The organism is Paenimyroides tangerinum, from assembly GCF_003865405.1.
GTDB classification, from domain to species: Bacteria; Bacteroidota; Bacteroidia; order Flavobacteriales; family Flavobacteriaceae; genus Flavobacterium; species Flavobacterium tangerinum.
Genome location: NZ_RQVQ01000015.1, coordinates 1 through 57671 on the forward strand (window position 1 = coordinate 1; position 57671 = coordinate 57671).

At 30.1% G+C, this 57671-nt stretch carries 63 protein-coding genes (1 of these 63 running past the window's edge); 31 read left to right on the forward strand and 32 right to left on the reverse strand.

What is annotated here, in order from left to right:
* The first annotated feature begins 80 nt into the window (after positions 1 to 80).
* The 6 genes from EG240_RS17025 to EG240_RS07930 all read left to right on the forward strand — a co-directional run bounded on the left by EG240_RS17025 (position 81) and on the right by EG240_RS07930 (position 4562).
* Positions 81 to 1715 (forward strand): RHS repeat domain-containing protein, encoded by a 1635-nt coding sequence (locus EG240_RS17025; protein WP_125018855.1) that lies wholly within the window; start codon positions 81 to 83, stop codon positions 1713 to 1715.
* A gap of 1 nt (position 1716) precedes the next feature.
* Positions 1717 to 2268, forward strand: coding sequence for a hypothetical protein (locus EG240_RS07905; protein WP_125018856.1), 552 nt, complete (start codon positions 1717 to 1719; stop codon positions 2266 to 2268).
* 221 nt (positions 2269 to 2489) lie between these two features.
* Positions 2490 to 3062 carry an RHS repeat domain-containing protein gene (locus EG240_RS07910; RefSeq protein WP_125018857.1) on the forward strand — a complete coding sequence of 191 codons (573 nt, stop codon included), beginning with the start codon at positions 2490 to 2492 and terminating at the stop codon, positions 3060 to 3062.
* A gap of 14 nt (positions 3063 to 3076) precedes the next feature.
* Positions 3077 to 3415, forward strand: a complete 339-nt coding sequence (locus tag EG240_RS07915) for a hypothetical protein (protein ID WP_125018858.1) — start codon at positions 3077 to 3079, stop codon at positions 3413 to 3415.
* 523 nt (positions 3416 to 3938) lie between these two features.
* Positions 3939 to 4160, forward strand: a complete 222-nt coding sequence (locus tag EG240_RS07925) for a hypothetical protein (protein ID WP_125018859.1) — start codon at positions 3939 to 3941, stop codon at positions 4158 to 4160.
* 6 nt (positions 4161 to 4166) lie between these two features.
* Entirely contained in the window at positions 4167 to 4562 is a 396-nt protein-coding gene (locus EG240_RS07930; RefSeq protein WP_125018860.1) for a hypothetical protein, read from the forward strand.
* A gap of 356 nt (positions 4563 to 4918) precedes the next feature.
* Here EG240_RS07930 and EG240_RS07935 read toward each other — a convergent pair whose 3' ends face one another.
* A complete protein-coding gene (locus EG240_RS07935) occupies positions 4919 to 5656 on the reverse strand; it encodes a CDP-alcohol phosphatidyltransferase family protein (RefSeq protein ID WP_125018930.1) in 738 nt (245 codons plus the stop codon).
* Positions 5657 to 5779: 123 nt separating this feature from the next.
* Between EG240_RS07935 and EG240_RS07940 the strand changes: the two genes are divergently transcribed.
* The 3 genes from EG240_RS07940 to EG240_RS07950 are packed head-to-tail and all read left to right on the forward strand — an operon-like array spanning position 5780 to position 8711.
* The gene (locus EG240_RS07940; protein ID WP_125018861.1) at positions 5780 to 6853 is read left to right on the forward strand and encodes a putative type IX sorting system protein PorV2; all 1074 of its coding nucleotides are present in this window, start codon (positions 5780 to 5782) and stop codon (positions 6851 to 6853) included.
* A complete protein-coding gene (locus EG240_RS07945; protein WP_125018862.1) occupies positions 6853 to 7971 on the forward strand; it encodes a lipoprotein N-acyltransferase Lnb domain-containing protein in 1119 nt (372 codons plus the stop codon). Before EG240_RS07940 ends, EG240_RS07945 begins: the two co-directional genes overlap by 1 nt.
* A 2-nt stretch (positions 7972 to 7973) precedes the next feature.
* Entirely contained in the window at positions 7974 to 8711 is a 738-nt protein-coding gene (locus EG240_RS07950; RefSeq protein ID WP_125018863.1) for a tyrosine-protein phosphatase, read from the forward strand.
* 48 nt (positions 8712 to 8759) lie between these two features.
* On the opposite strand, the gene prmC is transcribed toward EG240_RS07950, so the two are convergent.
* Positions 8760 to 9608, reverse strand: a complete 849-nt coding sequence (prmC, locus tag EG240_RS07955) for a peptide chain release factor N(5)-glutamine methyltransferase (RefSeq protein ID WP_125018864.1) — start codon at positions 9606 to 9608, stop codon at positions 8760 to 8762.
* Positions 9609 to 9673: 65 nt separating this feature from the next.
* Between prmC and ribD the strand changes: the two genes are divergently transcribed.
* Both ribD and EG240_RS07965 read left to right on the forward strand, forming a co-directional pair.
* Entirely contained in the window at positions 9674 to 10711 is a 1038-nt protein-coding gene (ribD, locus tag EG240_RS07960) for a bifunctional diaminohydroxyphosphoribosylaminopyrimidine deaminase/5-amino-6-(5-phosphoribosylamino)uracil reductase RibD (protein WP_262674667.1), read from the forward strand.
* A gap of 50 nt (positions 10712 to 10761) precedes the next feature.
* Positions 10762 to 11322 carry an IMPACT family protein gene (locus tag EG240_RS07965; RefSeq protein WP_125018932.1) on the forward strand — a complete coding sequence of 187 codons (561 nt, stop codon included), beginning with the start codon at positions 10762 to 10764 and terminating at the stop codon, positions 11320 to 11322.
* A gap of 4 nt (positions 11323 to 11326) precedes the next feature.
* Here EG240_RS07965 and EG240_RS07970 read toward each other — a convergent pair whose 3' ends face one another.
* Both EG240_RS07970 and EG240_RS07975 read right to left on the reverse strand, forming a co-directional pair.
* Entirely contained in the window at positions 11327 to 12028 is a 702-nt protein-coding gene (locus EG240_RS07970) for a hypothetical protein (RefSeq protein ID WP_125018865.1), read from the reverse strand.
* 76 nt (positions 12029 to 12104) lie between these two features.
* Positions 12105 to 12509 (reverse strand): acyl-CoA thioesterase, encoded by a 405-nt coding sequence (locus EG240_RS07975; RefSeq protein WP_125018866.1) that lies wholly within the window; start codon positions 12507 to 12509, stop codon positions 12105 to 12107.
* 179 nt (positions 12510 to 12688) lie between these two features.
* Between EG240_RS07975 and dnaA the strand changes: the two genes are divergently transcribed.
* Genes dnaA through EG240_RS07995 form a run of 4 tightly spaced genes read left to right on the forward strand, consistent with a single transcriptional unit; the run spans position 12689 to position 15787 of the window.
* Positions 12689 to 14128: a chromosomal replication initiator protein DnaA gene (dnaA, locus tag EG240_RS07980; protein ID WP_125018867.1), complete on the forward strand. Its 1440-nt coding sequence runs from the start codon at positions 12689 to 12691 to the stop codon at positions 14126 to 14128.
* 1 nt (position 14129) lies between these two features.
* On the forward strand, positions 14130 to 14582 hold the full coding sequence (locus EG240_RS07985) for a low molecular weight protein-tyrosine-phosphatase (protein WP_235830352.1): 453 nt from the start codon (positions 14130 to 14132) through the stop codon (positions 14580 to 14582).
* 45 nt (positions 14583 to 14627) lie between these two features.
* Positions 14628 to 15338 (forward strand): SAM-dependent methyltransferase, encoded by a 711-nt coding sequence (locus EG240_RS07990; protein WP_125018868.1) that lies wholly within the window; start codon positions 14628 to 14630, stop codon positions 15336 to 15338.
* An 11-nt stretch (positions 15339 to 15349) separates the two neighbouring features.
* Positions 15350 to 15787, forward strand: a complete 438-nt coding sequence (locus tag EG240_RS07995) for a hypothetical protein (RefSeq protein ID WP_125018869.1) — start codon at positions 15350 to 15352, stop codon at positions 15785 to 15787.
* A 45-nt stretch (positions 15788 to 15832) separates the two neighbouring features.
* On the opposite strand, the gene yajC is transcribed toward EG240_RS07995, so the two are convergent.
* From yajC to EG240_RS08015, 4 genes are all read right to left on the reverse strand, one after another.
* Complete coding sequence (gene yajC, locus EG240_RS08000; RefSeq protein WP_125018870.1) at positions 15833 to 16108, reverse strand: preprotein translocase subunit YajC; 276 nt, start codon at positions 16106 to 16108, stop codon at positions 15833 to 15835.
* Positions 16109 to 16121: 13 nt separating this feature from the next.
* A complete protein-coding gene (locus EG240_RS08005; protein ID WP_125018871.1) occupies positions 16122 to 16622 on the reverse strand; it encodes a DUF1573 domain-containing protein in 501 nt (166 codons plus the stop codon).
* A 15-nt stretch (positions 16623 to 16637) separates the two neighbouring features.
* The gene (nusB, locus tag EG240_RS08010; protein WP_162497959.1) at positions 16638 to 17579 is read right to left on the reverse strand and encodes a transcription antitermination factor NusB; all 942 of its coding nucleotides are present in this window, start codon (positions 17577 to 17579) and stop codon (positions 16638 to 16640) included.
* Positions 17580 to 17667: 88 nt separating this feature from the next.
* Positions 17668 to 18768, reverse strand: coding sequence for a Glu/Leu/Phe/Val family dehydrogenase (locus EG240_RS08015; protein WP_125018872.1), 1101 nt, complete (start codon positions 18766 to 18768; stop codon positions 17668 to 17670).
* Positions 18769 to 18932: 164 nt separating this feature from the next.
* Between EG240_RS08015 and EG240_RS08020 the strand changes: the two genes are divergently transcribed.
* The 3 genes from EG240_RS08020 to EG240_RS08030 all read left to right on the forward strand — a co-directional run bounded on the left by EG240_RS08020 (position 18933) and on the right by EG240_RS08030 (position 21804).
* Positions 18933 to 20690, forward strand: coding sequence for an ABC transporter ATP-binding protein (locus EG240_RS08020; protein ID WP_125018873.1), 1758 nt, complete (start codon positions 18933 to 18935; stop codon positions 20688 to 20690).
* 67 nt (positions 20691 to 20757) lie between these two features.
* Positions 20758 to 21123, forward strand: coding sequence for a PUR family DNA/RNA-binding protein (locus EG240_RS08025; protein WP_125018874.1), 366 nt, complete (start codon positions 20758 to 20760; stop codon positions 21121 to 21123).
* A gap of 45 nt (positions 21124 to 21168) precedes the next feature.
* Positions 21169 to 21804 carry a hypothetical protein gene (locus EG240_RS08030; RefSeq protein ID WP_125018875.1) on the forward strand — a complete coding sequence of 212 codons (636 nt, stop codon included), beginning with the start codon at positions 21169 to 21171 and terminating at the stop codon, positions 21802 to 21804.
* Positions 21805 to 21867: 63 nt separating this feature from the next.
* On the opposite strand, the gene EG240_RS08035 is transcribed toward EG240_RS08030, so the two are convergent.
* From EG240_RS08035 to EG240_RS16685, 3 genes are all read right to left on the reverse strand, one after another.
* On the reverse strand, positions 21868 to 22506 hold the full coding sequence (locus EG240_RS08035) for an HdeD family acid-resistance protein (protein ID WP_125018876.1): 639 nt from the start codon (positions 22504 to 22506) through the stop codon (positions 21868 to 21870).
* A 101-nt stretch (positions 22507 to 22607) separates the two neighbouring features.
* Positions 22608 to 22928 carry a helix-turn-helix domain-containing protein gene (locus EG240_RS17075; protein WP_203229301.1) on the reverse strand — a complete coding sequence of 107 codons (321 nt, stop codon included), beginning with the start codon at positions 22926 to 22928 and terminating at the stop codon, positions 22608 to 22610.
* Positions 22929 to 22967: 39 nt separating this feature from the next.
* Positions 22968 to 23456 (reverse strand): hypothetical protein, encoded by a 489-nt coding sequence (locus tag EG240_RS16685; protein WP_203229298.1) that lies wholly within the window; start codon positions 23454 to 23456, stop codon positions 22968 to 22970.
* Between the two features lie 869 nt (positions 23457 to 24325).
* Between EG240_RS16685 and EG240_RS17030 the strand changes: the two genes are divergently transcribed.
* The 4 genes from EG240_RS17030 (at position 24326) to EG240_RS08060 (ending at position 30474) form a co-directional block, all read left to right on the forward strand.
* Positions 24326 to 26107 (forward strand): collagen-like domain-containing protein, encoded by a 1782-nt coding sequence (locus EG240_RS17030; protein WP_125018877.1) that lies wholly within the window; start codon positions 24326 to 24328, stop codon positions 26105 to 26107.
* A gap of 218 nt (positions 26108 to 26325) precedes the next feature.
* Positions 26326 to 27576, forward strand: coding sequence for a gliding motility-associated C-terminal domain-containing protein (locus tag EG240_RS08050; protein ID WP_158612006.1), 1251 nt, complete (start codon positions 26326 to 26328; stop codon positions 27574 to 27576).
* 12 nt (positions 27577 to 27588) lie between these two features.
* Complete coding sequence (locus EG240_RS08055) at positions 27589 to 28506, forward strand: PorP/SprF family type IX secretion system membrane protein (RefSeq protein WP_125018879.1); 918 nt, start codon at positions 27589 to 27591, stop codon at positions 28504 to 28506.
* Positions 28507 to 28518: 12 nt separating this feature from the next.
* Entirely contained in the window at positions 28519 to 30474 is a 1956-nt protein-coding gene (locus tag EG240_RS08060; protein WP_158612007.1) for an OmpA family protein, read from the forward strand.
* 50 nt (positions 30475 to 30524) lie between these two features.
* Here EG240_RS08060 and EG240_RS08065 read toward each other — a convergent pair whose 3' ends face one another.
* The 4 genes from EG240_RS08065 to recF are packed head-to-tail and all read right to left on the reverse strand — an operon-like array spanning position 30525 to position 34383.
* Positions 30525 to 31076, reverse strand: a complete 552-nt coding sequence (locus tag EG240_RS08065; RefSeq protein WP_125018935.1) for an RNA polymerase sigma factor — start codon at positions 31074 to 31076, stop codon at positions 30525 to 30527.
* Between the two features lie 13 nt (positions 31077 to 31089).
* Positions 31090 to 32181 (reverse strand): glycosyltransferase, encoded by a 1092-nt coding sequence (locus EG240_RS08070; RefSeq protein WP_125018881.1) that lies wholly within the window; start codon positions 32179 to 32181, stop codon positions 31090 to 31092.
* 59 nt (positions 32182 to 32240) lie between these two features.
* On the reverse strand, positions 32241 to 33254 hold the full coding sequence (murB, locus tag EG240_RS08075) for a UDP-N-acetylmuramate dehydrogenase (RefSeq protein ID WP_125018882.1): 1014 nt from the start codon (positions 33252 to 33254) through the stop codon (positions 32241 to 32243).
* Between the two features lie 49 nt (positions 33255 to 33303).
* Complete coding sequence (gene recF / locus EG240_RS08080; RefSeq protein ID WP_125018883.1) at positions 33304 to 34383, reverse strand: DNA replication/repair protein RecF; 1080 nt, start codon at positions 34381 to 34383, stop codon at positions 33304 to 33306.
* Between the two features lie 128 nt (positions 34384 to 34511).
* On the opposite strand from recF, the gene EG240_RS08085 reads away from it, so the two are divergent.
* The 6 genes from EG240_RS08085 to EG240_RS08110 all read left to right on the forward strand — a co-directional run bounded on the left by EG240_RS08085 (position 34512) and on the right by EG240_RS08110 (position 40535).
* Entirely contained in the window at positions 34512 to 35288 is a 777-nt protein-coding gene (locus tag EG240_RS08085) for a tetratricopeptide repeat protein (protein ID WP_125018884.1), read from the forward strand.
* Between the two features lie 4 nt (positions 35289 to 35292).
* Positions 35293 to 35775, forward strand: a complete 483-nt coding sequence (ribH, locus tag EG240_RS08090) for a 6,7-dimethyl-8-ribityllumazine synthase (RefSeq protein ID WP_125018885.1) — start codon at positions 35293 to 35295, stop codon at positions 35773 to 35775.
* Positions 35776 to 35906: 131 nt separating this feature from the next.
* Complete coding sequence (mutL, locus tag EG240_RS08095) at positions 35907 to 37880, forward strand: DNA mismatch repair endonuclease MutL (RefSeq protein WP_125018886.1); 1974 nt, start codon at positions 35907 to 35909, stop codon at positions 37878 to 37880.
* Entirely contained in the window at positions 37880 to 38632 is a 753-nt protein-coding gene (locus tag EG240_RS08100) for a rhomboid family intramembrane serine protease (protein WP_162497962.1), read from the forward strand. Before mutL ends, EG240_RS08100 begins: the two co-directional genes overlap by 1 nt.
* A 2-nt stretch (positions 38633 to 38634) precedes the next feature.
* A complete protein-coding gene (locus tag EG240_RS08105; protein WP_235830353.1) occupies positions 38635 to 39489 on the forward strand; it encodes a rhomboid family protein in 855 nt (284 codons plus the stop codon).
* 5 nt (positions 39490 to 39494) lie between these two features.
* Positions 39495 to 40535 carry an endonuclease/exonuclease/phosphatase family protein gene (locus EG240_RS08110; protein ID WP_125018889.1) on the forward strand — a complete coding sequence of 347 codons (1041 nt, stop codon included), beginning with the start codon at positions 39495 to 39497 and terminating at the stop codon, positions 40533 to 40535.
* A 7-nt stretch (positions 40536 to 40542) separates the two neighbouring features.
* Here the strand turns inward: EG240_RS08110 and EG240_RS08115 are convergent, their stop codons facing one another.
* The 12 genes from EG240_RS08115 to rpmH all read right to left on the reverse strand — a co-directional run bounded on the left by EG240_RS08115 (position 40543) and on the right by rpmH (position 52750).
* A complete protein-coding gene (locus tag EG240_RS08115) occupies positions 40543 to 41406 on the reverse strand; it encodes a tetratricopeptide repeat protein (protein ID WP_125018890.1) in 864 nt (287 codons plus the stop codon).
* A complete protein-coding gene (locus tag EG240_RS08120; RefSeq protein WP_125018891.1) occupies positions 41397 to 42485 on the reverse strand; it encodes a hypothetical protein in 1089 nt (362 codons plus the stop codon). The genes EG240_RS08115 and EG240_RS08120 overlap by 10 nt, the downstream gene beginning before the upstream one ends.
* 28 nt (positions 42486 to 42513) lie before the next feature.
* Entirely contained in the window at positions 42514 to 43131 is a 618-nt protein-coding gene (locus tag EG240_RS08125) for a WbqC family protein (protein ID WP_125018892.1), read from the reverse strand.
* Positions 43132 to 43140: 9 nt separating this feature from the next.
* On the reverse strand, positions 43141 to 44700 hold the full coding sequence (gene lepB / locus EG240_RS08130; RefSeq protein WP_125018893.1) for a signal peptidase I: 1560 nt from the start codon (positions 44698 to 44700) through the stop codon (positions 43141 to 43143).
* Between the two features lie 43 nt (positions 44701 to 44743).
* A complete protein-coding gene (dapB, locus tag EG240_RS08135) occupies positions 44744 to 45445 on the reverse strand; it encodes a 4-hydroxy-tetrahydrodipicolinate reductase (protein WP_125018894.1) in 702 nt (233 codons plus the stop codon).
* Positions 45446 to 45449: 4 nt separating this feature from the next.
* The gene (locus EG240_RS08140) at positions 45450 to 46013 is read right to left on the reverse strand and encodes a DUF5683 domain-containing protein (protein ID WP_235830354.1); all 564 of its coding nucleotides are present in this window, start codon (positions 46011 to 46013) and stop codon (positions 45450 to 45452) included.
* Positions 46013 to 46918 (reverse strand): ParB/RepB/Spo0J family partition protein, encoded by a 906-nt coding sequence (locus EG240_RS08145; protein WP_125018895.1) that lies wholly within the window; start codon positions 46916 to 46918, stop codon positions 46013 to 46015. Before EG240_RS08145 ends, EG240_RS08140 begins: the two co-directional genes overlap by 1 nt.
* Before the next feature lie 2 nt (positions 46919 to 46920).
* A complete protein-coding gene (locus EG240_RS08150) occupies positions 46921 to 47688 on the reverse strand; it encodes a ParA family protein (RefSeq protein ID WP_125018896.1) in 768 nt (255 codons plus the stop codon).
* A 150-nt stretch (positions 47689 to 47838) separates the two neighbouring features.
* The gene (locus tag EG240_RS08155; RefSeq protein ID WP_162497960.1) at positions 47839 to 48720 is read right to left on the reverse strand and encodes an SDR family oxidoreductase; all 882 of its coding nucleotides are present in this window, start codon (positions 48718 to 48720) and stop codon (positions 47839 to 47841) included.
* Positions 48721 to 48790: 70 nt separating this feature from the next.
* On the reverse strand, positions 48791 to 49540 hold the full coding sequence (locus EG240_RS08160) for a hypothetical protein (protein WP_125018897.1): 750 nt from the start codon (positions 49538 to 49540) through the stop codon (positions 48791 to 48793).
* 65 nt (positions 49541 to 49605) lie between these two features.
* Positions 49606 to 52455 (reverse strand): carbamoyl-phosphate synthase large subunit, encoded by a 2850-nt coding sequence (gene carB / locus EG240_RS08165; protein ID WP_125018898.1) that lies wholly within the window; start codon positions 52453 to 52455, stop codon positions 49606 to 49608.
* A 133-nt stretch (positions 52456 to 52588) separates the two neighbouring features.
* Complete coding sequence (gene rpmH, locus EG240_RS08170; protein ID WP_035665819.1) at positions 52589 to 52750, reverse strand: 50S ribosomal protein L34; 162 nt, start codon at positions 52748 to 52750, stop codon at positions 52589 to 52591.
* A gap of 253 nt (positions 52751 to 53003) precedes the next feature.
* Here rpmH and EG240_RS08175 point away from each other — a divergent pair, with 253 nt between their 5' ends.
* The 3 genes from EG240_RS08175 (at position 53004) to EG240_RS08185 (ending at position 54660) form a co-directional block, all read left to right on the forward strand.
* A complete protein-coding gene (locus tag EG240_RS08175; RefSeq protein ID WP_125018899.1) occupies positions 53004 to 53570 on the forward strand; it encodes a DUF2892 domain-containing protein in 567 nt (188 codons plus the stop codon).
* A gap of 109 nt (positions 53571 to 53679) precedes the next feature.
* The gene (locus EG240_RS08180; RefSeq protein WP_125018900.1) at positions 53680 to 54114 is read left to right on the forward strand and encodes an FKBP-type peptidyl-prolyl cis-trans isomerase; all 435 of its coding nucleotides are present in this window, start codon (positions 53680 to 53682) and stop codon (positions 54112 to 54114) included.
* Positions 54115 to 54216: 102 nt separating this feature from the next.
* The gene (locus EG240_RS08185; RefSeq protein WP_125018901.1) at positions 54217 to 54660 is read left to right on the forward strand and encodes a hypothetical protein; all 444 of its coding nucleotides are present in this window, start codon (positions 54217 to 54219) and stop codon (positions 54658 to 54660) included.
* 183 nt (positions 54661 to 54843) lie between these two features.
* On the opposite strand, the gene EG240_RS08190 is transcribed toward EG240_RS08185, so the two are convergent.
* The 5 genes from EG240_RS08190 to pncB form a co-directional block, all read right to left on the reverse strand.
* Positions 54844 to 55323 carry a hypothetical protein gene (locus tag EG240_RS08190; protein ID WP_125018902.1) on the reverse strand — a complete coding sequence of 160 codons (480 nt, stop codon included), beginning with the start codon at positions 55321 to 55323 and terminating at the stop codon, positions 54844 to 54846.
* A 92-nt stretch (positions 55324 to 55415) separates the two neighbouring features.
* The gene (locus tag EG240_RS08195) at positions 55416 to 55835 is read right to left on the reverse strand and encodes a nucleoside-diphosphate kinase (protein WP_125018903.1); all 420 of its coding nucleotides are present in this window, start codon (positions 55833 to 55835) and stop codon (positions 55416 to 55418) included.
* A gap of 124 nt (positions 55836 to 55959) precedes the next feature.
* Positions 55960 to 56298 carry a VOC family protein gene (locus EG240_RS08200; protein ID WP_235830355.1) on the reverse strand — a complete coding sequence of 113 codons (339 nt, stop codon included), beginning with the start codon at positions 56296 to 56298 and terminating at the stop codon, positions 55960 to 55962.
* 29 nt (positions 56299 to 56327) lie between these two features.
* On the reverse strand, positions 56328 to 57023 hold the full coding sequence (locus tag EG240_RS08205; RefSeq protein ID WP_125018905.1) for a hypothetical protein: 696 nt from the start codon (positions 57021 to 57023) through the stop codon (positions 56328 to 56330).
* A 394-nt stretch (positions 57024 to 57417) separates the two neighbouring features.
* Positions 57418 to 57671, reverse strand: the final stretch of a protein-coding gene (gene pncB, locus EG240_RS08210; RefSeq protein ID WP_125018906.1) for a nicotinate phosphoribosyltransferase. 928 nt of this gene lie beyond the right edge of the window; only the last 254 of its 1182 coding nucleotides appear in the window; the start codon falls outside the window, past its right edge; it ends in the stop codon at positions 57418 to 57420.

Sequence of the window (57671 nt, forward strand, 5' to 3'; positions counted from 1 at the left end):
ATGAGTCAAATTTAAGATTTTAGTCTTAACTTCAACTGAACGCTAAGTTAGTATATCCAGACAATGCTTGGCAAGCCATAATGCATTATACAAACGAAGGTCAACTTCAGAAACAAGAATTTAGTGGTGGTGTTCAGAGTGAATTTGATTACGACCATTCAGGAAGAATAACTGGACAAAAAATTCAGGTTGCCACGAAACAGACTCTTGATAAAAAGTTTTATTGGAATCCAGAAAATAAATTAAACCAAGTTTTTAATCAATTAACACAAAAACATACAGCTTATTATTATGATGATTTTGGAGGGCTATCTGCAGCTAAATTCGAAGATGGATTTGTGCAATTCAAAACGCCCGATCAAGTAGGCAATATTTACGAAACCAAAAGCCAAAAAGACCGAGTTTATGATAAAGGCGGAAAATTATTAAGAGACAGAAAATGGTATTATCATTACGATAATAAAGGCAACTTGCAACTAAAAACCAAAAGAAAACTCTTTGAAACCCAAAAAAGTAACAAACCACAAAAACCTCAGAATTTACAAGAACTTTTTCCGCTGTCGTTTCAGTGGAGCTTATTGGGCAATAACCTAAAAGATACCAATTTTGATTTAGAAGTTGACCACCAAGAAATTTCTTCAGAAACAAATTGGAATCTTGGCGATTGGTTTTATCAATGGACAAGTAATGGCATGCTAAAGCGTGTGAAAACCCCAGAAGGTAAAGAAATAAAATTTGAATACGATGCCTTAGGAAGGCGAACAACCAAAATTGCAAATAACAAAATTTATCGTTACATTTGGGATGCAGATGTTCTTTTACATGAGTGGCACTATCCGTTGAGCGAGCGCCCTGTACTACAAATAAATGAGAATGGAGATTTAGAATATAGCCATCCAGAGCCTGTAGAAAACCTAATAACATGGCTGTATCAGACAGATAGTTTTGTACCTTGTGGCAAAATAGAAAACGGTGAAAAATATAGCATAGTAAGCGATTATTTGGGACGTCCAATTCAGGTTTTCAACAAGTATTCAAATATAGTTTGGAGTGCAGATTACGACATTTATGGCAAACTCTTAAACCTAAAAGGCGAAAAACAGTTTATTCCTTTTAGGCAACTTGGGCAGTACGAAGATGAAGAATTAGGCGGTCTTTATTACAACCGTTTCAGATATTACGATTCTAATAATGGTTTGTATATTTCTAAAGACCCAATTGGGTTGGCAGGTAATAACCCAACTTTGTATGGGTATGTGGCTGATACAAATGTAGAGATAGACCCGTTTGGGTTATTGAATGAGTTCGGAATTGCGGGATATGGAAATGCTCTACATGTCAAAGATGGATTGAGTGCTCATGAGTTATTACAAAACGCTTGGTTAAGAAATAATGAAATTGTATCAGGTAGAATGTCAGGTATTGCAAAATCAAACCCTGCAATGGCTTTGCAAGAAAATATGATGCATAAAACCATATCTAAATTACAAGCACAATATGGATTGCATAATCCTAATGTATTGAAAAGTCAAACCGCTTTGCAAAATATAAATAGAAATACAGCAATTACACGACGAGGAATATTTGAGGATTTAGTAAATAAAAGAGGTTGGCAACCTGCAAACGCTAAAGAGTTTGCAACTAAAAAAGCACTCGAACTACGAAACGAGGCAATAGATTTTGCCAAGAAAAATGGTTTAATAAAATGTCATTAATATGAATTTAATTGCAAAAATTAGTCAAAATTCCAAAAATGAAATTATTGGAAGAATAGGAGGAAATATACCTTATTACTTATTAGAAAAAGCAGAAGTAATTACAGGGTACAATTTTTATATAACGTTTCAGAATCCCGACAATATAGACGAGTATATTTCTATATTAGTTCCCAAAAGTTATGATACAATGATTGATAATAATATTTATCCAAATTGTTTAGTAAAAGTATTTGCTCATAAGTTTTCAGAAGAAAGCGACAATATAGAATATACATTAGATTCTATCACAAAAACCGCTATTAAAGGATTTAATAAATCGGATGAATTTAATTTTATTACTAAATCTGATAATCCTAATTTAATTCAAGATGAAGATTATTATTCTGAAGCATTGGAAAAAGATAATTATACTTTTTTTGTACAAATAGACGAAGATTATTATTCTGAAAATTTGATTAATGGTAATTACATCTTTGGTTATGGAGCATTGTATTTATATAGACATAAAAAAACGAATGAAATCATAGCTGGATTTTGGCAATACTCTTAAAAAAACTGCTTCCCTTGAAGCGGTTTTATTGTTTTATAGCTGGGCAATGTTTTTAAGTTTCACAGATTTAATAAATCCATCGAGTACGTGTAGGATATTTTGTGTTTTCTTTTCAACTGAAAAATAAAAAAGCAGTATATTTACTCTAGCTGAATTAGGCTTGTTCTTTAGCTGTTGATGCTCGCGAGAGGAGAAATGTAGTTTGGAGTGCAGATTACGACATTTATGGCAAACTCTTAAACCTAAAAGGCGAAAAACAGTTTATTCCTTTTAGGCAACTTGGGCAGTACGAAGATGAAGAATTAGGGGGTCTATATTACAACCGTTTCAGATATTACGATTCTAATAATGGTTTGTATATCTCTAAAGACCCGATTGGGTTGGCTGGTAATAACCCTACTTTGTATGGGTATGTGGCTGATACGAATACGTGGGTGGATGTCTTTGGGCTGGATTGTAAAGCAAGATTAAAAAAAATTAATGGACAGGAAATAGATGGAAATGCTACAGCTATTGGACGAATGGACAAATTAAAATATTTTGATAATTTTTCAAATGTTGATACATGGCATAAATCAGGAAGAATCCCAAAATCTGGAGATAAACCCGTATCATGGGCCGAAAATAGAAAATGGCTACAAGAAAGAATCGATCGAGGAGATACATTTATTATGACAATGGATCCAAAAAAACTTCCTACTAAGTATGTACCTGGAGTGCCTAATGGATGGTTTACGAAATTAGAATATGATCATCTAACAAAAAATGGGGCTAAAATAATATATTCATTTTAAATGAAAAATTGTATATGTATAATGAAATAATTGAACTTGATATTTTTGATGATTTAATTGAAGATAAAAACATAAATATTGTGATATGTACTCAACTAATATTTTGTGATTATTTAAACAATCAGCATGATTTGAATTCAAACTACAAATTCGAAGTGATTAAATATGGATTTCAGGGGTATTATACAGTTGTTGGGATAAAATATTTAACAGATAGTGCGACAACCATTGAAGATACAGTTATAGAAAAATTCAATTTTTTAATGAACAATCTAAAAATTTATGACTTGATTACCTTTTATATAAAAAATGAAGAAAGTATTAATAACATTAGAATAAATTTAAATAGGTGATATATCCCTTCCTATCCTCCGTTAGTCTGACGCTCGTATCCTAGAGTATAAAACAAACAAAGCCAACTTTTCGGAGTTGGCTTTTTAGTTACGAAGCATATGTTTTTCTAGTTTTAGCATCTCTGATATAGGTATCAATGAGATCATATAGCGTTTGTTTTTTATTTTCTTCAAGCTGTTCAAGGGCTTCAAAAAACAGTATATTTACCATAAGGAAAAAGTTGTTCTTTGCTATTGCTGAAATGTTGATGCTCGCGGGAGGAGAAAGGTTGCGCAGAGTTAGATGTCTCAAGACCCAATAGGACTCGCGGGTAATAACCCAACTTTGTATAGTTATGTGAAGGATACGAATACGTTGGTTGACCCGTTTGGGTTAACAATGAAAAATCCATTTGAGATATTTTTTAGTCAAGATTCAATTAGTCCAGTTTTTGATGACGGAAGTAAGTTAAATAATTTGGTAGGGCGGTTAAGAAATACTCCAAGTTACGCAGAGTCAGTTGAACCGATAAGATTAATTCGCATGCGAGACTTACCAGAAAATATTCAAAGGAAATTATTAGCTCAAGGTTCATATGCTGATGCTGTATTTACATTAGATAATAGGCGATTGTATGCAGCCCGTGAAGCAGGAGTACGAGTAAATACGATATGGGCTACACCAGAAGATTTGTCAAGAATAAATTTGGATGGAAGATTTAGTACAGATAATTCTGGTAATTCAATTAGAGTAAGATGTCATTAATTATTTATGGAAAATAAAGCTATTAAAACGAAAGAAGTCGGATTCATAAATGGTAGAGATGCTATTTACTTAGATGAATTTAAACAGACATTTAATAAAACACAAAATTGTGTTTTTAAAGGGGTGTTAAATCCTAAATTGGTTGAAAAAACTTGTAATAAAAGTCACATTTCTTATGTTTGCCAATTTGAACAAGTTATTTATTATGAAGTACATAATTTAGATTTGTATAATGAAAATATTTTATGTTCGTCTTTTGATATAGTTGAAAATTCTAATCTACTTGTGCGATTAAAAAAGTATTCGTCAAAAGTTACTAAAGAACATAAGCATTATGTATTCGCAACCTATGACTATGTTTATGATATTATTGCAACTAATTACAAATTAGAAATTGATTAGTAATAAAAAAAATGACTAGTCCTGAAATTACGATGCATAAAAAAAGAGGCGTTATGGAAGAATCAAACAATTATGTAAAACATCTTAATTTTAAGTATTAGGAAGTAATCTGTGCTTTTATATTTTGATTTTTTTGAAAATTGATAAGAGAACACTGATTTCTCTATTATTTAAGACTGCGTTTTTTTGCAAGAAGGATGGTAGCTTTGTTTGAGCTCTTTTACAAATTTTAATTTGGAAAAAGCGAGTGCGGACAGCCTGGTCTGAAACGCAGTGGAAGGCTTGCTCTAAATATTTTAAAAAAAAATCCGTTTCAGAAATTAAGAAACGGATTTAGAAATTTTTAAATCAAAATGTTATATAGTTTTGTTTGATGTTTTATTGATGATAATTGACAATAGAATATAAAATCCGATGATAAATGGAACTGCTGTATATTTGAATAAAACTAATGCAATAACACAAATGCTCAAAAAGATGATACTTAGTTTGTTATCGCTGAATTTTTTACCTTTTATTTTTAATGAAAATAAAGGTAATTCTGCATTCATGATAAATGCACTAAACACGCTGATGAATACCAAAACATAAGGATTACTGAAAATGTCAATTAAAATATCGAACTGAGTTGTTGACATAATAACCGGAATGCTCAAAATAAATAATGCGTTTGCTGGTGTTGGTAAACCAATGAAACTATCGGTTTGTCTGGTATCAATGTTGAATTTTGCTAAACGCATGCATGAACCTAAAGTGATGATGAAACCTATAAACGGAACCAATTTCATATAAAAGGTTTCGTCTGTAACATTATATTGTTCGTGATTTTCTTGTATGTGAGCCAACATTTGATACATTGCCACACCAGGAACAACACCTGACGTTACCATATCTGCTAATGAATCTAATTGAACGCCTAACGGGCTTGAAACTTTTAAAGTTCTTGCAGCGAATCCATCCCAAAAATCAAAGAAAATTCCCATGCTTACCCAGAAAAATGCCATTTGTAAATTGTCATCAAATGCATAAACTAAGGCGATTAATCCAGAAAGTAAATTTAAAAGTGTGATTAAGTTAGGAATCTGTTTTTTTATGTTCATGTGATTTAAATATAATTTATTACTTTTAAGAAAAAACAAATGTAAGCAATAAGTTAAACATATTTTGAGTTTACTATTTGAGAATTTTATTTCATCTTTGTAAAAACATTTGAAAAAGTGACTAAAAAAATTTTATATATTTTATTATCAGTTGGTTGTGTTTCTTATGGACAGACTGCTAGAAAATATTCAAATGAATTTTTGAATATTGGTGTCGATGCAGCTGCTTTAGGGATGGGAAATAGTGTTATTGCACAAACCAATGATGTAAATTCGGCCTATTGGAATCCTTCTGGTTTGGTAAATTTAGAATCAAAGCAGATTTCGTTAATGCACGCAAGTTATTTTGCCAACATAGCACAATATGATTATGCTGCTTTTGCAATGCCAATTGATGATAAAAGTGCTGTTGCGCTTTCGATGATTCGATTTGGTGTTGATGATATATTGAATACAACAGAACTTATCGATCAAAACGGAAATATAGATTACAATCGAATTAGTTTGTTTTCTACAGCAGATTATGCTTTCACAGCTTCTTATGCTCGAAAGTTGAATGTCGAGGGATTATCTGTTGGTGCGAATGCTAAAGTGGTTCGAAGAATTATTGGTAAATTTGCAAATTCATGGGGATTTGGTTTTGATGTTGGTATGCAATACAAAACCGCTTCTGATTGGCAGTTTGGTGCAATGGTTCGAGATATTACCACGACTTATAATACTTGGAGTATAAACAAAAAGGAATTTGATAAAATTAAGGATGCTGTTCCAGGACAAAATCAAGATTTACCTGAAACTACAGAAATCACTTTACCAAAACTTCAGTTAGGAGCTGCTAAAAATTTCGGATTAACCGAAGATTTGAGTTTAATGGCAGCCATGGTTTTACATACTGAGTTTGCTCAAACCAATGCAGTTGTTTCTACAAAAGGATTCAGTTTACAACCTTCAGCGGGAGTTGAGTTTGGTTATGCAAAAATGGTTTTTGTTCGTGGTGGTGTAGGTAATTTCCAAAACGAATTACAAATAGATGTGAATGAGAAAGTAACTTTCCAGCCGAATTTAGGTTTAGGATTTAGATATAAAGGTATTCAGATTGATTACGCTTTAACTAATATTGGCGAACAAAGTGCAGCTCTTTATTCAAATATTTTCTCATTAAAATTAGATTTAAGTATATTTAGTAAATAATGAATTTTAAAATTTTAAAATATGTAAAACAACAAGTCTTAGTTTTGGTTTGTTGTTTTTCTTTTGTTGGTTTTTCACAAAATATAAAGCTTTCGGACAATGCGCAAGTAAGTGTTTTAACTTGTGGTTCAGGTGAGGAAATGTATGCTTTGTTCGGACATAATGCTATTCGAATTACAGATAATTTGAACGGGTTAGATGTGGTTTATAACTACGGAATGTTCGATTTTTCCACACCAAATTTCTACAGTAAATTTGTCAAAGGTGATTTATTATATACAATAGGACTAGAAAATTACAACGATTTTTTATCTTCTTATATACATTACAATCGGTCAATTAATGAGCAATATTTAAATCTGACATTAGAACAAAAGCAAGCTATTTTTGATAAGATTCAACATCAATTAGCTACGGAAGAACGTAATTATCAGTATAAATTTATTGATAATAATTGTACAACTAAAATAGTTGATTTATTAAATGAAGTTCTTGAAAAGCCAATAGAAACGCAATTTGAAGGCAATTCAGATTCACAAAGAAAAATTCTAAATTCATCTTTAACGAATCATTATTTTGAGAAATTAGGTATGAATTTGCTTTTTGGCATCAATGTTGATAAAGATAACGAGAAAGTTTTTTTGCCCGAAAAATTAATGCTCTCGATTTCTAATTCAACAAATGGGAATCAAAGGTTAGAACAAAACGACATTTTGCACTATGAAAGAATAGAAAATTCATCAAAATCAAATTGGAATACAATTTACTTTTTTTCGATTATATGCTTAATTCTAGCTTTTTTATCGAGAATAAAGTTTATACAATACATATTCTTCTTTTCTGTTGGAATTTTAGGAACAGTAATCTTGATTGTTAGTCTGTTTACAAGTCATTCAGAATTGGTTTGGAATGAGAGTTTATTACTTTTTAATCCATTGTATTTCTTTTTAGGAATAAAGAAGTTTAGAAATGTTATTACAAAAATATTAGGGGCATCTATAATTTTATTTTTAATAATCGCATCTTTTGAAAAGACGTTAATTGTACTACCATTACTTTTGTTGGAATTATTTTATTTGTACCAATTGCTTAGAAAAAAAATAGAAAAAAAAGATTAAAAATGTTTTCAATATTTAAAACAAAGCCCATTCTGAAGGATTTAATTCCTGAAGGATTTATCGATATACATTCTCATGTTTTACACGGATTAGATGATGGAGCAAAAACATTGAGAGATACTGTATATTTAATCGAATCTATGAAAGATTTTGGATTCGAAAAAATTATGACAACACCTCATACAACCCCGTTGGTTTGGGAAAATACAAAAGAAGGAATTATATCAAAGTTAGAAGAAGTAAAATCAGAAATTCCTGAATTGGCTAAATCCGTTTCTTTGAATGCAGCATCGGAATATCTAATGGATGAGAGTTTTTTACGACGTTTAGAAAACGAGAAAATACTTGCTCTGAAAGATAATGTTGTTTTGGTAGAAATGTCTTATATGAATCCGCCTATTCATTTGTATGACATTCTTTTCAAATTAGTAAGTTTGGGTTATCAGCCTGTTTTGGCACATCCAGAACGATATAATTTTTATGCGAACGACTTCAATGCGTTTAAGAAATTAAAAAAAGCGGGATGTTTATTTCAGTTGAATTTGTTATCTGTTACAGGTTATTATGGAAGTGGAATTGCTCATATTGCTGACGAACTTTTAAAAAACGACATGTATGATTTTGCAGGTTCAGATATTCACCATGATAATCATATAAACGGTTTTTCAAACAAATTAAAAATTAAAAATGTAAAAACGTTTGAAAAAGTTTTAGAAAATAATATTAAATTTTTTGGTTAATAAGAATTGCCCTTAAATAGTGAATAACTTTTAGGGGCAATTTGATTTTTATACCTTCATTCCGCGAATCATTCGGTCATTTCCTACAAAATCTTTTCTTAATTCTACATTAGTAAAATGTTTATTGAATAAATCCAAGGTTTCTTTTCCTAAATATTGATTGATTTCAAAAAATAAATATCCATTTGATTTTAAGCTGTTTTCTGCTAAAGAAACAATCTTTCTGTAGAAAATTAACGGATCATCATCTTCTACAAACAAAGCCAAATGAGGTTCATGAATCAAGACATTGTTTTTAATTTCTACCTTTTCTAAATTTCGAACATAAGGCGGATTTGAAACAATAATATCGTATAAATCTAAAACTTCAGTTTCTAAAATACTTTGGTTTATAAATGAAATACTAACTCCTAAATCTTGAGCGTTTTTCTTGGCAACTTCAATAGCTTTTTCAGAAATATCCAAAGTAGTTACTTCAACATTTTTAGCCATTTTAGCAATCGTAATTGGAATACAACCACTTCCGGTTCCAATATCTAAAATACGCCACGTTTTTGATGGATTTTCTGCAATAGTATTTAAAATCCATTCAACTAATTCTTCAGTTTCTTGTCTTGGAATTAACGTGTTTTCGTTCACGTAAAAATCTAATCCGTAAAAATAAGCTTTATTAAAAATGTATTGAATCGGTTTTTCTGAAATTAATTCTTTTAGAACATTTTCAAATTCAGAAGATTTTTCTTTATCTAATTGAAAAGGAGTTTTCATAATAAAATCAACACGTTTCCAACCTAAAACTTCTTCTAAAGCAATATAAAATAGTTGTTGGGCTTCAGCTTCATCATAGATCAAAGATAAAGAAGTTACAAATTCGTTTTTAAAAGCTTTTAATTCCATACGATTCACAAAAAGGGTTTATTATTCGTGCTAAAAAATGTAAATTTGCCTAAAATGCAATTCTTTTGAAAACAGACGAAATTTACATGCAACGTTGTTTAGACTTAGCCGCAAAAGGTTTGGTTGATGCTATGCCAAATCCGAGCGTTGGTGCCGTTGTTGTGCACAAAGATACGATTATTGGCGAAGGTTTTACATCGGCTTACGGAGGTTCTCATGCCGAAGTTAATGCAATTCATAGCGTTTTAGATAAATCGTTGCTTTCAAAGTCAACTTTATATGTGAGTTTAGAACCTTGTAATCATTTCGGAAAAACACCTCCGTGTAGTGATTTGATTGTGAATTCGAAGATTCCGAAAGTTGTAATTGGTTGTGTTGATCCGTTTTCGGAAGTTGCTGGAAAAGGAATTGAAAAACTAAAAGCTAACGGAATTGACGTTACTGTTGGCGTTTTGGAAAATGAATGCGCATCATCTCACAAACGATTTTTTACTTTTCATACCAAAAAACGTCCGTTTATTATTTTGAAGTGGGCAGAATCTCAAGATGGTTTTGTTAGTCCGAATACAAAATTGGAACAAAAGCCGGTTTGGTTAACTAATGTTTATTCGCGTCAATTAGTTCATAAATTACGAAGTGAAGAAATGGCGATTTTGGTGGGAACTCAAACTGTTTTGGCTGATAATCCAACGTTGAATACTAGAGATTGGTTTGGCAAAAATTCGATTCGGTTATATATTGATAGAGAAAATAAAATTTCCGATGATGTACATTTGAAAGATGGAACAATTCCAACTATTTGTTTAACTTCAAATTTTAAAGAAAATAAATTGAATTTAGATTTTGAGTTAGTAGATTTTACTAAAAATGTTCCAGAACAAATTTGTGAAATTTTGTATAAACGCAACATTCAATCAGTGATTGTTGAAGGTGGAACTTTTACTTTACAGCAATTTATTAATGCTAATTTGTGGGATGAAGCGATGGTTTTTAAAAGCCAAGTTTTGTTGAATGATGGAACAAAGGCTCCGATGTTTAATAAAAATCCATTTGAAATTAAATCAATCAGTAATGATCAATTATTCTTATTCAAAAATAAATAGTTTTGGAAAAAGATACATATAAAACTTTAGCAGCTCCGACAGAGGAAGTGATGTTTAAAGAGAAAAACAGCAAGTTTTACGGTTATGCATTTCCGATTGAAACGGAAGAGGAAGTTAAACCTATTCTTGAAAAAATTAAAAAACAACATTATACAGCGCGCCATTGGTGTTATGCTTTTCAAATTGGGACTTCAAAAATTTATTTTCGAGCCAATGATGATGGTGAACCAAATAATAGTGCTGGAATGCCTATTTATGGTCAAATTCAGTCGTTTGAACTTACTAATGTTTTAGTTGTTGTTGTTCGTTATTTTGGCGGAATTAAACTTGGGGTAGGAGGTTTGGTTCAAGCTTATAAAACAGGAGCGCAAATGGCCTTGGAAGTTGCTGAAATTGAAGAGCGAACTATTGATGTCCATTTTATCGTTTCGTTTGATTACAAAAACATGAATAAAGTGATGCGTGTGATTAAAGAAAAAAATGTACGTTTAATTAAGCAAGAAATGGAAATGAGTTGTGTTTTTGAGATTGCTATTCGTAAACATTTTGCTCAAGATATTTTTGAAGCTTTTGATGCAATTTATGAAGTAGATATAAAAGAAAAAGAATAGGAACTTAAAGTTCATATTCTTTTTTAAATTTCACAACCTTCGAAATCAAATAATATTTAAACGGATCGTGAAGGGAAATCAAATCTTTATTGAAATCATCTTCATTTACTAGAAAATAGACAAACATATTAATATTCTCCTCTGGTACTTTAAATTCGTTAACCAAGACTTCATCTGGATAAACTTGTTTTAAGGCCTTAAAGTTGATTTCTGCTTTTTCAAAAGCAATTACTTTCTTAATTGTTTTATTACGACCTGAAATACGATTAAAAACACCATCTAAAGTAACTCCTGTGCTATTTTCAAAAACAGGTTTTATACTGTTTTGATGTTCAAGTTTTTCGTCTTTGCTTTTTGGTTTTGTGCCAAAATTGAAAAGAGGACCGCGGTCAATCACTAATTCATTTAATGTTGTTCCTTCTTTTTTTAAGTAATAGCGCAACGATTTTGATTTTATTACAACTTCAGGTACAATGTATTCATCAAAAATAGTTTCATTCTGAAAAAACACCAAAGTATCGTTTTCAGACATTTTCATTTGAAAAACACCTCGACTGTCTGTTTCAATCGATTCTTTTGAATTCTTATTGTAAACAGTTAATTTAATTGTAGTGTGATCCTCTAATAAAAGCTTTCCTTGAATCAATTCTTGAGAAAAAGATTTCCATGAAAGTATTATAAATATAAAGTAAAGAAATTTTCTCATAAATCGATTTTTAATGATTTTTCATTGAGTAAAAATTGGTTTATTTCTACTTTATAAATTAAATAAAAAATAATCTTTATTTTAACATATTTAACCTTTCTGTAACATAGTCAGGAGGTAGCGTTGGACGTCCCGATTTCATGTCAATAAACACCAACATTGAGTAGCCAGTTGTTAATAACTCGCCTTCCTGATTTCGTATTTCATAATCAAATTCTATCTTGACAGAAGTCTGACTTTTTAGTATAGTTGTGACTGTAAGTATGTCGTCATATTTAGCTGGTTTTTTATAATTCATCGTTAAAGAAACCACAGGAAGCATGATTCCATTTTCTTCCATCCATTTGTATGAAATTCCTTGGTTTCTAAGCCATTCAACGCGTCCTATTTCAAAATATTGTGCGTAATTTGCATGATAAACGACACCCATTTGGTCTGTTTCTGCATAGCGAACACGAACTTCAATATCAAATTTATTCATTATTATTTTTAATTTATTTTGTTACTAATTTTATTAATAATACTTACAATTTTATTTTTAAAAAACAAATAGCAATAAGTTTTTTTTTAACAAAAAATGTGACCATATTTGTCAAAAGGAATCTACCACAAATTCCAAAAAATTAACATTTACGAGAACACAATAATATTCACAATAACATGCTTGATTATACTACCAATAATGCAAAATCTGTATGGAATAACTGTCTAAATTTCATAAAAGACAACATTCAAGAGCAAGCGTTCAAAACGTGGTTTGAACCTATTAAGGCAATTGAACTAACAGATAATGTTTTGTATATTCAGGTGCCTAGTAAATTCTTCTACGAATGGTTAGAAGAGCATTATGTAAAGATATTAAAATCTGCTTTACAAAAAGAACTTGGACCGGGTGCAAAATTATTATATAAGATTGAAATGGAAAACGCTCAGGGTAATAAAAAACCTTTTACTGAGCAACTTCCTAGTACACATAGAGAACCTGTCAAAACTCAAGAGTTAGATGTTCCTGTTCAACAAAAGAATCCTGAATTAAAAAATCCGTTTGTAATTCCTGGAATTCGAAATGTAAAAATTGAATCTCAATTAAATTCAAATTATAGTTTTGATAATTTCTTAGAAGGCGAATCTAACCGATTAGCTCGTAATGCGGGTATGGCTGTAGCTAATAAACCTGGAGGAACGGCTTTTAATCCATTAATGTTATATGGTGGAGTTGGTTTGGGAAAAACCCATTTGGCTCATGCTATTGGTGTTGAAATCAAAGAAAAATTCCCTGAGAAAACTGTTCTTTATATTTCGGCTGAAGTTTTTACACAACAATATGTAGATTCTGTTCGTAAACAAACACGTAACGACTTTATTTATTTTTATCAATTAATTGATGTTTTAATTGTTGATGATATTCAATTCTTATCTGGAAAATCAGGTACACAAGATGTGTTCTTTCATATTTTTAATTATTTACATCAAAATGGAAAGCAAGTAATTTTAACTTCGGATAAAGCACCTGTTGATATGCAAGATATTGAACAGCGTTTATTATCTCGTTTTAAATGGGGATTGTCTGCGGAAATTCAACATCCTGATTTTGAAACGCGTGTAAATATTGCTAAAAGTATTTTGTTCCGTGATGGAGTTGAAATGCCTGAAGATGTTATTGAATATGTAGCTAAAAACGTAAAAACAAACGTTCGTGAATTAGAAGGAGCAATTATTTCTTTAATTGCACAATCATCATTTAATAAGCGTGAGATTACTTTAGAATTAGCGAAAAGCGTTGTTGAAAAATTTGTTAAGAACGTTAAGAAAGATATTTCAATCGATTATATTCAAAAAATTGTTTCTGATTATTTCAGTTTAGATGTTGAAACGTTATGTTCAAAAACTAGAAAAAGACACATTGTACAAGCAAGACAATTGGCTATGTTCTTTTCGAAAAAATATACAAAATCATCTTTGGCAAATATCGGTTCTTTAACTGGAGATCGTGATCATGCAACGGTTCTTCATGCTTGTAAAACTGTTGATAATCTTTTGGAAACAGATAAACAATTCAAAGGTTATTTCGAAGATATAAACAAAAAATTATCCATGTAATATGAAAGTATTAATGGTTTGTTTGGGAAATATTTGTAGATCTCCTTTAGCTGAAGGGATTTTAAAATCAAAAGTTTCTAAAAATATAAAAGTTGATTCTGCTGGAACTGCTGCTTGGCATTCTGGAAATTTACCTGATAAACGTTCTATTGCAGTAGCCAAAACGTATGGTATTGATTTAACCGATCAACGTGCTCGACAATTTTTAGTTGAAGATTTTGATCGATTCGACTATATTTATGTTATGGACAAAAGCAATTATGTGAATGTTTGTAAATTGGCTCCAAATAACGAAGCGATAGACAAAGTTGAATTGATATTAAATGAAAGTCATTCAGGAAAAGATTTAGAAGTACCCGATCCGTATTATGGTGGAGATGATGGATTTGAAAATGTATTTCAAATGTTAGATGAAGCTTGTAATAAAATAAAAGATAAACTAGAAAACGCTTAATTTACTAAGCGTTTTTTTATTGTTATATTTGTAAAAATTTAAAACATGACCGAAAAAGGTACTTTATATTTAATTCCAGTTCCGTTAGGAGATAATAATCCAGAAGAAGTTTTGCCACAAAGTGTTAAAAGAGCGATCGGTTTAATTGATACTTTTGTGGTTGAAAATAGTAAAGTTGCAAGAAAATTCATAAAAGCAATTCATCCAGAAAAAGTTCAAGCATCGTTAACGCTTTTCGAATTGAATAAACATACCGATTCTAAAGAAATAAATTCATTTATAAAACCAATTTTAGATGGCAAGAATATGGGGTTGATGAGTGACGCCGGTTGTCCTGGTGTTGCCGATCCAGGTGCGGTTGTTGTAAAGTTAGCTCATGAAAAAGGAATTAAAGTTGTTCCTTTAGTTGGGCCGTCTTCTATTTTAATGTCAATGATGGCATCTGGAATGAATGGTCAGTCGTTTACTTTTAATGGATATTTACCAATTGATAAGTCTGATAAGAAAACTGCCTTAAAAAATTTAGAACGTTGGTCGCAAGAACGAGATCAATCTCAAATTTTTATTGAAACACCTTATCGAAACAATCAAATTTTAGAGGAAATGATTCAGATTTTAAATCCGAATACTTTGGTTTGTGTAGCTTGCGATATAAGTCTTCCTACAGAATATATCGTTACTAAGCCTATTAGTTTATGGAAAAAATCAAAACCTGATTTACATAAACGTCCGTGTATTTTTATCATTCATAAATAAAATCTAAATATATGAATTCTATTTATAAAGTGTTTATTCTTGTTTTTAGTCTGAGTTTTTTGAGTTGTAATTTTAATTCAACTTATCGAAATAGAACATTAGATAAAAATGAAGCTGAAATTATCACAAATAAATTATATGAGTTTTTAGAAAAAGATGAATTTTCAAATGCAACTTCTTTATTCAGTTCTAAGTTTTTGGAAGTTACTCCGCTCGATAGTTTGAACAAAATGTTTTTGGATGTTAAATCACTTGGTAAGTATGAAGGTAGAGCTTTAAGTAATTTCGAAACTTTTGTTGTTGAAGGTTCAAATCCCAAATCAGAATATATTTTTATTTATGATGTGAATTATGAAAAATTTCCTTCTCAAGAAACAATTCGTTTAGAAAAAGAGGGTGATTCAATAAAAATAGTTACTTATCAAATCCATTCAGATGGTTTTAATTAATTAAAAAATCCAGCTTTTGCTGGATTTTTTTACTCATAATGAAAATTATTTCTTTTCATTTACTTTTTTAGATAATTCAATTGAAACTGCATTGCGTTCAATTTTTAATTTTCCAGACATTGTTTCAATGATAATAGTATTTTCATTTAATTCTGATACTCTTGCATGAATTCCAGATTTAGTTACAATTTTATCACCAACTTTTAAAGCTGCTTCGAATTGTTTTTCGTTTTTAACTCTTTTCTGTTGTGGACGTATCATTAAAAAATATAATACACCAAACATTAAAACTAAAGGTAAAAATTGTTGAATATTTTCCATTCTAATTGTTTAATTATTCTTCTACGTTTGCTTTAACCGTCAATATTTCTGTACCATTAGCTGTGTTAGTAGTTAAAGTAACATTTTTGTTTTGAGCTCCTGCAGTATTAGCATTAAATGCAACTTTTATTGGTGCAGAACTTCCTGGTTTAATAGGCGTTTTTGGATAATCTGGAACAGTACAACCACATGATGCAGAAGCATTGATGATAACTAAATCAGCGTTTCCATTGTTTGTTACAATAAACTCAGTTTCATTTTTTGTACCTTTTTTTATAGTTCCAAAATCATGCTCTGTTTTGTTGAATTTTGCAACTGGTGTTCCATCTTTACTAGCTGTAACAGCTGTTTCAACTTGTCCATCAACTGTAGTAGTAGTTGCTGATGCTTCTGGAGCAACTTCATTTTGTGTTGCAGGATTCTCAGAACTGATTTTTGAAGATGCATCTTCACTTTTTTTACAAGATACAAATGCTACCGAAGCAATTGCTAATGCGAAAACTATTTTTTTCATTTTTAAATTAAAATTTTACATTAAACCTCTACCTGCTTTAGCAAATTTTCCTTCTTTTTGGTATTCTTTAACTAAAGCATCTAAAATTCCGTTGATAAATATACTACTTTTTGGTGTAGAATATTCCTTTGCAATTTCTAAATATTCGTTAATTGTTACTTTAACAGGAATTGAAGTGAATTTTTGTAGTTCACAAATTGCCATTTTCAAGATAATGATATCAATTTCTGCAATACGTTCAGAATCCCAATTTGGAGTTTTATCGTTAAATTCATCAGCTAATTCTCTACTGTTTAGCATGGTTTTACGAAACAATATTTTAGCATATTCCTTATCATCTTCGTCTTTAAAAACACGAGGAATTCTAAAGTAATCAACATCTGATTTTATTGTTTTCAATTGTTTTTGAATCGCTGTATTCACAAGTGGAATGTCATCAACCCAAGTTAGTTTATTGTCTTCTAGGTATTCGTAAATTTTTTCGTTAGGAGCGATGATGTCTGTAAATATCGATACCATGAAATCACGATCTTCTTCAAAAGTTGTAGAAGATTTTTTCATGTAATCTTTGTATAAATCTGAAGCTTTAATTTCAGTAAGTAAGATTTTAATGTATTGATCGTTTACTTTAAAATCTTTGATTCCAGATTCTTCGATATTATTATTTAATGATTCAGAGTTAACTAAAACTTGTAATAATCTGTTGTTTACGAATTTTTTATTAGGATTTCTTTCTTCTGGAGTAGCTAAATGTTTTAGTGCAGAAAGTTCAAGGAATTCATTTTCTACTTTTTGAACTTCTATTAATGAAGATAGCATTAACAAATATAAATCGCGAATTGATTCTAAACTATAGTTAAGAAATTTTTCGTTTGAATCCATTAAATCGGATTGATTTTGTTGCATCGCATAAATGGTTTGCATTACTTTTATACGAATATGTCTTCTGTTTAACATGCTTTGAAAGAACTTAAATTATAAATTAAAGAAAGCGAAAACCTGAGTGATTTTCGCTTTGCAAAATTATAAAATATTCGTTAGAAAACTATTTTTTTTCATTTTTTTTAGCTTCTATACGTTGTTCTGCTTTTCTCATAGCAGCTTGGTTTGTTGTAATGCCTTGTTCTTTAGCGTAATTTAAGATCTCTAAAGTTGTATTATAGATGTTTTCTGTTCTTCGTAAAGCTTCAGCAGCATCGTATTTTGCAATTTCACCAAACACATTGATGATTCCACCTGCGTTAATTAAAAAATCTGGTGCATAAACGATTCCTCTTTCTTGTAAACGCTTTCCATGAATTGCTTCAACTGCCAATTGATTATTAGCTGCTCCAGCGATTACTTTAGCTTTGATTTTTTCTATTGTGTCATCATTAATTGTTGCGCCTAAAGCACAAGGAGCATAAATATCTACATCAGCAGAGTAAATATCTGAACCTGTATAAATTTGTGCATTGTATTTTTTTGCAACTTCTTCCATTCTTTCTTCGCTGATATCAATGATTTGAACCAATGCGCCAGCTTCAGTTAAATGTTTAACTAAAGTTTCTCCTACGTTTCCAATACCTTGAACAAGAACTTTTTTTCCATTTAGATTATCAGATCCAAATTGGAAATTTGTTGCAGCTTTTAATCCCATGAAAACTCCATAAGCCGTGACAGGCGAAGGATTCCCTGAACCGCCCAGACTTTCGGAAATACCTGTAACGTTTTTAGTTATTGTATGAATCAAATCCATATCAGGGGTTGTAGTTCCTACATCTTCTGCAGTAATATATCTTCCGCTTAATGAATCAACATATTTTGCAAATGCAATTAGCATTTCAGGTGTTTTATCTTTTTTAGAATCACCAATAATAACCGCTTTTCCTCCTCCAAGATCTAATCCTGAAATAGCCGATTTGTAAGTCATTCCACGAGATAGACGCAAAACATCATTTAAAGCTTCCCATTCAGAAGTGTAATTCCACATTCTAGTTCCTCCTAAAGCTGGTCCTAAAACTGTGTTATGAATACCGATTATTGCTTTCAAACCTGTATCTTTGTCGTTACAGAAAACAACTTGTTCATGATTGTCAAAAGATATTTGACCAAAGACAGGGTCGATTTTTTTCAACTCTTCTGGGCTGTAAATATTAGTTGTCATAAATTATATGTAATTTAGTTAGTATGGTTATTCCAAATATAATAAAATTTTAACAATTCGTGTTTTCTGAGTTGATTTAAATGATATATTTAATAAATATGTTAATTTATGAACTGAATAATTAATTTTGAGTTATAATAAATAAAAAACACATAGGTAATTCAATGAAAGAATTAAAAAAATTAAATAAATATTTTGTTAAGTATAAATACAGTTTTATTCTAGGAATAATTATTACGATTGCATCTCAGATTTTCAGTGTTTTTACGCCTACTTTTGTTGGTGATATTATATCGGCGCTATATGATTTTTATAAATCTACAGTTTCTGCAGAATCTGTTAGAGAATTAATAATTAAGAATGTTTTATTAATTTTAGGAACTACTTTAATTGCTGGTTTTTTTACCTTTTTGATGCGTCAAACATTAATTGTGATGTCTCGCCACATTGAGTTTGACTTAAAAAACGAAATTTATAAGCAATACCAAAACCTATCTCAAAGTTTTTATAAGAAAAATAAAACCGGAGATTTGATGAGTCGTATTTCTGAAGATGTTGGAAAAGTGCGTCAATATGTTGGGCCAGCAGTGATGTATTCTGTAAACACTGCAATTCGAATGACAGTTGTAATCATTCAAATGTATATTACTTCTCCCGAGCTTACTTTTTACGCGTTGCTTCCTGTTCCAATTTTAGCTTACGTAATGATGCGTTTGAGTAAAGAAATTAATAATCGTAGTTTTCAATATCAACAAAATCTTTCTAGATTATCATCTTTTTCTCAAGAAATTTTTTCTGGTGTTCGTGTAATAAAGGCTTATGCTTTAGAAAATGAAAAGGATAAAGAATATGAAAAAATCACAACTGAAAGTAAAAATATATTTATGCGTTTAGCAAGTGCTAATGCAATGATTGGTCCTTTAATGGTTTTGATTATCGGAGTTAGTAATTTACTTGTTATATATATTGGAGCAAAATTGTTTATTAATGGTACAATTACTGAGATTGGAATTATTGCTCAATTTATTTTATACATTAATATGTTAACTTGGCCAATTGCTTCATTGGGATGGGTTTCTACAATGATTCAAGAGGCGGATTCTTCTCAAAAAAGAATTAATGAGTTCTTAGATGAGAAACCTGAAATAGTAAATAATAATTCTGAAGAAACACCAATTAAGGGTAAAATTGAATTTAAGAATGTCGCTTTTATTTATGAAGATACCAATATCCAAGCTTTAAAAAATGTGTCGTTTACTTTAGAAAAAGGAAAAACATTAGCTATTTTGGGTAAAACAGGTTCTGGAAAATCAACAGTTTTAAACTTGATTGCTAGATTGTATGATTCGACTTCAGGTGAAATTTTTATAGATGATGTAAACATTAAAAAATTAAATTTAAACAACCTTAGAAATGAAACTGCTATGGTTCCCCAAGATGCATTTTTATTTTCAGATTCTATAAAAAATAACATCAAGTTTGGTAATGAAAATGCTACCGATGAAGAAGTGATTCATTTTGCAAAAATGGCTGATGTTCATAAAAATATAGAAAAGTTTGAAAAGAAACATGATACGGTTTTAGGTGAGCGTGGATTGACACTTTCGGGCGGGCAAAAACAACGTGTTTCGATTGCTCGTGCTTTGATAAAAAATCCAAATATTTTACTTTTGGATGATTGTTTATCTGCTGTTGATACAGAAACCGAAGAAACGATTCTAAATAATTTAGAGAAGTTAACAAAGGATAAAACTACAATCATTGTCACACATCGCGTATCATCTGCTAAGAATGCAGATATGATTATTATTCTTGAAGATGGCGAAATAATAGAGCAAGGTTCGCATTCAGAATTAATAAATCAAAATGGATATTATAAAGATTTATATAGTAAACAACTTTCTGAAAAAGATATAGCATAAATATTGCATTTATAATTTTTTTTTTAGACTTTTGAAATCAAGTTAAATATTAACGCACCGAAAAATTATGAGAGAACATGACTTATTAGAAAAAGAAGAGATTTTTTCTAAAGTATTACGAGCAGGAAGAAGAACTTATTTTTTTGATGTTAGATCAACAAAAGCTGACGATTACTATATAACAATTACAGAAAGTAAAAAATTTACTGAAGATGATGGTTCATTCCATTTCAAAAAGCATAAAATATATTTATATAAAGAAGATTTTACATCATTCAGAGAAATATTAGACGAAATGACTCAATTTGTATTGGATCATAAAGGAGAAGAAGTGATTTCTGAAAGACATCAAAAAGATTTTAAAAGAGATTTTGCTGAAGTAGATGATATGCCAACATCAAATTTCACAAACATAAATTTTGACGATATTTAATATAAGAGCCGGCAAAAGCCGGTTTTTTTTTTTAAAGAAAATAATATGAAACATTTTTATTTTTTATTTCTTTTCGTAATTTCTTTTGCTGTTTTTGGTCAAAAATATATTCCAGATCGCATTCAATTAAATGGAAACGAATATGATTATCGTTTTCATCATCTAGAGCAATATTTTAATTATTACCCAGATAAACGAATCGTTCAAAACAAAGATTCTACGATTGTAAATCGTGGCTATGTTGCTTTCTATGAAATTTTTGAAAATGAATTATATCTTCGTGATATAAAAATAGAAAACGTAAAAGATTCTACAGGCTATGTAAGCGTACGTGAAAAATTTAGTCCTTCTACAGAAGAACGTATTCCTTTGCGTTGGGTAAATGGTGTAATACAAATTGGCTTGGGAGTTGATGATTTTAAGAATGACTCTTTAAGACCTTTAAATGAGAATAATTTAATTTTTGAAATACAAAGAGGCAAAGTTAATCGTAAAGTACAATTCAATAAAGATGAAATGCGTATTTTCAAAAATATTCAGTGGAATAAATTCAGAACAACGAATGATTATTTATCGATTTATAGAAAACTACAAAATAGAGGACTTTCTGAATCTGAAATAAATGTTCATATCTATAATAATGTTTTGTATTATTCTAAGAATATTTTTATCAGAAAATAAATTTTAATAAAGATCAAATTTTTCATAAAAAAAACGCTGCTCATTTATTTGAGCAGCGTTTTGTTAATTTTTATTGATATGTTCGTAATATTCTTTTTTCAATTCTTCTATCTTTTCTTGAAGATTGCCTTGAATTTTTGAAGACATATTTTTTAAACGTTTTAATTGAAATGCTAGAACGATTGCGGAAAAACCTACAAAGACAAAAGCCAATGAAGTTAATACGACTAAATATGCTTCTGCGAAAACTGGATTAAAAATCAATAACAATGAAAAAATTAAACCAAGTGCACTTGCAAAAGCTAATCCTCCCCAGTTATTTGAACCATAATTCTTATGTTCAAAAGCAAAACCTAATCCTTGCATTGAACGGAATAATAATGTAAATCCGATAAATAGAGGAAGCATTGCTGCTGAAATATCAGGATGTGTAAGTAATATAAAACCGACAACTGTGTCAAAAATACCACCCATTAAATACCAGCCCCAACCTTCAATGTTCTTTTGATTTTGAATTGCAAAAGCCAATTCCATTAAACCTGTAAATAAAAACGAAAGACTAAAAATTATGGTTAAAGTAGCATAAGTTGCAACAGGAGTTGAATAAGTGTAAATTCCAACTGCAATCAACAAAACACCAATTATTGCTGGGATGTACCAATGTTTAACAGTTTTTTGAATTGTTTTTAGAAATGTTTTCATGATTTAAATATGTTTATATGTAATTTAAGTAAAATTACAAAAAAAATGATGATTCTTGCTTGTAATGTAAATGCGAAAATGTTAAAAATAGCGTGCGTTTTTTATTCTTTTTCTAAATAATCTACCTTGAAGTTTGAAATGTTTATACCTGTATTACGTTTAAAAAATCTGCTAAAATTGGATACATCTTCGAAACCTAATTCAAATGCAATTTCTTTAGCTGTTTTGTCTGTGTAATTTAAATATCTTTTTGCTTCAAGAATAATTCTGTTGTGAATTATGTTTAAAGGAGTTTGTTGTTTTAAAAGTGAAAAGATATTACTTAACGTTTTTGGTGATTTATTTAAGTTATCCGCATAGAATTTTAATCCTTGTTCTTTTTTATAATTTAGCTCGACTAAAACAGAAAATTTACGGACAATATCTAACTTGTCTTCTTTGAAAGAAAGATAGCTTTCGGTTTATGATTTTGCCGTTCGAGTAATTTTGATGATTAAATGTTTAAGTAAGGTTCTTAACATTTCACCTTGAAAACGATCATTTGCTTCCCATTCAGATTGAAATCTTTTTGTTAAGTATTTTATTTCTTCATCTTCTTCATTATTAAGTTTAATGAACATCGGATGATGGATTCCGTAAAAGAGAAAACCAACACAGCCAACTTCAGAATCATGGTCTAAAATACAATAAAACTCACGATTAAATTGCCAAGCAATTAGTTGTTCGGGATTTTCAAAATTAAAGTTTTGATTTACTATTAAAGGTAAAATTGACTTTTCTGGAAAATCATATTCAATTTCATCAATAGTAACTTTTTGATTTTTACCGCAATTATAAACTAATGTATTTAGTGGTTCAGAAGGTTTAATCAAGCCTAAACCTATAAAATTAGGGTTGTATTCATGCATTAAAAACTCACCTGATGTAATATCTATATATCTTCTAAGCATAAATTTTTATTTAAAATAGATGTTCAATTTATTTAAGTACTAATTAGATATTTTAGTTTTTTAAAATTACTTATTTTTATTTTAAATAATGTTTAAATGTCTGTTTTTTTGTAAAAAAAGTTAATCACTTTCTTTATTATTTAATTATATGTGATATTTTTTCTTTTCCTTTTTTACTTTTGTAAATAAAAAAAGAAGATAGTTTTCTATCTTCTTTAATTGATTTGTTCCTTGTAAATGTATTCATTTGAAACATTCAAGTGTTGATTAAGTTGTGGGCGATTTGTCAAATTATTCTTTTCTTCTTAGCAATTTTAACTGACATATCTTTTTATTTATATTTCAAAGTTACATACTTTTTTTAATTAGAAAGGTCTTTTTTTTCCCAAAAAAATAACAATTATTCCCGAATTCAAAACTTTAACAATTTTATTCATTTGTTTTGTTCTATGTGTATATTTTATCTTTTTTGTTAAAAAAGTGGATTATTTTTAATTTTAAGTCTTTAGTTGTTCTTTTTTTGTTTTTTGTTGTTTTATTAATATAAAAACTTGAATTATCTGTTTTTAAATATGATTTTTCTAGAATATATTAATATAGATTATGCATCAAATGAGGTTCTGTTTTTTATTAATTTAGGTTAACAACTTTTAGTGTTTTTTCTAATTTACTATATGATGTTTTATTCCTAATGAAGTTTTATGATTTTTTAAAACAACCATTTTTATTTGTAATAAAAACTATAAATTACAAGTATTGTAGTTTTTTAGTCTTGTAAATTAAATATTTACAATTTTATTTATTTATCATTATTTTATTTGGTATTGTTTTTTTTGTTAAATTTGAGGACCAAAAAAAATAAACTTTTTATGAAAAACAAATTTTTTCCTTTAGCATTAGCTCTATTGGGAAATGTTGCGTATTCCCAATTTGGAATTGGTACGCTACAGCCCAATAATTCCTCCCAATTAGAAGTTTTTTCGGATAACCGCGGAATTTTAATTCCTCGAGTACAATTGTCTTCAAGAACTGATGCCACAACTATTACATCAGGAAATTTGAATTCATTATTGGTATTCAATGTTACCGACAATTCATTTATTAAACCTGGTTATTACTATTGGTTTGATAATATTTGGCAGAAATTAATTAATTCAACAGATTTTGAAGAATTGATTGATTCCGATACTGGAGATCTAATTCTGCAAGTTGTTGGTGGTAATTTAGTTGTAGTTGATGTACATGGTAATACTGGTCAAATTGCAATTGCAGATTTAAATATTATTACAAATCTTGTAAATAATTTAGATGGTACTTACACTTACACAAACGAAGCAAATCAAAATACTACAATTGATGTTACTCAAGATGTGATTAATAATTTTGAAGACATCATTTCGAATACTTCTGTTTTAGAAACTACTGTCAATTATCTAACTGATACTAAAGTTGGGGGTAATCTTTCATATAATGGTTCTATTTTTAGTTATATTAATTCTACTGGGGCAGTTCAAAATTTTACAATTGGTGATATAGAAACGACTACTTATTTGACAGTAAGTGCTGATGGAAAATCATTTACTTATGAAAATGAAGATGGAGAGATTGTTACTGTAAATTTGTTAGCTGGAAAACAAGGTGTTCAAGGAGTTCAAGGTCAATCTACATATGAAATTTGGCAGGGTTTACCAGGTAATGATGGTAAAACTATTATTGAATTTTTAGAAAGTTTTCGTGGTGAAACTGGAGCTATTGGTTTGACTGGACTTACAGGATCACCTGGTCCAACAGGAGCTACAGGAGCAAAAGGTAATACAGGATCACCTGGACCAACAGGAGCAATCGGGCCAGAAGGACCAGAAGGACCAGTAGGACCATCAGGACCCGCTGGAGCAACTGGAGCAACTGGAGTAGCTGGTCCAGAAGGACCAACCGGACCAACCGGACCAATGGGACCAACAGGTCCAGCAGGACCTATGGGATCAACAGGACCGACAGGACCGACAGGACCTGCTGGAATTGGAGGGAAAATTACAGCTGGAGATGCGATTGGTTTAACTGGAACAGGAACTAATTTGGATCCATATCATTTATCAGTAAATGTTGATAATGGTTTGACGATAGATGATAATAAAATTAAGCTTGGAGGTTCTTTAACTGAATCTATAACATTCAATACAACAGCTACAAATTCAATAGCTATAGTTGGTTTAGAAGCTGGAAATACTTCAGATCATATTATTGTTACTGATACTAATGGTGTTTTAAAAAGTGCCAATGCTGTTACTCCTAGTTTTTTTAGTTTACCTACAATTGTTTTGCCAACTACAAGTTCAAACCTTCCTAGTTATGTTACATATAATTTAGGGGAGTTTACTGTAAATTTATATGATTTGTATTCTAAGCAATTTGGAATGGTTGGTAATGTTGTTGGATCTTCTAGATCGGCAATTAGAAGCGAGAATGCAATTTCAAATTTACCTTTGTTTTCACAGAATGAATTAGAATATTTCATAACCTATTTTGATAATACGGTTTATAATCCTCTGACTATAACCCTATCCGAAAATGGTATTTTGACTTATACAATTGTTCCTTCAGGAACTCCTTCTTCAAAGACATATATGAACATAGTTTTTAAAGTTAACTAAAATATTAGTTAACTCTTGAACTAAATGTTACTCATCATACATTTTGGTTATTTAATTTTTAAAAAAGCACGAATTTATATTTAAGGTTTTGAACTTTTACATAAGAGTTTAATGTTATTTGAGTATAGATTATCTTATAAATAAAAGAATGCATTTTTATAATTATTTTCCAATATGTGTATTTACGAACATTTAAAAGAACATATATGAGAAAAATAGTGAATACAATATCAGTTTTTATTTTGGGTTTGCAATGTCAAGCTCAAGTCAATGAAGCTGTTAATCGTGGCTTAATATATACAAAAACAGGAACACAAGTTTCAAGTAATTTAAATTTCACTAATGAGTCTTCAGGTAATTTCATAAACAATGGAGAATTTCATTTTTACAGAAATTATAAAAACGAAGGACTATTTAGTTATTCATCGAATTCAACTTCTGGCTATGTTGTCTTTGAAGGTAAAAATGATATTATTCAGAAAATAACTGGAGATTCTCCAAGTTTCTTTTATGATGTATTATTTAATAAACCTGCAATAGATTACGCTTTTCATTTAGATAATGAAATTGAAAGTTCTGGAATTGTAAATTTTTATGATGGAATTGTACTTGTAAATAAAAATAATGGAGGTTCTTTTACCTTTCTCGATGGTGCTAATCAAACAAATGCTTCTTCAAAAAGTTTTGTCGATGGACTAGTAACAAAGGAAGGTAATGATTCTTTTAAATTTCCAATTGGTGGTTCTGGTAATTATCGATTTGCTGGTATTTCTGCTCCGTCTAATGTTGTGGATCAGTATATTGGGCAATATTTTTATGAAAATACTGATAATTTATATCCCCATAAAAATAAAACAGGTGTTATTAATAAAATTAATGATAAAGAATATTGGATTATAAACAAAGAAATTTATAGTAAAAATTCTGTGATTTTAACGCTTTCTTGGGATGATCAAATCACTCCAAAAGATTTGCTAGTTGAAGATGCCAAATATTTACATGTTGTTCGTTGGGATTTGAGCCAAAATCTTTGGGTTGATGAAGGTGGAATTGTCGATTTTCAGAATAAAACAGTAACAACTCCCGTTGAAGTTGATGGATTCGGAATTTTTACTTTAGCTACTATAAAACCAAATCTTTTGAATCCTGGAGATGTTGTTATTTATGATGGTGTAACTCCAGATGGTGATGGAATTAATGATTATCTGATTATTGATAATATTCAAAATTTCCCAAAAAATTCTGTAAAGATTTTTAATCGTTGGGGAACTGAAGTTTATCATACATCAAACTACGATAGTGATAATAATGTTTTCAACGGTTTTGCTAATACCGGACAATCTTTTGGTGGTTCGAATAAATTACCAACAGGAACATATTATTATATTTTAGAATATGAATATAATCGTGATGGTGAATCTTATATGGTTAATAAGGCAGGTTTTTTACATTTAGAAAATAACGATTAAATCTAACAAAGCATGAAAAAAATAATTTTATTGGCAATGTTAGCTTTAAATAGTTTATTTGCCTTCGCTCAACAAGATCCGCAGTACACACATTATATGTACAATACAACAAATATAAATCCGGCATACGCAGGATCTCGTGGAACAATGAGTATTTATGGTATGAGAAGAGATCAATGGATTGGGCTTAATGGTGCTCCAAAAACCAATGCATTCTCAATTAATACGCCAATTAATAATAGTAAACTAGGTTTAGGAATCTCTTTTATGAATGAAGAAATTGGTGCTATGAAAGAAAATACTTTTTCTGTAGATCTTGCTTATACAGTGAATTTAGATGGATATGATAATAAATTAGCATTCGGTCTGAAAGGTTCTGCAAATTTATTGGACGTAAATTATAGCAATCTAAATTTACATAATCAAAATGATCCAAAATTAAGTAAAGATATTGCGAATCAGTTTACTCCAAATATCGGAGCCGGAGTTTATTATTATAATACAAAAAGTTATATCGGTTTATCGGTTCCAAATTTTTTAGAAACCGATCGTTATAACGATAATATTTATGCAACGGTACAAACTAAAATGCATTTTTATTTAATGGGAGGTTACGTTTTTGATTTGAATCCGAATCTAAAATTCAAACCAGCCGTAATGTTCAAAGCAGTTCAAGGAGCTCCAATACAATCAGATATTACTGCAAATTTTTTGTTTAGCGAAAAGTTAACTTTAGGAGCAGCGTATCGCGTAAATGCAGCTTGGAGTGCTTTAGCGGCATTTCAGATTACAGATGGTTTAATGTTGGGATATTCGTATGATGGCGAAACAACCAAATTAGCTAATTATAATTCAGGTTCGCATGAGATTTTTTTGAGATTTGAATTATTCAAAAAGTACGATCGTTTAATGTCACCTCGATTCTTCTAAAATATGAAAGTTATGAAAAAAGGATTAAAATTAGTTGCCTTGGTATCTGCTTTGTTTTTAGGAAATACCTTCGTACAAGCCCAAACTGGTTTGAAACGTGCAAATAAACAATATGATAATTTAGCATATTATTATGCGATAAATACTTATGAACAAGTTGCAAATAATGGTTTTGTCAGTTCTGATATTTTAAAAAAATTAGGTAATTCATATTATTTTAATGGAGAATATGCTTCTGCAAATAAATGGTATGGAATCTTATTTACGGATTATAATTTTGAAGATTTAGAGTCTGAGTATTATTATCGTTATGCAGAAACTTTGAAAAATATTGGTGATAATCAGAATGCTGATTTATATTTTAAAAAATTTGCAGAAAAGAATCAAAATTCGACGCGTGCCTTAATTATCAGTTCAAAGGTTGATTCTCAAGAAGAAATAGTTAGAAACTCAGGAAGATATATTTTAAGTTCATTGGAAATAAATTCGCCATATTCAGATTATAGTGCAAATTTTCATGATGATAAATTATTATTTACATCTGCTCGAGATACTGGTAATTTTTTCAAACGTATTTTTAGTTGGACAGGTGGTTCTTTTACCAAAATTTATCAATCTGAAATTGATTCTGTAGGTAATCTTGCAAAGCCAAAACGATTCAATGGAAAAGTAAATAGTATTTTTAACGAATCATCTCCTGTAATTACAAAAGATGGAAAAACCATGTATTTCACTAGAAATAATTATTTGAATGGAGAACGTGGTTATAATCTAAATAATATCACACTATTAAAAATCTATCGTGCAGAATTCATAGATAATAAATGGACAAACGTTACCGAACTTCCATTCAATGATCATAATTTTAATACGGCGCATCCAACTTTAAATACAAATGAAGATGAAATGTATTTTATTTCGGATCGTTCTGGAGGTTTTGGAAGTTCTGATATTTGGAAGGTTTCTATTTTGGAAGAAGGTTTTGGACAACCTATTAATTTAGGATCTGAAATCAATACAGATGGAAGAGAAACTTTTGTTTTTATTACTGATAACAACGAATTGTATTTTTCAAGTGATGGACGTCCAAGCCTTGGTGGTTTAGATGTTTTTGCATCTAAGATTTTGAAGGATGGTAGTTTCAGTCCTGTTCAGAATGTTGGCGCACCTTTGAATAGTCAATATGATGATTTTGGATATATCATCAATCAACAAACGAAAAGAGGATATTTCTCGAGTAATCGAAACGGTGGAATTGGAAAAGATGACATTTATGGTTTTCTTGAAACTAGAAGTTTAAATTTCAATTGTATTCAAGATTTAGGATTGATTGTAGTTGATAGTAAAACTAAAGCTGTGATTCCAAATGCCAAAATCGATTTGTACGATATGGGTTATGGGTTACTAAACTCAACAAATCGTATGAAAGATGGAAGTTATGTTTTTGATTATGATTTTGAATGTAGCGAAAGTTACCGTGTTCGTGTTGATTATCCTGAATATGAAATAAAAGAAGAAGTTGTTGTACTTGATAGCGAACAAGGAAAAACAATTCGGACTATTGAAATTAACAGGAAGAAAATCGAAATTAAACCACAAGATGATTTGTTTAAAGTGTTGAGTTTGAAACCGATTTATTTTGATTTTGATAAAGATTTTATTCGTCCAGATGCAGCAGAAGAATTAGCGAAAATTGTAGTTGTAATGAAAGATAATCCAAAGATGATAATCGATGTTCGTTCATTTACAGATAGCAGAGGAAATGATGATTACAACTTGAAATTATCTCAGCGTAGAGCAAAATCTACTGCGGAATGGATTATTTCTCAAGGAATTTCTTCTGATAGAATTACTTATAAAGGATTTGGAGAAACACTTTTATTAAATCATTGTAAAGATAGTGTTCAATGTTCAAATGAAGAGCATGAAGTAAATAGAAGATCTGAATTTATTGTTATAAAATTATAATAGAATGTAATGCATGAAAAAAGCTGTTTCGATTTTGAAACAGCTTTTTTTTATTCTTTCGAAGCAATCAATTCTACCAATAATTTTTTTGCTCTAAGTAATTTTATTTTTACGTTATTTAACGGTTCATTGATTTCTTTAGCTATTTCGTTATAACTCATTTCCTGAAAATAACGCAACTGAATAATCTCTTGATAATGCGGTTTCAGTTGTTTGATGCAATTTTTTAAAGTTGCTAAATTCTGCTCAAAAATCAATTCATCTTCTAGCGTTGGCGAATCGTCTGCAATGTTTTTGTAAATGAATTCTTCATCTTCTGTCATCTCAACGAAATAAGAAGCTTTTCGTTTTCGCAACATATCAATATGAACATTTTTTGCAATGCTAATCAACCAAGTATTAAAAGCGTATTCGGGATTGTAATTTTTGATTTTATCAAATGCTTTTGAGAACGTTTCAATACAAATATCTTCAGCATCCGTTTCGTTTCCGCTACGTTTTAGCATAAAATTATAAACCTCATTCCAATAGTAATTAAGGATTGAAGTAAAAGCAATTTGGTCGCCCGTTTTGGCCAATTCAATTTTTTCTTTTATGTCGATTTTCTTGTCCAATCTAGGCAGTTTTTTTTCTAAATATATTTTGTGTTGAATATTTTACTTGATTTATAGTTCGATGAAATTCTAAAATTGGAAACATCCAAATCAAATCTTTTTGTTGAAATTTACTTAAAGATTTCCCAACAACAATCCAACTTATCAAATATCTAAAAGCAATAATAATAGTTGTAATTATCCATTCAATTTGTAAACTCAATAAGGCAATTGCAAAAACAAAAAACAAAAATTGCGAAGTATTAAATAAGCGAACTTTAACTCGTGTTGCATTGTTTAATTTTGATAAAACAATTTCATCTTCTTCTTTCTTTGTTTGCCATTCGTTTAATTTAGTTATTGGTTCTAAATAAACAAAGGCATTTTTAGAAATCGTATAAGTCGTATTTTTACTTTGAGAAGCTTCATTCATGAATAATTCTTGCTCGGCAAAACGAGTATTCATGTGTGTAATGAAACCGTTTACTTTATAAAATTCTTCTTTTTTATATCCAATATTTTTAGAAAAATAAGAGAATGGAGCTCCGTAATTTGTCCAAGAAAAACTATGTAATTGTGAAAAAACAGAATCAAATCGAATAATCTTATTAAAGAAACCTTTAAGTTTGATGTACATCGAAGGTCCTAAAATAATGGTTTTATTAAAGGTGAAATTCGAAGCCATTGATATAATCCAAAACTCGTTATCGATGTTTTGTTCAGCATCAATAAAAAGCAAATATTCGTTCTTAGAAGCTTTGATTGCTAATGTTTGTGCATATTTTTTATTGTTCCAAAAAGCTTCATTATTTTCAACTCGACACAATCTAATGTTTGAAAACATTTGTGCATATTCCTTAAAAATATCTAAGGTTTCATCAGTTGATGCATTGTCAACCAAAACCAATTCGTAATCATGGTAATTCTGATTTACCAAATTTGGAAGTAATCGTTTTACATCTTCAGCCTGATTTCTCGCATAAACAATAACCGAAATCGGAATACGTTTTGGATTGTTTTCATTTTCTTTCGAAAAAGAGAAACTCGAAAAAACGCCTAAATAATAAAACAATTGAACAACGACAATTCCTATGAATACATAAAGTATCAGCATAGGAGCAAGGCTTAAAAACTCGGGTGATAAAGGTATATTTTCTAGCAATTTTTTTATATTTAAATAATATTTACTTCAGGAATGATATTGATTTTGAAAAGCTCGTTAACTTTAGTTTGAATCTGATGAGCAACTGCCAAAATTTCGGATCCAGTTGCATTTCCGTAATTCACCAAAACCAAAGCCTGATTTTTATGAACTCCGGCATCTCCAAAACGTTCGCCCTTAAATCCAGCTTGCTCAATCAACCAACCAGCTGGAATTTTAATTTCATTTTCAGAAACCGAATAATGAGGAGCATTCGGATTAGTTTCTAAAAGTGCTTCAAATTGCGTTTTTGTGATAACCGGATTTTTAAAGAAACTTCCGCTATTTCCTATTTCTTTTGGATTTGGAAGTTTGCTTTCGCGAATTTGAATCACTGCTTTACTTACATCCTGAATCGTTGGATTTGTAATTTGCATTTTTTCTAATTCTTGTTTTATCGCTCCGTAATCAATATGTAATTTATGATTTTCTTTTGTAAGTTTAAATTGAACAGATAAAATAATATATTTTCCTTTCATTTCGTTTTTGAAAACACTTTCTCGATAACCAAATTTACAAGCGTCATTATAAAATGTTTCGATTTCAAATGTTTCTAAATTTAAAGCTTTGCAAGAATAAAATGAATCTTTGATTTCAATTCCGTAAGCTCCGATATTTTGCATTGGTGAAGTTCCAACATTTCCAGGAATTAAGGATAAATTTTCTAATCCACCAAAGTTGTTTTTCAATGTAAATTGTACAAATTCGTGCCAAACTTCTCCAGCCATCGCTTCTACAATAACGAAATTATCTGATTCTTCAATAATAGAAATCCCTTTTAAATTTAATTGAATAACCAATTTATCAATATCTTTTGTCAAAAGAATATTACTTCCGCCACCAAGAATAAAAAAATCGTTTTTTGGTGTTTGTTTCACTAAATCAATCAATTCGGTAATATTTTCAACAATTGTGAATTCACGCGCATTTGCATCAATTCCAAATGTATTGAAGGTTTTAAGTGAGTGGTTTTTTAAGATTTCCATTTTGAATATTTTGGTTTGCAAAAATAATGAAACAAATGATATTTTAATTTTAAAGTTGAAAGATTTCGTAATCTAAATGCGTCGATTTGACAATCAGTTCCGTACGGTCTTCGTGCGTATCGGTAATAAACAGTTGACCAAAAGTTTCATCGTTTACCATTTCTACAATTTGTTGAACTCTAAAAGCATCTAATTTATCAAAAATATCATCAAAAAGCAAGATAGGTAAAACACCACTTTGTTTCTTTATAAAATCGAATTGTGCTAGCTTTAAGGCAATTAAAAAAGATTTTTGTTGTCCTTGAGAACCGTATTTTTTAATCGAATGATTTTCAATTTCCAACAATAAATCGTCTTTATGTGTGCCAACAGTTGTGTATTGAACAGCGCGGTCTTTTGCTAATGATTCTTCAAACAAATCCAATAAAGGTGCTTCATCAAGTTGGCTGAAATATTTCAATTGAACTTGTTCTTGAGAATTCGTAATTTGCTGATGATATTTCTGAAAAGTTGGAACAAATAATTCCATAAAATCTTTTCTTTTTTGATGAATCGATGTTCCTAAATGATGTAATTGCTCATTATAAATTGAAAGTGTTTCTTTATCAAAAGTATAATTCACAGCAAAATATTTCAAAAGTGCATTTCGTTGCATAATGATTTTTTGATATTGAATCAACTCTTGAAGATAAACAGCATCTAATTGAGAAATTACGGTATCAATGAATTTACGACGAGTTTCACTTCCTTCCGAAATCAAATCTTGGTCTGAAGGTGAAATAATCACAAGCGGAATCAAACCGATATGTTCAGAAAAACGTTCATAAGCTTTTCCGTTTCGTTTTATGATTTTTTTTTGCCCTTTTTTTAGACTACAAACCACATGTTCGTTTTTGTCGTTTTTTTCAAAAATTCCATCAACAACAAAAAAATCTTCATTATGTTTAATGTTCTGTAAAGCAATCGGATTAAAGTAACTTTTTCCATTTGCTAAGTAAAAAATAGCATCTAAAATATTGGTTTTTCCAATACCGTTTTTGCCAACAAAACAGTTGATTTTATGCTTGAATTCAAAGCTTTTATCGCTAACATTTTTATAGTTTAATATCGAAAGATTTTTTAAATGCACGTTTTTATTTTTTTGTAAAAATTTAAATATAAATGAAGGTATTGCAAATTTCTGAAAAATATCGTTAAGAAAGACTTTTATATATGAATAAAAATCCTATTTTTGTGGCTTTAAATTTCTAAAATATTATGGCAACATATAATAAAAGAGGATACAAAGCTCCAAAACCTGAAGAAGAAGCAGATGAAACTGTTACAGCTCAATATATTAATGATAAAGATAGTGAAACAGCTGAAGTTTTTGATACGTTAGATACAACAGCATCGAAAATGGGAACTTGGTTTACAAGAAATCAAAAGTTTATTTTTGGAGGTATTTTTGTTTTAGCAGTTGCAACTGTTGGATATTTAGGATACAACCATTTTATTATGGAGCCAAATGAAGAAGAAGCTGCAAATGAAATGTTCCAAGCACAACAATATTTTGACCAAGCAGTAAATGGTCAAGATACGGATTCTCTTTACAATTTAGCTTTAAATGGAGCTGAAGGAAAAATGGGATTCTTAAAAATAGCTGAAAACTATTCAGGAACTAAAGCTGCATCAATTTCTAGCTATTATGCAGGTATGGCTTATTTAAATACTGGTAAATTCAAAGAAGCGATTGGTCAGTTAGAGAAATTTCAATCTGACGATTTAATCCTAAAAGCAACTTCTTTAGGTGCGATTGGTGATGCGTTTTCTGAATTAAATCAACCAAACGAAGCTTTAGAATATTATTTAAAAGCAGCTAATCATAATAAAAATGAGTTTACTACACCACGTTTTTCTTATAAAGCTGGTTTAGTTGCATTGCAATTAGGTAAAAAAGAAGAAGCTTTCAAATTATTTACTTTAGTTAAAGAAGAATATAAATCATCTCCTGAAGCAGCAAACGTTGATTATTACTTAGGAATGTCTCTATAATATTATGGCAACAGCTAATAAAAATCTTTCGAATTACGATAAAACGCAGTTGATTGACGCTAAACCATTTCGTTTTGGAATTGTGGTTTCTGAATGGAACGATAAAATTACAAACGGATTGTATCAAGGTGCAGTTGATGCTTTAATCGATTGTGGTGCTTTACCAGTGAACATTGTTCGTTGGGATGTTCCAGGAAGTTTTGAATTGATTTTTGGTTCGAAACGTATGATTGAAACACAACATGTCGATGTAGTTATTGCAATCGGTTGTGTTATCAAAGGTGAAACAATGCATTTCGAGTTTGTTTGTGATGGTGTTACGCAAGGAATCAAAGATTTGAATGTGAAATATCATATTCCAACAATCTTTTGTTTGTTAACTGATAATAACGAGCAACAATCAATCGATAGAAGTGGTGGAATTCACGGAAACAAAGGAACTGAAGCTGCAGTTGCTGCATTAAAAATGATTGCTTTAAATCAATAAGATTTATAAAATATTTCAAAGCCTGTTTTTTTACAAAACAGGCTTTTTTTATGACATTTTTACAACTTAATATTTAGTAAAAACAGACCTATTTGTTTATTTTTGTTAATTAATTTAAAACCAAATTACACATGTCAAGTATCATCCGTTTACTTCCAGATCACGTAGCAAATCAAATTGCTGCTGGTGAAGTAGTACAACGACCGGCTTCGGTTGTAAAAGAATTACTTGAAAATGCGGTCGATGCAGGTGCAACGGTTATTAAACTTGTGATTAAAGACGCAGGAAAAACCTTGATTCAGGTTATCGATAACGGAAAAGGAATGAATGAAACCGATGCGCGTTTGTGTTTTGAACGTCATGCGACTTCTAAAATTTCGATTGCTGAAGATTTGTTTAAACTACAAACCAAAGGTTTCCGTGGCGAAGCTTTGGCGTCAATTGCTGCGATTGCACACGTTGAATTAAAAACCAAACAAGCCGATGCTGAATTGGGAACGCATGTTATTATCGAAGGTAGCAAAATTGTTTCTCAAGAAGTTGCGGTTGTTCCTGATGGAACTTCGTTCATCGTTAAAAATTTATTCTATAATATTCCAGCTCGTAGAAATTTCTTGAAATCTGACACGGTTGAATTCCGTCATGTTATTGATGAATTTGAACGCGTAGCTTTGGCTCATAACAATATTCAATTTGTGTTGATTAATAATGGAAGTGAGATGTTTAATCTTCCAGCATCAAATTACCGTCAGCGAATTGTAAATGTTTTTGGTGGAAAAACCAATGAAAAATTAGTTCCGGTTCAAGAAACTACGGAAATTATCGAAATACAAGGATTTGTCGCAAAACCTGAATATGCTAAAAAGAGTAGAGGAGAGCAGTTTTTCTTTGTTAACGACCGATTCATTAAAAGTGGTTATTTGCATCATGCGGTAACTGCTGCTTTTGAAGGTTTGCTGAAAGAAGGAACGCATCCGAGTTATTTTTTATATTTAACGTTACCTCCAAATAGTATTGATATTAATATTCATCCAACGAAAACAGAAATCAAGTTTGATGATGAACATGCGTTGTATGCTATTTTACGAGCAACTGTAAAGCATAGTTTAGGTCAATTTCAAGTTTCACCTGTTTTGGATTTTCAGCGTGATGAAACTTTAGATACGCCTTATGCATTAGAAAATACTAAATCTGTTGAACCAACGGTTCAGGTAGATGCTGGTTTTAATCCGTTTTTGGATACTGATGTGAAATTGGGTTCGTATGAATATCAGAAAAGTAATCGTTCGTATGAAGATGTATTTTCGAGTAAATCATCAAGTGGATTTAAGAGTTCTAGTTCAGGAAGTTTATCTTCTAAAATGAATGCTTCGAGTTTCCCTTCGTATTCAAAAAATACAGATTCCAATTCTGGTTGGGAAACGCTTTATGACGGAATTAAACCCGCAACAGAAGATATTTTAACAGCTCAAGGACATACTTTTGAATCGGAAGTTAAGAATGAAACTTTATTTGAATTAGACGATACTGAAAGAAATTTTAAAAATCAATCGTATCAAATTCAGAAAAAATATATTGTAAGTCCAATTAAATCCGGAATGATAATCATTGACCAACGTCGTGCGCATCAGCGTATTTTGTACGAACGTTATCTAGAAAGTTTATCCTTACAAAATAATTCAAGTCAGCAATTGCTTTTTCCGTTAACTTTATATTATGCAACTTTCGAAATGGAATTGCTAAAAAGTTTACAGACAGATTTAGTTCAAATGGGATTTTTGTTTGAAACTTTAGATAACGAAAAAGTAATTATTTCTGGAATTCCAGTTACGATTTCTGAAAGTGAAGTTTCTATTGTTTTAGAAGATTTATTAAACGAATTACAGAGTGAATTTCCTGATGAAAAAGATGTTCTAAAAGATAAAATTGCTAAATCGCTTTCACAAAGTTTAGCTGTAAAAACTGGAACATATCTTACAGATAAAGAACAAGAAAATATTGTAGATTCGTTATTCGCTTGTAAAGAACCAAACGTTTCACCATTTTTAAAACCAACATTCATTACAATGCGTGTTGAAGATATTGATAAAAAATTTATGTTATGATGCCAATTACCAATGTTGTTAAGCAACTTTTAATTATAAATGTGATTTTATTTGGTGCAACTCATTTTGTACCTGTGTTAACCGAATATTTCGCATTGTTTTATTTCGAAAACCCATTGTTTCGAGTGTGGCAAATTTTGACACATATGTTTATGCATGCAAATTTACCACATATTTTCTTCAATATGTTTGCTTTATATTCTTTTGGTTCAACTATTGAACATTTTTGGGGTGGAAAGAAATTTTTATTTTTCTATATTTCATGTGGTTTAGGAGCTGCAGCTTTACATACGGCTGTAAATTATTATCAAGTAAATTCGGCAATTGATATTTTGGTTTCTAATGGTTTTACAGAAAATTCCATTTTTGAAGTTTTGAACTATGGTCGAAATAATTATAATCCAAATTGGATGCAATTTTTATCACATAGTCAATTAGAAGGTTTAATGTCTTCATATTACCCTTATTCGGTTGGAGCTTCTGGGGCAATATATGGTTTGTTAGTTGCGTTTGCATTTATGTTTCCAAATGCAGAATTAGCTTTGATGTTCATTCCAATTCCAATTAAAGCTAAATTCTTTGTTCCTGCCATTTTATTAATCGATTTATATTTAGGTTTTAGTGGCGGTTCTATTTTTGGTACGAGTACGGGTGTTGCACATTTTGCACATTTAGGAGGTGCTTTAATGGGTTTTATTATGGTTTTGATTTGGAAAAAAAACGAGTTTAACAACATGCGTTGGGATAGATAATTATGGAATTATTACAGAATTTAAAACGTGGTTATAAAGCAGGAAACATCGTACAACGTCTATTGTATTGGAATGTTGCGGTTGCTATTATTTTTATAATATTTAAAGCATTTTATCAACCGGTTTATTTGTTTTTAGTTGATAACATTAGTTTAAATTCTAATTTCGAAATATTTATTTATAAACCTTGGACGCTAATTACCTATAGTTTTTTACATGCCGATTTTATTCATTTGCTTTTCAACTTGTTGATGTTGTATTTTGTCGGGATGTTATTCGAAACGTTTTTTAGTAAATTTCAATTACTTGCCGTTTATGTTTTTGGTGGAATTTTCGCTGGAATGACTTATTTAATCGCTAGTAATTTTCTTGATATTAACTCACAAGTAGTTGGTGCTTCTGGTGCGATTATGGCTTTGCTTTTTGCCGTTACTACGTATCGACCAAATATGAACGTCCGTTTGGCTTTGATTGGAAATGTAAAAGTTTGGTACATTGCAGCTTTCTTTGTTTTTTTGGATATTGTTCAAATTCCAATGAGTAATGCAGGCGGTCATATTACGCATTTAGGTGGCGCTTTATTCGGATTTATTTATATTCAATGTTTGAATAAAGGATTTGATATGGGGAAATTTTTTGTTTGGCTTAACGATTTATTTTCTCCAAATAAAAAGAAATACACTAACTTTAAGAATGTTTATACAAACAATAAAAATGGGCAAACTTCATCTCAACCTAAAAAGAATCAAAAAGATGAAGTTCAAATTCAAATTGATGTAATCCTTGATAAAATAAGTAAATCGGGTTACGAAAGTTTATCAAAAGAAGAAAAAGAATTTTTGTTTAAGCAACGCTAAACGGCATGAAAAACCTTTCTTGGTTTAATAAAATAATATATGTGTTCAATGTTATACTCGCTGTATGTACGTTGATAGGATATGTTTTGCCTTTTCTAGCGCCAAAATTATTTCCGTTTTTTGCGGTTTTAACTTTGGTTTTACCTTCTTTGCTTATTCTTAATATTTTCTTTTTAGTGTATTGGCTGTTTCAATTCAAACGTCAAATGTGGCTTTCTTCTGTGATTTTCTTGTTGGGAATTACCTTCTTTACTAAATTTTTTAAATTTTCTGAGCAAACTTTAGCCAAAGAAGAAGAAGATTTTACAGTATTGAGTTATAATGTTCGTTTGTTTAATTTGTTTGATTGGATTCCTAACGAAAATATTCCTGAAAATATTAAACGTTTTGTCGAACAACAAAATCCTGATATTATATGTTTTCAAGAATATTCAAAATCAGCAAATTTTGAATTTGACGATTATAAATTTCGTCATATTGTAATGCACGGTAAAAAAATCAAATCGGGTCAAGCTATTTTTTCAAAATTTAGAATGATTAATGAAGGTGAAATAACTTTGCCAAACTCCGATAATAATGTGGTTTATGCCGATGTGATTAAAGGAAGCGATACCATTCGTGTTTACAGCATACATTTACAATCAATCAATATCAGTCCAGATATTAATGAGAAAATTGATGAAAGTAAATCTAAATTGATTTTTAAACGAATTAGTTCCGCGTTTAAAGAACAGCAAGTGCAATCGGAATTAATTCAATCGCATATGAATGATTTTAAAGGTTCTAAAATTATATGCGGAGATATGAATAATTCTGCTTTTTCTTACGTTTACAACAACATCAAAGGCGATATGCAAGATGCATTTGTAAGAGCTGGAAAAGGTTTTGGAAAAACATATAATTATAAATATTATCCTGCTCGAATTGATTATATTTTGGTTGATGAAATTTTTGAAGTTAAGGAGTTTGAAACCTTTGATAATTTTAAAAATTCGGACCATTTTCCAATTTTAGCACGACTTAAAATCACAAAAGATGAACCTTAATTTAGATTCATCTTTTTTGTTTTAAACGTTCAAGTTCTAAGTCAATTTCCTCAACATAAACTTCATCAAATCGTTCAATGTAAGGTTCGAACATTTTAGTTCCTTTTCCAATCAATTCTTTGGCTTTATTCAAATGATAACTCGCTTTTTCAAAGTTGTTTTTATCCAAATAAATCTTTCCTAATTGATAGTGCATTTCTGTGAAATTATCATAAACAGCCAATTGATTTTCGTAATATTCAATGGCTTTTTCTAAATTATTAAGTTCTGAATAGCTTCGTGCAATATAAAAATAAACTAAGAAATTATCCAAAGGGTCAAAACCTCTTTTTTTATCGAGTTCCAAAAGTTTTTCTAAAGTTTCAATAGCTTCATCATATCTTTTTAATTGAAATAATGCCTGACCTTTTAAGAGCAAACAAATTTCTCCATGACAAGCAATTAAAGGTTGTGATTTTTTCATTTCAAGAATCAAATCAACATCTTTTATGGCCGCTTCATAATCTCTATAAAAATACAACATAGACCAAGCTTTGTATTCCAATGCAGCTGTTTTACCTTGCTTTAAATCCATTTCAACCGCTTTGTTCAATAATTTCATAGCTTTGATATGTTCTCCCGCTTTTTTGTAAGAATAGGAATAAGTTTGAACAATATCTTTGCGTTCTGGATTTGCCATCAAAGCCGAATCTTTATATATGCGATGCATTTCAGACGTTTGATAATAGTTATCTAAAGCTGCCAATTTATTGTATTTATCCGCCAATTGCTTTCTCTCTTCTAAAGAAAGATGCTCGAATGGATTATTTTGCGCAAAACAACCTACACTGAATAATCCGATTGCTAATATGTATATTTTTTTTAAGGACATAAATCTATTATTTTACCGTTTTCTATTTTAAACATCAAAAAGTAGTGAATATCATAACCATTATTTTTCTCAGTGTTCGAGTTCCAATCCTCGATTTCTGAAATTTTTGTGATTAAATGTTTAATTAATGCTGTGTCAAATGTTGCAGCATTATAATTCATATCCATTTGTTCTAAACCAAATCTGCCAATCTCATAATTACAATTTATGGTAAAATGAATGTTGATGTATCCGTTTCCTTTGGTTAAAGGTGCATCTTTTCCTAATGTTTTTAGAAGGTATTTATTTCCTTTTTGATGTCTTAAATCGGGGTCATAACTAAAATATTCATAGGGTCTTCTATCATTACAAATTTGATAAGGTTTTGATTTAATTAGGCTTGGTTCTACTTTTTTATAATCCTCATAAATTGTTTTCGTTTCAGCATAATGAACCAATGTAAATTCATTGTTTTTAAGTTTTACAATTTCATAAATTCTGTTTGAAAAATTGTCGCTTTTTAATATTTGAAGAAACAAACTTTTTTTGATTTTTTTGATTTCGTATTTATGAGTTTCAAATTCTGAATACATTAAGCTTTCGTCAAAATAATAATCAAATGTAACAGTGATTTCGTTGTTATTAAATTTTAATTGTTTCAAAATTTTTAAATCACTATTTGGACTTGATGGTGTTTTTTCTATTTTGCTTTGAAATGTTTTATGATTTACTTTTTTTATAAATTCTAAAGAATCTATATTTCTTTCTTCCTTAACATTGAAAAAGAATGCTTGAAAAGCTAATTTATTGTCTTTATAATGTTCAAACTTGGCATTAGATTTTGACTTTTGAATGATTAATTTATTATTATCAAAAGTGACCGTATCTGTTTTACTTTTAGGAGTTTTAAATCCTAATGACGCGTTATTATCTTTATTGATTAAATAGACAGAATCATTCTTAAAGCCTAAAAAAACTTCACTAGGAACATTAAAATCTTCAGAGGTGTATCCAGAAACATAGAGTTCTGAATTGCTTTTTTTTGTTGTTTTGCAACTTATTAAGGCAAATAAACTAAATAGTAAAAGTATTTTTTTCATAACTGTAAAAACGCAACAAGCGATTAACTTAAAAGTTAATGGCTTGTTTTTTTAGATAATCGATTCCGTATCTTCCTTCGTTAAAAAGTAAATCCAGAATGCTTAAGTTATTAATAAAACCGTATTTTTCTTCGAATACTTGCGTATAAGGTTCAAATTGATTTGTGTCTTTTTTTCCGTCAATTAAAGGTCTTAAATCAACCAAATTGGTTACTTGCTTATGATATTCATCCGTTGTTTCAAACGGAAGTTTTATACCTAAACTATCTGTAACTAACTGATGGGTTTCTAAATTCAAATCCATCAAAAAATCGTGTTTCTTTTCAAATAAACTTCTAAAATCATCTTCAAAATATTCAAAGAAAGGAGAAGTTCTGTAAGCAGATTCTAACGATTTTAGATGTTGCTTTCTCCAATTAAAGTCGTATTCGATTTTTACATCTTTATATTTTTGATTTGGAGTTATTCCTTTTTTAATCGGTATATTCAACAATTGTGTTCCGTTTGCACCATAGATGTACATTCGGTTTCTATTGGTCTGTTTTTGAAAGTTATCTTCCATTTCAAAAGTAATCTTGTCAGCCTGAATCATCGCAACAAAATGACTAATCGAAGGGAAATAACTTGGATGTATTAAAATATCCATTTTGTATTTTTAGTATTTGAAACTATCTTTTTTCTTTTTTCTGTATTTGATGAAAGAATAGATACCCCAAATTACCATCAAAATTGCAAAATAAATAAAGAATGAATGAGGCGCTCCTGTACCGTGAACAGTAGTAAATAAACGATCCCAACGTACTTTGTCAAAGAATTTACCCCAAGGAATATTTTGATCTAAACTCATCCAAACAAAAACAGGTTTTCCTACGATATGATCTTGAGGTACAAATCCCCAATAACGGCTGTCTTGTGAATTATGACGATTGTCTCCCATCATAAAATAATAATCTTGCTTAAAAGTGTAATCTTTTGCTTCGTTTCCGTTTATTAAAATCTTTCCGTTTTCAATTTTTAAATCGTTGTTTTCGTAATCTTTGATAATCATATAATACATTGGAAGATTATCAGTAGTTAACTGAACTGTTTCTCCTTTTGCAGGAATATGAATAGGTCCATAATTATCTGCATTCCAAGGTTGATTATGAGGGAATGTTGTGTAATCTGGTTGAGTTTGTGTGTTTCTAACTACGTCTACAACGCTAGAAAGTGTTTTAATACGTTCAGCATTTTCAGGTGTGATTCCTGGAATTAAATAGGCGTGGCTGTTTATTGGATAAATACCGTCTGTAACATTTAATTCTTTGTATATAAAATTCGCATCTAATGGAGTTCCGTCTGTTACAACATTATAACTATATTGAATTTTTGCTCGATCACCTAAATCTAAAACTTTTCCATCTATATAAATGATTCCTTCTTTAATTTCAAAGTCATCACCAGGTAAACCTACTGTTCTTTTTACATAGTTTGATTTTTTATCGATTGGTTTATCAAAGCGCTCTGTTCCTCTATATCCAAAATAAGGTATTGTATCTGTTGGCCAGTTAAAGACCATAATGTCGTTATGTTCAGGTTTTTCAAAACCAGGTAAACGGAAGTTTGGAATTTGTACAGAGCTTAGGTATGATTTTTTATTTACGAATGGAATTGTATCATGAACCATCGGAAAAGCAACTGGAGTTTTAGGCGTTCTTGCGCCATAATTTACTTTGCTTACGAATAAGAAATCACCAACTAAAAGTGTTTTTTCTAACGAAGAAGTTGGAATAGTAAACGGTTGAATAACATAAGTATGTATAATTGTTGCTACAACAACTGCAAATAAGATGGAACTTACGGTTTCACCAGTTTCTGTTGTAGGTTTTAAACTTCTGTCTTTGATATATTTTACGTCTTGAACATAGTTTACAACATAAATATAAAATCCAAAAGTAACAACACCTAAAATGGTATCTAAAGTTGAATTTTTACCAAAACTTCTTAATGTTTCAACCCAAATTACTGGGAACATAATTAGGTTTACAACCGGAATAAATAACAAAATAACCCACCAAGTTGGTCGGTTTATGATTTTCATTAAAACGATTGCGTTGTAAATTGGAATAGCTGCTTCTAGAGGTTTTCTGCCTGCTTTTATATAAAGTTTCCAAGTTCCTAAAAAGTGAATTACTTGTACAATTAGAAAAATAATCAACAATTCTGTTAATGCCATACTATTTATTTTTTGATAAACGAAAATAAAAGATTATTTTGATTTAACCTAAATTCAAAACATCTTTCATTGAATAAATTCCTTTTTTGTTTGCAATCCATTCTGCAGCGATTACAGCTCCTAAAGCAAAACCTTGTCTTGAAAAAGCTTCGTGTTTAATTTCGATTTCGTCAACTTCTGAACGGTAAAAAACATGATGTGTTCCAGGAACATTTTCAATACGTTTTGCTTCGATTAAAATATCCGTTTCATTCGGATTTTCTAAAGTCCAATTATTGTATCTAGAGTTTTTTATGATTCCGTTTGCTAAAGAAATTGCGGTTCCAGAAGGTGCGTCAAGTTTTTGAGTATGATGAATTTCTTCCATTGAAACATTGTAATTATTTAGTTTCGACATTAGTTTAGCTAAATGATTATTAAGTTCAAAGAAAATATTTACACCAACGCTAAAGTTTGATGCGTAAAGAAAAGCTCCGTCTTTTAATTCACACATAGAAACCATTTCATTATAATGTTCCAACCAACCTGTTGTTCCAGAAACAACCGGAATTTTAAAATTAAAACAAGTCGATATATTTTCTACAGCAGTTGAAGGAAGGCTGAAATCTATGGCTACATCTGCGTTCTCTAGACCTTCAAACGTAGTTTCACTAGATTTTTTTAGAATTATTTCATGACCACGAGTTAGGGCAATTTTTTCGATTTCTTTGCCCATTTTTCCATAGCCTAATAATGCTATTTTCATGTTTTTAAAATTTAAAAGTTAATTGAGCTCCGAATTGATAGGTTCCGTTAAATTCGTTATATTGAAAAGAAGGTCTAAAACTCAAGTCGTCATCTACATTAAATTGTTGTAAATGCGCATCAACATTGGCATCGACAATATTTAAAGCATAAATTGCGATGGTAATAACAAGTGATAAATCTCTGTTTTTTTGATAATAACGTTGACCAGTAATTAAACGATCATTATCTAAACGACCAAATTTAGGGTCACTCACATCATGAATGCCTTGAAGTCTTCTTTTGTATTCGTTTCTATATTCTAGATATTTCTTTTGATTATCTATATAAAAATACATTCCTGTTCCAATACCAGCATAAACGATTGGCACTTTCCAGTAACTTTTATTATAAATTTGTCCTAATCCTGGAACAACAGCCGAATAAAAAGCTGCTTTAGCAGGAGAAAGTGGATCGATTGCCTGTTTTGTTAAGGTATTTGTTTTTAGTTTTAAACTATCCGCTTCTTGAGCAGAACAAATGCCATAACTAAATAAGCTGATAATTAAAAAACCAATTACTTTTTGCACTATTTTTCTAATAATTTAAGAATACGTTCTAAATCTTCGGCAGAGTGGAAGGGAACGTTAATTTTACCTTTTCCGTTTGCTGCAATTTTTACATCAACTTTAGCACCAAAAAAGTCAGTGAAAACTTTCTTCTGATTTTCTGAAATCGTGTAAGAAAATTTCTTTTTAGGAGCTTCTTTATCGTTAGTTGCAGTTACACCTTCTTGATATGCTTTTACTAAAGCTTCTGTTTCACGAACAGATAGATTCTCTAAAATAATTTTATGATAAATATCGGTTTGAATGTCGTGATCTTCAATATTTATTATTGCTCTACCATGTCCCATTGAAATGAAACCATCTCTGATTCCAGTTTGGATAATAGGATCTAAACGTAATAAACGCAAATAATTTGTGATTGTTGAACGTTTCTTACCAACACGTTCACTCATTTGTTCTTGTGTTAATTGAATTTCGTCAATTAAACGTTGATACGATAACGCAACCTCAATCGGATCTAAATCATGACGTTGAATATTCTCAACTAACGCCATTACTAAAGATTCGTTATCATTTGCGATACGAATATAAGCTGGAATTGTGGTTAATCCTGCTAGTTTAGATGCACGTAAACGACGCTCTCCAGAAATTAATTGATATTTATTAAAGTCTGTTTTTCTTACTGTGATGGGTTGAATAACACCTAATTCTCTAATAGAAGTTGCTAATTCTTTTAGCGTTTCTTCATTAAAATTTGTTCTAGGTTGAAATGGATTTATTTCAATAGAATCAAGTTCTAATTCGATGATATTACCAACAACCTTATCAGCATTTGTATCACCTACAGATTTTATATCGTTTTCGGGATCTTTCAATAAAGCAGAAAGACCTCTTCCTAAAGCTTGTTTTTTTAGTGCTTTGGCCATATTTATTTGGCGTTTTTATTAATAATTTCCTGTGCTAAATTTAAATAATTTGTAGCACCTTTACTTGTAGCATCGTAATTGATAATGCTCTCTCCAAAAGATGGAGCTTCACTTAATTTAACATTACGTTGAATAATAGTATCGAAAACCATATCATTGAAATGTTTTTGAACCTCTTCAACTACTTGATTTGATAAGCGTAAACGCGAATCGTACATTGTTAAAAGTAATCCTTCGATGTCTAATTCAGGATTGTGAATTTTTTGAACACTTTTAATCGTATTTAAAAGTTTTCCTAATCCTTCTAGAGCAAAATATTCGCACTGAATTGGAATTACAACAGAATCTGCAGCTGTTAAAGCATTTAATGTTAATAATCCAAGAGATGGCGCGCAATCGATAATGATATAATCGTATTGCTCTTTTATTTCAGCTAATGCTTGTTTAAGCATGTATTCTCTGTTTTCTTTGTCAACTAATTCAATTTCAATCGCAACTAAATCGATATGAGCAGGAATTAAATGAACATTCGGAGCTGTACATTCTAAAGCAGCTTCTTCAGGTGTAACCGAATGTTCTAAAATTTGATAGGTTCCATATTCAACAGCTTCAACATCGATTCCTAAACCAGATGTAGCATTAGCCTGAGGATCAGCATCGATTAACAATACCTTTTTTTCTAACGCACCTAACGATGCAGCTAAGTTAACAGAAGTGGTTGTTTTACCAACTCCACCTTTTTGATTGGCAACAGCTATGATTTTACCCATTTGTATCTATAAAATTTAGAAATGTAAAAATACGATATTTTATGAGTTTAGAAAATCTAAATTATTAACAATTTGCTAAATGTTGAAATTTGAGCTAATTAGATATTTTATCTTTTATAATGTGTTGGATTTCAATTTTTAGATTTTATTTTATTTATTCTTTTTTTGTTTGATCATTTCTTCTAACATGTCCCACATCTCTGCTGGTATTTTTTCTAACATATTAAATTCTCCTGCGCCTTGAAGCCATTCACCACCATCAATTGTTACGACTTCTCCATTTATATAAGCAGAAAAATCTGAAACTAAATAGGCAGCTAAATTTGCTAATTCTTGATGATCTCCAACTCTTCGTAATGGAACTTTTTTCGTAATATCGAATTTATCTTTTAAATCTCCAGGAAGTAAACGATCCCAAGCGCCAGCTGTCGGAAATGGTCCTGGAGCTATCGCGTTCATTCGGATTCCATATTTTGCCCATTCAACGGCCAAGCTTCTTGTCATAGCTAAAACTCCTGCTTTTGCAGTTGCAGAAGGAACCACGTATCCAGATCCGGTCCAAGCATAAGTGGTAACGATATTTAAAACATTTTTGTTTGTTTGTTTATTTTCAATCCAATGTTTTCCTAATGCTAACGTACAATTTTTACTTCCTTTTAAAACAATATCTATGATTGTGTCAAAAGCATTTGCAGATAATCTTTCAGTCGGAGAAATAAAATTTCCAGCTGCATTGTTAACTAAAACATCTACTTTTCCAAAAGCATCGATTACACTTTGAAGCATGTTTTCAACTTGATCGTAATGGCGTACATCACAAGCAATTGCTAAACAAGTTCCTTTTGTTTTTTCTTCTAATTCTTTTGCAGTTTTAGTAAGTTTTTCGATATCTCTCGAAGTTATGGCAACTTTAGCTCCAAGTTCAAGAAAATAGGTAGTCATTGATTTACCTAAACCGCTTCCACCTCCGGTAACAATTATAACTTTGTCTGATAACGCATCATCACGTAACATTTTTGCTGAAAAATCCATGTTTTTATTTTTTGATTGTTACGTAAATATATTAAATATTTAATAAATAAATTTCTAAAATCTACTATTCTTAATCAATGTATTGTTCGATTTCATTTAATTGTTTTGATAAAAAAGGATCGGCATTTAGCTTAGCAAGTTCAAAATAATATTTGGCTTTTTCATTATTTTTTATTGATGCGTAATAAATACTTAGTTGAAAATAAGCTTTTCCAGGATTAATTTTGGCATAAAGAATACAGATGTTTTCTATTTCGACATTCTGTTTGAATTCCAATTCAGTGTTGTTTACAAATCCGTCTCTAAATTGATTCATTCTTATTCCGTCAATGTAAGATTCGCACGCAATTCCTAAACCTCTTTCGCAAAGAGATTGCATTTTAATGAAGTATTTTTCGTTTTCTGTAAATAAGGACAGGTTGGCTTCTAATGTTTTTAAATCGTATTCGTATGAAATATATTCATATAATAGTTCTGGATTTACTTTTGAAGTATCAAATACAATTGAGTTTGTAGAGGTATTCATTTTGTAATAGTCTAATTTATTATCAAATGAATCAATTCTGATTATTTTATTTGGTTCAATGTTAAAAAAATAAAACCCAGTGTTGCTTACGATATAGATTTTGTTTTTTTCTTTTATGAAAACGCCTGCTATACTATCGTTAATCATCACATGACCTCTGTTGTTGAAATGAAATTTTTTATAACTTGTTTCTTGAGTTGTGGTTTCAAAAATACCGTCAAATCTTGTTGTTGGGTTTTGAGAAAACGATATTGAATGAATTAAAACTGCTATAAGTGAGATGATTTTGTGCATTTTTAATTTAAATATACAAAAAAACCTCGATGTAAATCGAGGTTTTTTAATGTTTTGAAAATGTATTATTTACTTAAATACATTTTTCTTCTTGAATATAATTCGTAGAAAGCGTCATCTTTTAAGCTGTCGATGAATAAAATGCTTTCTCCTGTCGATTTCATTTCAGGTCCTAAAGCTTTGTTTACTTTAGGGAACTTGTTGAATGAGAAAACAGGTTGTTTTATTGCATATCCTTTTAATTGCGGATTGAAAGTAAAGTCGGTAACTTTTGCTCCTAACATTACTTTTGTTGCGTAATTTACATAAGGTTCTCCATAAGCTTTAGCAATGAAAGGAACAGTACGAGAAGCACGTGGATTTGCTTCGATAATATAAACAGTATCGTCTTTAATAGCAAACTGAATATTGATTAAACCTTTTGTTTTTAATGCAATAGCAATTTTCTTTGTGTGATCTTTGATTTGTTGGATTACGAATTCACCTAAATTAAACGGAGGTAAAGTTGCATTCGAATCTCCAGAGTGAACTCCACAAGGTTCGATATGTTCCATGATTCCGATAATGTAAACGTTTTCTCCGTCACAAATTGCATCAGCTTCAGCTTCGATTGCTCCAGCTAAATAATGATCTAAAAGAAGTTTATTTCCAGGAATCGATTTCAATAAATCAATAACGTGTGTTTCTAATTCTTTTTTGTTGATTACGATTTTCATTCCTTGACCTCCTAATACGTACGATGGACGTACTAATAATGGAAAATCTAATTCGTCTGCTAATTTCGAAGCTTCGTCTGCTGTCTGAGCAATTCCGAATCTAGGGAATGGGATATTAAGTTCTGTTAATAATTCAGAGAAACGTCCACGATCTTCAGCTAAATCTAAAGCTTCGAAGCTTGTTCCTAGAATTTTAACGCCCCATTTTTCTAATTTTTCAGCCAATTTTAAAGCAGTTTGTCCACCTAATTGAACGATAACTCCTTCAGGTTTTTCATGCTGAATGATGTCGTAAATATGTTCCCAGAAAACAGGTTCGAAATACAATTTATCCGCAGTGTCAAAATCGGTTGAAACCGTTTCTGGATTACAGTTAATCATAATCGTTTCGTACCCCATTTCTGAAGCAGCCATAACTCCATGAACACAAGAATAATCAAATTCGATTCCTTGTCCAATGCGGTTTGGTCCTGATCCTAAAACAATAACTTTTTTCTTATCTGATCTTTTACTTTCGTTTGAAACATAAACGGTTCCGTCTGGTTTTTGAATTTCTGCTTCGAAAGTAGAATAGTAATATGGTGTTTGAGCTACGAATTCGGCAGCACAAGTATCAACTAATTTATAAACACGATTGATGTTTTGAGTCATACGTAAAGCATGAACTTCACTTTCTAAACATCCTAACATATGAGCGATTTGTCTGTCAGAGAACCCTTTTTGCTTAGCATCTAACATCAATTCTCTTGGAAGTGTTTCTTTAGTGAAGTTTGAAACTTCTTTCTCTAAAGCATACATTTCTTCATATTGTTTCAAATACCACATGTCAATTTTTGTGATATCATGAATCGTAGATAAAGGAATTCCTAATGCAATTGCATCGTAAATAACAAATACACGGTCCCAAGATGCAAATTCTAATTTTTCTAAAATTTGATCGTAATCTTTGTATCCTTTTCCGTCTGCACCAATTCCATTACGTTTGATTTCTAATGATTGTGTTGCTTTTTGTAAAGCTTCTTGAAACGAACGTCCAATTCCCATTACTTCACCAACAGATTTCATTTGTAAACCTAATGTGCGATCTGCACCTTCAAATTTATCAAAGTTCCAACGTGGGATTTTTACGATAACGTAATCTAAAGTAGGCTCGAATAAAGCAGAAGTAGATTTTGTAATTTGATTTTGTAATTCATCTAAATTATATCCTAAAGCTAATTTACTAGCAATTTTTGCAATTGGATAACCAGTAGCTTTTGAAGCTAAAGCAGAAGAACGAGAAACACGTGGGTTGATTTCGATAGCAACAATATCTTCTTTTTCATCTGGAGAAACTGCAAATTGCACATTACATCCACCGGCGAAATTTCCGATACTACGCATCATTTTGATTGCCATATCACGCATTCTTTGGAAAGTTCTGTCAGAAAGTGTCATAGCTGGCGCAACAGTAATCGAATCACCAGTGTGAATTCCCATTGCGTCCATATTTTCAATCGTACAAATAATAACGACATTGTCATTTTTGTCACGAAGTAATTCTAATTCGTATTCTTTCCAACCTAATAAAGCTTTATCAATTAAAACTTCGTGGATTGGAGAAGCTTCTAAACCGCGAGTTAATAAAGTATCGAAATCTTCTTCTTTATGAACAAATGCAGCTCCTGTACCTCCTAATGTAAATGAAGGACGAATTACTAAAGGAAAACCAAATTCTTGTGCGATTTCTTTTCCTTCTAAAAATGATGTTGCTGTTTTTGCTGGTGCAAATGGAATATCAATTCGAGTAAGAAGTTGTTTGAATTGTTCGCGATCTTCAGTTACGTTAATTGCATTGATATCAACTCCAATTAATTTTACATTAAAGTCTTCCCAAATTCCTTTTTCATCAGCTTCTAAACATAAATTTAAAGCGGTTTGTCCACCCATTGTTGGTAAAACTGCATCGATATCCGGATGTGCAGTTAAAATCTCAATGATAGATTTTGTAGTTAATGGTTTTAGGTAAACGTGATCTGCCATTTTTGGGTCGGTCATAATCGTAGCAGGATTCGAGTTAATTAAAATAACTTTAATTCCTTCTTCTCTTAATGAACGTGCAGATTGTGATCCAGAATAGTCAAACTCACAAGCTTGACCGATGATGATTGGTCCAGAACCAATAATTAAAACCGTTTTAATTGAAAGATCTTTAGGCATTTCTATAGAAGTTGTATTATGTTAGCAAAGATAAAGATTCTAAAATTATTATTTGCTTAAAATAATTTTAAAAAGTGTATAAAAAAAGGCGATACAGATAATAGTAACGCCTTTATTTATGATTAATCAATCATTATTTTTTATGTCTTGGTTCGCAAGAAACAGTTAATTTGTGTCTTCCTTTTGCTCTTCTACGAGCTAACACTTTTCTTCCGTTAGGAGTTGACATTCTGTCCATGAAACCATGTTTGTTTCTTCTTTTTCTTTTCGATGGTTGAAACGTTCTTTTACTCATTGCTCTTATCTTTAAATCTTTATAAAATTTTCTTAAGGTCAGCTTTGAAAGCGTGGCTTCAAAACCGAGTGCAAATATACAATTCCTTTTATTACTTACAAATGCTTTTGGAAAAAATATTGATTTTTATTTCAACTAATCTTTTTAAAGCCTCATACTAAGTACATTTCTTTTGATGTTTTTTAGTTGAAGTTTTTTAAGCTCACAAGAATTATTTACATTTGCAAAAATATAAAAATAATCTTTAAAAACTATGCTTAACAAAAATATTAAATTAGCTATCACTGTTTTATTATTAGCAACTGCTGTTTGGCAATTTACAGAACGAAATATTGGAAACGGTATTTTCTTGATTTTAATAGCTTTAATCGTTATGTTGTTTTATTTTAAGAATGAGATTCTGATCATGACTCTTTTTAAATTGAGAAAGCAAGATATGGAAGGTGCTAAGAAAATGTTAGCTAAGATTAAAAATCCTGATGGTGCTTTATTACGTAAACAAAATGGATATTTTAATTATTTAAATGGAATTGTTGTTGCACAAGATAATTTAACGTTAGCAGAAAAATATTTTAAACGCGCTGTTGAATTAGGTTTGAACCAAGATGCTGATATGGCAGTTACTAAATTGCAATTAGCAGGTATTGCATTTTCAAAAAACAAACAAGCAGAAGGTGCAAAATTAATGGCTGAAGCTGAAGCTTTAGACAAACAAAATATGTTAAAAGACCAAATTTTGATGATGAAAAATCAGCTAAAACAGGTTAAAGGACAAAAAGTTCCTATGGGATATAATCACAGCAAAAAGAGAAGTTTTTAATTTTTCTTTAATATATATCTTAATTAAGACGCTTTTTCAGCGTCTTTTTTTTATATGTGATTGCTTTTACTTTCTGATTTAGCTTACTTTTGTAGAAAAGAAATTTAAAATGGGAGTAGCAGATATTTTATTTAAAAGAAAAAAAGAATTAGCAGAGAAAAATCTGAATGAAGGGAATGCTTTTTTAGCTGAAAATGCAAAACGTGAAGGTGTTATTTCATTGCCAAGTGGATTGCAATACGAAATTATAGTTGAAACAACAGGTGATAAACCATCAGCAACTGATATTGTAACTTGTCATTATCACGGATACAATATTAAGAATGAAGTTTTTGATAGTTCGGTTGAACGTGGAAAACCTGCTTCATTTGGGCTTAATAAAGTAATCCAAGGTTGGACAGAAGCTTTACAATTAATGTCTGTTGGAAGTAAATATCGTTTGTTTTTACCAGCACATTTAGCTTATGGTGAACAACAAATTTCAAAAGAAATCGGTCCAAATAGTACATTAATTTTTGAAGTTGAATTATTAGGAATCAATTAATATCTAAATCTGCTTTTTAAGTGGATTTTTTTATGATATAATTATTTTTGCTAATTGGTTTAATTTGATTATATTAGAAATTAATTGTCATATGTTTTTGTTATGAAAGTTAATAGAAAATATAAAAGAAATTTTTGGGCAGATTTTTTAATGATAATCATCATTTTATTAATCTTTGTTCTGATTCCATTCGGTTACACGCCTACATTACAAAATTCGTTTACAAATGCATTGTTTATTATTGCTTTTGGAATTTTGCTAATTTACCTTAAAACTAAATTCTTTTTTGATTGCGTTTCAGTTGATAATAAATTTAAAATAACCTATTATAATAACATGGGGATAGAAAGAAGTTTTTTGATTTCTAATGATTCTAAATTTGTTATAATCAGACGAAATTCAATTTTCGGAAAGAAAATTTCTGTTCGTATTTTTCATACTGATGGAGTAGATACGTTTGTAGTTTTAGATGAAGATGTTATTTCAAAGTTACCAGAAAGTAATTTGGATAATATTTGTGACAAAAATCCATTTAATATCAACTGAAATTTTTATAAAAGAGAAGAACAGGGGAGATGTCTCAGCATTCAAAAAACTCACTAAGAATATTTTTTTTAAAGATATTTTTAGTGAGTTTAAATTTTTTAAAAGTTTGTTTGATGATTATTTTCTGTTACAATAATAGCTGTAAAATCGAAATATTAAGACTGCTTTTTATTTAAACGTTTGTTATTTTATTCTTTCAAATTTGGTGATATTTTCCGTCTTAATATAAGTGCCTTCAGATTCTACTTCAAACATATCGTAAAGATGTAAGCTATTCTCATTTGAAATTAAAATTGTATATGGATATGGATGGTTTTTAATTATTAATTGGTTTCCGTCACGAATATACGTTGTTGTTCCTTCTCTTTCTATAGCTTCGTTATTTGCATTTGCAGGTATGTATGAATAATAAGTTACCGTATTATCAGCTTTAAATTCATATCGTTCAATTACTCCATACATACTTCCTTCTTCTTGATCTAGGTTGTCTATTAAAATATTACCATCCATTTCAATTTTCATGTGAGAAGAAACTCCATTCCATTTTCCTAAAAGAAAATTTTGTTCTTGAACTTTTTCAGTTTCATTGTCTTCTGATGAACATGAAGTTAAAAATGACGCATTAATTAAAAGTAAAGCGGCTAGAATGATTGTTTTTTTCATAATTTAAATTTGTAAAAAGAATTGTATTTAATTATAGAACGAAAAAAAACCACACAAATTGCGTGGTTTTATATTTTAAAGAAATTCTTTAATTAGAATTGCTCTCTTCCTGCGAAATGGAAAGCAGCTTCGATTTCTGCATTCTCATCAGAATCAGATCCGTGAACAGCGTTTTCACCGATAGATTTTGCGTATTTTTTACGGATAGTTCCTTCTGCAGCATCAGCTGGGTTAGTAGCTCCGATTAAAGTACGGAAATCTTCAACAGCGTTATCTTTTTCTAAGATAGCAGCAACGATTGGACCTCTAGACATGAATTCAACTAATTCTCCGTAGAATGGACGCTCAGCGTGAACTTCGTAGAATTTTTTTGCATCAGCAACTGTTAATTGAGTTAATTTCATTGCAACGATTCTGAATCCTCCTTCAGCAATCATGTTTAAGATTCCACCAATACTTCCAGCTTCTACAGCGTCTGGTTTAATCATTGTAAATGTTCTTGTACCTGCCATTTTAATTAAGTTTAATTTGAATGCAAAATTAATATATTTATTTTAATATTATCGAATTAATTCTGATTTTAATCTAGCTGATTATTGTCAAAATTTGCCGATTTCTTTTTGCCTTATTTATAGATTATTTTTCTATATTTTCACCAAATTGTAAAATATACCCGTTATTGTCTTTGATAGCAAATTCTTTCATTCCCCAATCAAAAACTTCTAAATCATATACAATTTCAGTTTCATTTTTTAGTTCTTTCCATAATTTTTCTACTTCGTTTACTTGAAAATAAAACGAACCAGAAAAACCAATTTCAGAATCGAAATGCGCATTCGGATAAGCCAACATAATGTCTGTTTCATCCTTATATAGAGAAGCCCATTGCCAATCTTTATTGAATTCTCTACAAGTAAATCCTAAAACTGTAGTATAAAATGCTACGGTTTCTTCTAAGTTTTTTGTCCATAACATGGGAATAAGTTTGTTGAATTTCATTTTATCTAAATTAAAATATCACTTTCTAGATCAGAATGTTCAATGGTGAAATTAAATCCTAAACGTTCTACAATTTCAATAACTAGTTTTTTATACCAATTTTCTGATTTCGGATGAATGTATAATTTATCAACCATTTCGTTGATATCAATTAGAACTTTTACGCCTTCGTTTACATTCATTTCTAAATGCGAAACATCTGTGATTACTCGAACTTCATGTTCATACTGAAAACTTTTTCGTTTGAATAAAAAAGGGAAAAAATCATCATCAAACGGAATGTGTTCTTTTTTGTAATCGATGTAGTTTACTTCACCAATAAACTGATAGGCTTTGGGTTCTATCATTGCTTTTTTCAATCTTCCAATAGTTGACTGAATAGCCAAACCTTCGTTATTTTTTGTAAAAACTTGCCACATCGCATAACTTTCGTATGAATTGGCGTGCCAACTACTGATCACAATATTTTTACGTTTAGATTTATAAGCGTCTAAATATTCGGGGTTGTCTTCCAAAAGTTTTTTGATTTCTTGATAAGTAGGTTCGCTAAAAGTTCCTTCGTACTGGTCTTCAAACTTATCAGAACGCGACATAAACATGCGCTTAGATAAAAGTAAATCTAAGAATTTTGATAAATCTAAATACTTCCAAATAATGGTTTCATCAGACGGAATATGAAGTTTGGTATTTTCTTGAAACATGTTTTTAGTATTGAGTTAATGGAAAATAGAGAAAAGAAAATAGAGAAATGAAAATAGAGAAAAGAAGCTAGAGTTTTATCTTTCGAACATTCTCTTAGTTAAGTACATAATATTTTTATTTCAATGACTTTCATAGTAAAATTTTGACATGCTAAACATGTTTAACTTCGTTGAGTCATAGCTCGATTCAGTTTCTTATCTTAAAAAAAAATTTTCTTAATTACTTAATGTGATTCCTTGTCAAGCACGGAATGACAGTTTGAAATATTTTTTATTTTTTTTCAAAACTTAATTGATTTTATTTCAACCGATTGAATTATTTTTCTCATTATTCATTTCAACTAATTAAAATTTCTTGATAACTTTAAAACTTTAAGACATTCGACTTTCCGACTTATTTTATATTCAACAATCGAATGGCTAAATCGATATCATTTTCTGTTCCAGTATGTTTTTTAGGTTCGTCAGAAAGTTTAACAACACCCGTCCAATCTGCATTTTCAGGTTTTGCTTCGGTTAGTTTCAAAACAATATTCATTGGTTTTAAACCTACATCGTTTGTTAAATCAGTTCCAATTCCAAATGACATTCCAATTCTACCTCTACAATGTTCGGTAATGCGTTCTACTTTATCGTAATTCAAACCAT

Excerpts from the sequence above, each read along its gene's own strand:
- EG240_RS17025 (WP_125018855.1), top strand. The coding sequence starts at position 81 with ATGCATTATACAAACGAAGGTCAACTTCAGAAACAAGAATTTAGTGGT.
- EG240_RS07905 (WP_125018856.1), top strand. The coding sequence starts at position 1,717 with ATGAATTTAATTGCAAAAATTAGTCAAAATTCCAAAAATGAAATTATT.
- EG240_RS07915 (WP_125018858.1), top strand. The coding sequence starts at position 3,077 with ATGTATAATGAAATAATTGAACTTGATATTTTTGATGATTTAATTGAA.
- EG240_RS07925 (WP_125018859.1), top strand. The coding sequence starts at position 3,939 with ATGCGAGACTTACCAGAAAATATTCAAAGGAAATTATTAGCTCAAGGT.
- EG240_RS07930 (WP_125018860.1), top strand. The coding sequence starts at position 4,167 with ATGGAAAATAAAGCTATTAAAACGAAAGAAGTCGGATTCATAAATGGT.
- EG240_RS07945 (WP_125018862.1), top strand. The coding sequence starts at position 6,853 with ATGAATTTTAAAATTTTAAAATATGTAAAACAACAAGTCTTAGTTTTG.
- EG240_RS07950 (WP_125018863.1), top strand. The coding sequence starts at position 7,974 with ATGTTTTCAATATTTAAAACAAAGCCCATTCTGAAGGATTTAATTCCT.
- prmC (WP_125018864.1), bottom strand. The coding sequence starts at position 9,608 with ATGGAATTAAAAGCTTTTAAAAACGAATTTGTAACTTCTTTATCTTTG.
- EG240_RS07965 (WP_125018932.1), top strand. The coding sequence starts at position 10,762 with ATGTTTAAAGAGAAAAACAGCAAGTTTTACGGTTATGCATTTCCGATT.
- EG240_RS07970 (WP_125018865.1), bottom strand. The coding sequence starts at position 12,028 with ATGAGAAAATTTCTTTACTTTATATTTATAATACTTTCATGGAAATCT.
- EG240_RS07975 (WP_125018866.1), bottom strand. The coding sequence starts at position 12,509 with ATGAATAAATTTGATATTGAAGTTCGTGTTCGCTATGCAGAAACAGAC.
- dnaA (WP_125018867.1), top strand. The coding sequence starts at position 12,689 with ATGCTTGATTATACTACCAATAATGCAAAATCTGTATGGAATAACTGT.
- EG240_RS07985 (WP_235830352.1), top strand. The coding sequence starts at position 14,130 with ATGAAAGTATTAATGGTTTGTTTGGGAAATATTTGTAGATCTCCTTTA.
- EG240_RS07990 (WP_125018868.1), top strand. The coding sequence starts at position 14,628 with ATGACCGAAAAAGGTACTTTATATTTAATTCCAGTTCCGTTAGGAGAT.
- EG240_RS07995 (WP_125018869.1), top strand. The coding sequence starts at position 15,350 with ATGAATTCTATTTATAAAGTGTTTATTCTTGTTTTTAGTCTGAGTTTT.
- yajC (WP_125018870.1), bottom strand. The coding sequence starts at position 16,108 with ATGGAAAATATTCAACAATTTTTACCTTTAGTTTTAATGTTTGGTGTA.
- EG240_RS08005 (WP_125018871.1), bottom strand. The coding sequence starts at position 16,622 with ATGAAAAAAATAGTTTTCGCATTAGCAATTGCTTCGGTAGCATTTGTA.
- nusB (WP_162497959.1), bottom strand. The coding sequence starts at position 17,579 with ATGTTAAACAGAAGACATATTCGTATAAAAGTAATGCAAACCATTTAT.
- EG240_RS08015 (WP_125018872.1), bottom strand. The coding sequence starts at position 18,768 with ATGACAACTAATATTTACAGCCCAGAAGAGTTGAAAAAAATCGACCCT.
- EG240_RS08020 (WP_125018873.1), top strand. The coding sequence starts at position 18,933 with ATGAAAGAATTAAAAAAATTAAATAAATATTTTGTTAAGTATAAATAC.
- EG240_RS08025 (WP_125018874.1), top strand. The coding sequence starts at position 20,758 with ATGAGAGAACATGACTTATTAGAAAAAGAAGAGATTTTTTCTAAAGTA.
- EG240_RS08030 (WP_125018875.1), top strand. The coding sequence starts at position 21,169 with ATGAAACATTTTTATTTTTTATTTCTTTTCGTAATTTCTTTTGCTGTT.
- EG240_RS08035 (WP_125018876.1), bottom strand. The coding sequence starts at position 22,506 with ATGAAAACATTTCTAAAAACAATTCAAAAAACTGTTAAACATTGGTAC.
- EG240_RS16685 (WP_203229298.1), bottom strand. The coding sequence starts at position 23,456 with ATGCTTAGAAGATATATAGATATTACATCAGGTGAGTTTTTAATGCAT.
- EG240_RS17030 (WP_125018877.1), top strand. The coding sequence starts at position 24,326 with ATGAAAAACAAATTTTTTCCTTTAGCATTAGCTCTATTGGGAAATGTT.
- EG240_RS08055 (WP_125018879.1), top strand. The coding sequence starts at position 27,589 with ATGAAAAAAATAATTTTATTGGCAATGTTAGCTTTAAATAGTTTATTT.
- EG240_RS08060 (WP_158612007.1), top strand. The coding sequence starts at position 28,519 with ATGAAAAAAGGATTAAAATTAGTTGCCTTGGTATCTGCTTTGTTTTTA.
- EG240_RS08070 (WP_125018881.1), bottom strand. The coding sequence starts at position 32,181 with ATGCTGATACTTTATGTATTCATAGGAATTGTCGTTGTTCAATTGTTT.
- murB (WP_125018882.1), bottom strand. The coding sequence starts at position 33,254 with ATGGAAATCTTAAAAAACCACTCACTTAAAACCTTCAATACATTTGGA.
- EG240_RS08085 (WP_125018884.1), top strand. The coding sequence starts at position 34,512 with ATGGCAACATATAATAAAAGAGGATACAAAGCTCCAAAACCTGAAGAA.
- ribH (WP_125018885.1), top strand. The coding sequence starts at position 35,293 with ATGGCAACAGCTAATAAAAATCTTTCGAATTACGATAAAACGCAGTTG.
- mutL (WP_125018886.1), top strand. The coding sequence starts at position 35,907 with ATGTCAAGTATCATCCGTTTACTTCCAGATCACGTAGCAAATCAAATT.
- EG240_RS08100 (WP_162497962.1), top strand. The coding sequence starts at position 37,880 with ATGCCAATTACCAATGTTGTTAAGCAACTTTTAATTATAAATGTGATT.
- EG240_RS08105 (WP_235830353.1), top strand. The coding sequence starts at position 38,635 with ATGGAATTATTACAGAATTTAAAACGTGGTTATAAAGCAGGAAACATC.
- EG240_RS08110 (WP_125018889.1), top strand. The coding sequence starts at position 39,495 with ATGAAAAACCTTTCTTGGTTTAATAAAATAATATATGTGTTCAATGTT.
- EG240_RS08115 (WP_125018890.1), bottom strand. The coding sequence starts at position 41,406 with ATGTCCTTAAAAAAAATATACATATTAGCAATCGGATTATTCAGTGTA.
- EG240_RS08120 (WP_125018891.1), bottom strand. The coding sequence starts at position 42,485 with ATGAAAAAAATACTTTTACTATTTAGTTTATTTGCCTTAATAAGTTGC.
- EG240_RS08125 (WP_125018892.1), bottom strand. The coding sequence starts at position 43,131 with ATGGATATTTTAATACATCCAAGTTATTTCCCTTCGATTAGTCATTTT.
- lepB (WP_125018893.1), bottom strand. The coding sequence starts at position 44,700 with ATGGCATTAACAGAATTGTTGATTATTTTTCTAATTGTACAAGTAATT.
- dapB (WP_125018894.1), bottom strand. The coding sequence starts at position 45,445 with ATGAAAATAGCATTATTAGGCTATGGAAAAATGGGCAAAGAAATCGAA.
- EG240_RS08145 (WP_125018895.1), bottom strand. The coding sequence starts at position 46,918 with ATGGCCAAAGCACTAAAAAAACAAGCTTTAGGAAGAGGTCTTTCTGCT.
- EG240_RS08150 (WP_125018896.1), bottom strand. The coding sequence starts at position 47,688 with ATGGGTAAAATCATAGCTGTTGCCAATCAAAAAGGTGGAGTTGGTAAA.
- EG240_RS08155 (WP_162497960.1), bottom strand. The coding sequence starts at position 48,720 with ATGGATTTTTCAGCAAAAATGTTACGTGATGATGCGTTATCAGACAAA.
- EG240_RS08160 (WP_125018897.1), bottom strand. The coding sequence starts at position 49,540 with ATGCACAAAATCATCTCACTTATAGCAGTTTTAATTCATTCAATATCG.
- carB (WP_125018898.1), bottom strand. The coding sequence starts at position 52,455 with ATGCCTAAAGATCTTTCAATTAAAACGGTTTTAATTATTGGTTCTGGA.
- rpmH (WP_035665819.1), bottom strand. The coding sequence starts at position 52,750 with ATGAGTAAAAGAACGTTTCAACCATCGAAAAGAAAAAGAAGAAACAAA.
- EG240_RS08175 (WP_125018899.1), top strand. The coding sequence starts at position 53,004 with ATGCTTAACAAAAATATTAAATTAGCTATCACTGTTTTATTATTAGCA.
- EG240_RS08180 (WP_125018900.1), top strand. The coding sequence starts at position 53,680 with ATGGGAGTAGCAGATATTTTATTTAAAAGAAAAAAAGAATTAGCAGAG.
- EG240_RS08185 (WP_125018901.1), top strand. The coding sequence starts at position 54,217 with ATGAAAGTTAATAGAAAATATAAAAGAAATTTTTGGGCAGATTTTTTA.
- EG240_RS08190 (WP_125018902.1), bottom strand. The coding sequence starts at position 55,323 with ATGAAAAAAACAATCATTCTAGCCGCTTTACTTTTAATTAATGCGTCA.
- EG240_RS08195 (WP_125018903.1), bottom strand. The coding sequence starts at position 55,835 with ATGGCAGGTACAAGAACATTTACAATGATTAAACCAGACGCTGTAGAA.
- EG240_RS08200 (WP_235830355.1), bottom strand. The coding sequence starts at position 56,298 with ATGTTATGGACAAAAAACTTAGAAGAAACCGTAGCATTTTATACTACA.
- EG240_RS08205 (WP_125018905.1), bottom strand. The coding sequence starts at position 57,023 with ATGTTTCAAGAAAATACCAAACTTCATATTCCGTCTGATGAAACCATT.